51 protein-coding genes, 4 tRNA genes, 3 rRNA genes and 3 pseudogenes (2 of these 61 cut by a window edge) are annotated in these 57,542 nt (G+C 58.4%); 12 read left to right on the forward strand and 49 right to left on the reverse strand.

Going from position 1 to position 57,542, the window contains the following annotated elements:
* The 3 genes in view from OGM81_14310 to deoD are tightly spaced (at most 28 nt apart) and all read right to left on the reverse strand, a layout consistent with a single transcriptional unit that may run on beyond the window.
* Positions 1-463 carry the beginning of a BMP family ABC transporter substrate-binding protein gene (locus OGM81_14310; GenBank protein UYJ43471.1) on the reverse strand. Its footprint begins 713 nt before the window's first position, so the window shows 463 of its 1,176 coding nt (coding positions 1-463); the start codon lies at positions 461-463; the stop codon falls past the left edge of the window.
* A gap of 28 nt (positions 464-491) precedes the next feature.
* The gene (locus OGM81_14315; protein ID UYJ43472.1) at positions 492-911 is read right to left on the reverse strand and encodes a cytidine deaminase; all 420 of its coding nucleotides are present in this window, start codon (positions 909-911) and stop codon (positions 492-494) included.
* A 1-nt stretch (position 912) separates the two neighbouring features.
* On the reverse strand, positions 913-1,644 hold the full coding sequence (deoD, locus tag OGM81_14320; protein ID UYJ43473.1) for a purine-nucleoside phosphorylase: 732 nt from the start codon (positions 1,642-1,644) through the stop codon (positions 913-915).
* 103 nt (positions 1,645-1,747) lie between these two features.
* Here deoD and OGM81_14325 point away from each other — a divergent pair, with 103 nt between their 5' ends.
* Together OGM81_14325 and OGM81_14330 are read left to right on the forward strand one after the other, a co-directional pair.
* The gene (locus OGM81_14325; protein UYJ43474.1) at positions 1,748-2,662 is read left to right on the forward strand and encodes a radical SAM protein; all 915 of its coding nucleotides are present in this window, start codon (positions 1,748-1,750) and stop codon (positions 2,660-2,662) included.
* Positions 2,662-4,545, forward strand: a complete 1,884-nt coding sequence (locus OGM81_14330; GenBank protein UYJ43475.1) for a hypothetical protein — start codon at positions 2,662-2,664, stop codon at positions 4,543-4,545. Before OGM81_14325 ends, OGM81_14330 begins: the two co-directional genes overlap by 1 nt.
* 253 nt (positions 4,546-4,798) lie before the next feature.
* On the opposite strand, the gene OGM81_14335 is transcribed toward OGM81_14330, so the two are convergent.
* From OGM81_14335 to ispF, 21 genes are all read right to left on the reverse strand, one after another.
* Entirely contained in the window at positions 4,799-5,617 is an 819-nt protein-coding gene (locus OGM81_14335; protein ID UYJ43476.1) for an NYN domain-containing protein, read from the reverse strand.
* 4 nt (positions 5,618-5,621) lie between these two features.
* The gene (locus OGM81_14340) at positions 5,622-6,761 is read right to left on the reverse strand and encodes a class I SAM-dependent RNA methyltransferase (GenBank protein ID UYJ43477.1); all 1,140 of its coding nucleotides are present in this window, start codon (positions 6,759-6,761) and stop codon (positions 5,622-5,624) included.
* 111 nt (positions 6,762-6,872) lie between these two features.
* Positions 6,873-7,346, reverse strand: a complete 474-nt coding sequence (locus tag OGM81_14345) for a S1 RNA-binding domain-containing protein (protein UYJ43478.1) — start codon at positions 7,344-7,346, stop codon at positions 6,873-6,875.
* Positions 7,347-7,419: 73 nt separating this feature from the next.
* Positions 7,420-7,704: a septum formation initiator family protein gene (locus OGM81_14350; protein UYJ43479.1), complete on the reverse strand. Its 285-nt coding sequence runs from the start codon at positions 7,702-7,704 to the stop codon at positions 7,420-7,422.
* A gap of 51 nt (positions 7,705-7,755) precedes the next feature.
* Positions 7,756-8,247, reverse strand: a complete 492-nt coding sequence (locus OGM81_14355) for a hypothetical protein (protein ID UYJ43480.1) — start codon at positions 8,245-8,247, stop codon at positions 7,756-7,758.
* The gene (locus OGM81_14360) at positions 8,247-8,594 is read right to left on the reverse strand and encodes a sporulation protein YabP (GenBank protein UYJ43481.1); all 348 of its coding nucleotides are present in this window, start codon (positions 8,592-8,594) and stop codon (positions 8,247-8,249) included. The genes OGM81_14355 and OGM81_14360 overlap by 1 nt, the downstream gene beginning before the upstream one ends.
* 70 nt (positions 8,595-8,664) lie before the next feature.
* Positions 8,665-8,907 carry an RNA-binding S4 domain-containing protein gene (locus OGM81_14365; protein ID UYJ43482.1) on the reverse strand — a complete coding sequence of 81 codons (243 nt, stop codon included), beginning with the start codon at positions 8,905-8,907 and terminating at the stop codon, positions 8,665-8,667.
* Between the two features lie 74 nt (positions 8,908-8,981).
* Entirely contained in the window at positions 8,982-9,254 is a 273-nt protein-coding gene (locus OGM81_14370) for an HU family DNA-binding protein (GenBank protein UYJ43483.1), read from the reverse strand.
* A 78-nt stretch (positions 9,255-9,332) separates the two neighbouring features.
* Positions 9,333-10,004 (reverse strand): MazG family protein, encoded by a 672-nt coding sequence (locus OGM81_14375; protein UYJ43484.1) that lies wholly within the window; start codon positions 10,002-10,004, stop codon positions 9,333-9,335.
* Between the two features lie 146 nt (positions 10,005-10,150).
* Positions 10,151-10,624 carry a zinc ribbon domain-containing protein gene (locus OGM81_14380; GenBank protein ID UYJ43485.1) on the reverse strand — a complete coding sequence of 158 codons (474 nt, stop codon included), beginning with the start codon at positions 10,622-10,624 and terminating at the stop codon, positions 10,151-10,153.
* Between the two features lie 112 nt (positions 10,625-10,736).
* Complete coding sequence (locus OGM81_14385) at positions 10,737-11,666, reverse strand: nucleoside kinase (protein UYJ43486.1); 930 nt, start codon at positions 11,664-11,666, stop codon at positions 10,737-10,739.
* Positions 11,644-13,089 (reverse strand): coproporphyrinogen dehydrogenase HemZ, encoded by a 1,446-nt coding sequence (gene hemZ / locus OGM81_14390; GenBank protein UYJ43487.1) that lies wholly within the window; start codon positions 13,087-13,089, stop codon positions 11,644-11,646. Before hemZ ends, OGM81_14385 begins: the two co-directional genes overlap by 23 nt.
* A gap of 44 nt (positions 13,090-13,133) precedes the next feature.
* Positions 13,134-13,742: an MBL fold metallo-hydrolase gene (locus tag OGM81_14395; GenBank protein UYJ43488.1), complete on the reverse strand. Its 609-nt coding sequence runs from the start codon at positions 13,740-13,742 to the stop codon at positions 13,134-13,136.
* Between the two features lie 10 nt (positions 13,743-13,752).
* The gene (dtd, locus tag OGM81_14400) at positions 13,753-14,208 is read right to left on the reverse strand and encodes a D-aminoacyl-tRNA deacylase (protein ID UYJ43489.1); all 456 of its coding nucleotides are present in this window, start codon (positions 14,206-14,208) and stop codon (positions 13,753-13,755) included.
* 18 nt (positions 14,209-14,226) lie between these two features.
* Positions 14,227-16,410 (reverse strand): bifunctional (p)ppGpp synthetase/guanosine-3',5'-bis(diphosphate) 3'-pyrophosphohydrolase, encoded by a 2,184-nt coding sequence (locus tag OGM81_14405; protein UYJ43490.1) that lies wholly within the window; start codon positions 16,408-16,410, stop codon positions 14,227-14,229.
* A gap of 105 nt (positions 16,411-16,515) precedes the next feature.
* A complete protein-coding gene (gene recJ, locus OGM81_14410; GenBank protein UYJ43491.1) occupies positions 16,516-18,543 on the reverse strand; it encodes a single-stranded-DNA-specific exonuclease RecJ in 2,028 nt (675 codons plus the stop codon).
* A gap of 22 nt (positions 18,544-18,565) precedes the next feature.
* Entirely contained in the window at positions 18,566-19,672 is a 1,107-nt protein-coding gene (locus tag OGM81_14415; protein UYJ43492.1) for a 5-bromo-4-chloroindolyl phosphate hydrolysis family protein, read from the reverse strand.
* A 9-nt stretch (positions 19,673-19,681) separates the two neighbouring features.
* Positions 19,682-21,280: an FAD-dependent oxidoreductase gene (locus tag OGM81_14420; protein ID UYJ43493.1), complete on the reverse strand. Its 1,599-nt coding sequence runs from the start codon at positions 21,278-21,280 to the stop codon at positions 19,682-19,684.
* A gap of 187 nt (positions 21,281-21,467) precedes the next feature.
* On the reverse strand, positions 21,468-22,757 hold the full coding sequence (locus tag OGM81_14425) for a CdaR family protein (GenBank protein ID UYJ43494.1): 1,290 nt from the start codon (positions 22,755-22,757) through the stop codon (positions 21,468-21,470).
* Positions 22,741-23,637: a diadenylate cyclase CdaA gene (gene cdaA, locus OGM81_14430; GenBank protein ID UYJ43495.1), complete on the reverse strand. Its 897-nt coding sequence runs from the start codon at positions 23,635-23,637 to the stop codon at positions 22,741-22,743. The genes OGM81_14425 and cdaA overlap by 17 nt, the downstream gene beginning before the upstream one ends.
* A 41-nt stretch (positions 23,638-23,678) precedes the next feature.
* Positions 23,679-24,815: a 2-C-methyl-D-erythritol 2,4-cyclodiphosphate synthase gene (ispF, locus tag OGM81_14435; GenBank protein UYJ43496.1), complete on the reverse strand. Its 1,137-nt coding sequence runs from the start codon at positions 24,813-24,815 to the stop codon at positions 23,679-23,681.
* A gap of 222 nt (positions 24,816-25,037) precedes the next feature.
* Here ispF and OGM81_14440 point away from each other — a divergent pair, with 222 nt between their 5' ends.
* Positions 25,038-25,877, forward strand: a complete 840-nt coding sequence (locus OGM81_14440) for a DegV family protein (GenBank protein UYJ43497.1) — start codon at positions 25,038-25,040, stop codon at positions 25,875-25,877.
* A gap of 84 nt (positions 25,878-25,961) precedes the next feature.
* Here the strand turns inward: OGM81_14440 and OGM81_14445 are convergent, their stop codons facing one another.
* Together OGM81_14445 and OGM81_14450 are read right to left on the reverse strand one after the other, a co-directional pair.
* Positions 25,962-26,918, reverse strand: coding sequence for an exonuclease domain-containing protein (locus tag OGM81_14445; GenBank protein ID UYJ43498.1), 957 nt, complete (start codon positions 26,916-26,918; stop codon positions 25,962-25,964).
* Positions 26,919-26,921: 3 nt separating this feature from the next.
* Complete coding sequence (locus OGM81_14450; protein ID UYJ43499.1) at positions 26,922-27,740, reverse strand: Cof-type HAD-IIB family hydrolase; 819 nt, start codon at positions 27,738-27,740, stop codon at positions 26,922-26,924.
* Between the two features lie 319 nt (positions 27,741-28,059).
* Between OGM81_14450 and OGM81_14455 the strand changes: the two genes are divergently transcribed.
* Complete coding sequence (locus tag OGM81_14455) at positions 28,060-28,617, forward strand: manganese efflux pump MntP family protein (GenBank protein UYJ43500.1); 558 nt, start codon at positions 28,060-28,062, stop codon at positions 28,615-28,617.
* A gap of 137 nt (positions 28,618-28,754) precedes the next feature.
* Here OGM81_14455 and OGM81_14460 read toward each other — a convergent pair whose 3' ends face one another.
* The 11 genes from OGM81_14460 to OGM81_14510 all read right to left on the reverse strand — a co-directional run bounded on the left by OGM81_14460 (position 28,755) and on the right by OGM81_14510 (position 38,496).
* The gene (locus tag OGM81_14460; protein ID UYJ43501.1) at positions 28,755-29,456 is read right to left on the reverse strand and encodes a gamma-glutamyl-gamma-aminobutyrate hydrolase family protein; all 702 of its coding nucleotides are present in this window, start codon (positions 29,454-29,456) and stop codon (positions 28,755-28,757) included.
* Positions 29,457-29,613: 157 nt separating this feature from the next.
* Entirely contained in the window at positions 29,614-30,543 is a 930-nt protein-coding gene (locus OGM81_14465) for a ketopantoate reductase family protein (GenBank protein ID UYJ43502.1), read from the reverse strand.
* 198 nt (positions 30,544-30,741) lie between these two features.
* A tRNA-Glu gene (locus tag OGM81_14470) sits at positions 30,742-30,816 on the reverse strand.
* A gap of 13 nt (positions 30,817-30,829) precedes the next feature.
* A 5S ribosomal RNA gene (gene rrf, locus OGM81_14475) occupies positions 30,830-30,946 on the reverse strand.
* Between the two features lie 76 nt (positions 30,947-31,022).
* A 23S ribosomal RNA gene (locus tag OGM81_14480) occupies positions 31,023-33,852 on the reverse strand.
* Positions 33,853-34,086: 234 nt separating this feature from the next.
* Positions 34,087-34,163, reverse strand: a tRNA-Ile gene (locus OGM81_14485).
* Between the two features lie 3 nt (positions 34,164-34,166).
* A tRNA-Ala gene (locus tag OGM81_14490) sits at positions 34,167-34,242 on the reverse strand.
* A 142-nt stretch (positions 34,243-34,384) separates the two neighbouring features.
* Positions 34,385-35,898: ribosomal RNA gene (locus OGM81_14495) — 16S ribosomal RNA — on the reverse strand.
* The 16S, 23S and 5S rRNA genes sit together here with 3 tRNA genes alongside, the layout of an rRNA operon.
* A gap of 529 nt (positions 35,899-36,427) precedes the next feature.
* Positions 36,428-36,871 carry a cupin domain-containing protein gene (locus tag OGM81_14500; GenBank protein UYJ43503.1) on the reverse strand — a complete coding sequence of 148 codons (444 nt, stop codon included), beginning with the start codon at positions 36,869-36,871 and terminating at the stop codon, positions 36,428-36,430.
* 665 nt (positions 36,872-37,536) lie between these two features.
* Complete coding sequence (spo0A, locus tag OGM81_14505; GenBank protein ID UYJ43504.1) at positions 37,537-38,295, reverse strand: sporulation transcription factor Spo0A; 759 nt, start codon at positions 38,293-38,295, stop codon at positions 37,537-37,539.
* A gap of 63 nt (positions 38,296-38,358) precedes the next feature.
* Positions 38,359-38,496, reverse strand: coding sequence for a hypothetical protein (locus tag OGM81_14510; GenBank protein UYJ43505.1), 138 nt, complete (start codon positions 38,494-38,496; stop codon positions 38,359-38,361).
* Between the two features lie 1,755 nt (positions 38,497-40,251).
* On the opposite strand from OGM81_14510, the gene OGM81_14515 reads away from it, so the two are divergent.
* A complete protein-coding gene (locus OGM81_14515) occupies positions 40,252-42,156 on the forward strand; it encodes a replication initiation protein (protein UYJ43506.1) in 1,905 nt (634 codons plus the stop codon).
* A gap of 2 nt (positions 42,157-42,158) precedes the next feature.
* Here the strand turns inward: OGM81_14515 and OGM81_14520 are convergent, their stop codons facing one another.
* Positions 42,159-43,223, reverse strand: coding sequence for a PDZ domain-containing protein (locus OGM81_14520; GenBank protein UYJ43507.1), 1,065 nt, complete (start codon positions 43,221-43,223; stop codon positions 42,159-42,161).
* A gap of 66 nt (positions 43,224-43,289) precedes the next feature.
* Here OGM81_14520 and OGM81_14525 point away from each other — a divergent pair.
* A pseudogene (locus OGM81_14525) lies at positions 43,290-43,550 on the forward strand (sodium/glutamate symporter).
* A 74-nt stretch (positions 43,551-43,624) separates the two neighbouring features.
* On the forward strand, positions 43,625-43,762 hold the full coding sequence (locus tag OGM81_14530; GenBank protein ID UYJ45022.1) for a hypothetical protein: 138 nt from the start codon (positions 43,625-43,627) through the stop codon (positions 43,760-43,762).
* Positions 43,763-43,896: 134 nt separating this feature from the next.
* On the opposite strand, the gene OGM81_14535 is transcribed toward OGM81_14530, so the two are convergent.
* From OGM81_14535 to OGM81_14570, 8 genes and pseudogenes are all read right to left on the reverse strand, one after another.
* Positions 43,897-43,980: transfer RNA gene (locus OGM81_14535), tRNA-Leu, on the reverse strand.
* A 49-nt stretch (positions 43,981-44,029) separates the two neighbouring features.
* Entirely contained in the window at positions 44,030-44,830 is an 801-nt protein-coding gene (locus tag OGM81_14540) for a class D sortase (GenBank protein ID UYJ43508.1), read from the reverse strand.
* 20 nt (positions 44,831-44,850) lie between these two features.
* Positions 44,851-45,408 (reverse strand): Fe-S-containing hydro-lyase, encoded by a 558-nt coding sequence (locus OGM81_14545; protein UYJ43509.1) that lies wholly within the window; start codon positions 45,406-45,408, stop codon positions 44,851-44,853.
* Between the two features lie 13 nt (positions 45,409-45,421).
* Positions 45,422-46,261, reverse strand: coding sequence for a fumarate hydratase (locus tag OGM81_14550; GenBank protein ID UYJ45018.1), 840 nt, complete (start codon positions 46,259-46,261; stop codon positions 45,422-45,424).
* Positions 46,262-46,266: 5 nt separating this feature from the next.
* Complete coding sequence (locus OGM81_14555) at positions 46,267-47,442, reverse strand: NAD-dependent malic enzyme (protein ID UYJ43510.1); 1,176 nt, start codon at positions 47,440-47,442, stop codon at positions 46,267-46,269.
* A 26-nt stretch (positions 47,443-47,468) separates the two neighbouring features.
* On the reverse strand, positions 47,469-48,671 hold the full coding sequence (locus OGM81_14560) for a cation diffusion facilitator family transporter (GenBank protein UYJ43511.1): 1,203 nt from the start codon (positions 48,669-48,671) through the stop codon (positions 47,469-47,471).
* Positions 48,672-48,929: 258 nt separating this feature from the next.
* Positions 48,930-50,222 (reverse strand): adenylosuccinate synthase, encoded by a 1,293-nt coding sequence (locus tag OGM81_14565; GenBank protein UYJ43512.1) that lies wholly within the window; start codon positions 50,220-50,222, stop codon positions 48,930-48,932.
* Positions 50,223-50,497: 275 nt separating this feature from the next.
* Positions 50,498-50,671: pseudogene (locus OGM81_14570) on the reverse strand (DUF896 domain-containing protein).
* Positions 50,672-50,990: 319 nt separating this feature from the next.
* Between OGM81_14570 and OGM81_14575 the strand changes: the two are divergent.
* From OGM81_14575 to OGM81_14590, 4 genes are all read left to right on the forward strand, one after another.
* Entirely contained in the window at positions 50,991-51,713 is a 723-nt protein-coding gene (locus OGM81_14575) for a conjugal transfer protein TraX (GenBank protein ID UYJ43513.1), read from the forward strand.
* A gap of 112 nt (positions 51,714-51,825) precedes the next feature.
* Positions 51,826-53,034, forward strand: a complete 1,209-nt coding sequence (locus OGM81_14580) for an FKBP-type peptidyl-prolyl cis-trans isomerase (GenBank protein UYJ43514.1) — start codon at positions 51,826-51,828, stop codon at positions 53,032-53,034.
* A 162-nt stretch (positions 53,035-53,196) separates the two neighbouring features.
* Positions 53,197-53,478, forward strand: a complete 282-nt coding sequence (locus tag OGM81_14585) for an autorepressor SdpR family transcription factor (protein UYJ43515.1) — start codon at positions 53,197-53,199, stop codon at positions 53,476-53,478.
* A complete protein-coding gene (locus tag OGM81_14590; protein UYJ43516.1) occupies positions 53,465-54,142 on the forward strand; it encodes an SdpI family protein in 678 nt (225 codons plus the stop codon). The genes OGM81_14585 and OGM81_14590 overlap by 14 nt, the downstream gene beginning before the upstream one ends.
* A 91-nt stretch (positions 54,143-54,233) precedes the next feature.
* Here the strand turns inward: OGM81_14590 and OGM81_14595 are convergent.
* From OGM81_14595 to pepT, 3 genes and pseudogenes are all read right to left on the reverse strand, one after another.
* Positions 54,234-54,338 (reverse strand): annotated as a pseudogene (locus OGM81_14595) (RNHCP domain-containing protein).
* A gap of 209 nt (positions 54,339-54,547) precedes the next feature.
* Positions 54,548-55,042, reverse strand: a complete 495-nt coding sequence (locus OGM81_14600; GenBank protein ID UYJ43517.1) for a CarD family transcriptional regulator — start codon at positions 55,040-55,042, stop codon at positions 54,548-54,550.
* A 177-nt stretch (positions 55,043-55,219) separates the two neighbouring features.
* On the reverse strand, positions 55,220-56,434 hold the full coding sequence (gene pepT / locus OGM81_14605; GenBank protein ID UYJ43518.1) for a peptidase T: 1,215 nt from the start codon (positions 56,432-56,434) through the stop codon (positions 55,220-55,222).
* 200 nt (positions 56,435-56,634) lie between these two features.
* Between pepT and OGM81_14610 the strand changes: the two genes are divergently transcribed.
* A protein-coding gene (locus OGM81_14610; protein UYJ45019.1) for a polysaccharide biosynthesis protein crosses the window boundary here: on the forward strand, positions 56,635-57,542 show its 5' portion. 133 nt of this gene lie beyond the right edge of the window; 908 of the gene's 1,041 nt are visible here — the first part of the coding sequence; it begins with the start codon at positions 56,635-56,637; the stop codon falls past the right edge of the window.

A 57,542-nucleotide genomic window follows, 5' to 3' on the forward strand; every position in this document is an offset into this window, starting at 1 on the left:
TGCTGTTGTGGGGCTCGCCGTCAAACAGCAGGTAGTGTACGCCGGGGTAGTTGTTCTGGATGTTGAACAGCGCCTGGGCCATGGTCTCGCCGCGGCAGACGACCAGCGCCGCGCCGCTCTCGGCGGCTTCACGCAGGGCGGCTTCGGCCGCCTCCACCGAGGTATCGGCGGCAGTGTGGTTCTCAGCCGTGTAGCCGTAGGTGCCGGCAAAAGTCTGGATGCCCTTCCACAGCAGGGTGTCGGCGCCGTCGTCCAGGCTGGCCTGCTCGGCCGCCAGGGCGATGGTTGCCCCGCCGGGCAAGGTGGCAGACTCGCCGTTTTCGTCAACCGGGGCCGTAAAGGTATAGGTACTGTCGTCCATCGGCACCGTGAAGGTCACCGTCTGGCTGCTGGCCTTGCTGCTGCAGGCGCACAGGCTTACCGCCAGCGCCAGGGTCAGGACCAGCGCAATGAATTTTTTCATGGGATTCGGGAAACTCCTTAACATAGGTTTAATCGAGGTTCGCCGGGCCGAAGCCGTAGGGCAGCAGTTCACCCAAGGTCGTCACGATGTAATCGTCCTCGCTCTTGGCCATGATAACGGTCAGGCTCGGGCCGCCGAACTCGAACAATGCCTGGCGGCAAACCCCGCAGGGGCCGGTGACAAGGGTGTTCTTCTCCCCCACCTTGCTGCCCACGATGGCAATCGCGGTAAACTCCCGCTCACCCTCGCTGACCGCCTTGAACAGGGCGGTGCGCTCGGCACAGTTGGTGGGGGTGTAACCGGCATTCTCGATATTGCAGCCTTTGTAGACCGTGCCGTTTTTGCCCAGCAGCGCCGCGCCCACATGGAAGCGGGAGTAGGGCACGTAGGCAAACTTCTGGGCTTCAAAGGCGTCGCGGATCAGGCTTTGGATCTCTGCTTTTTCCATATTACTTCTCCAAATAAGCATCCACGCCCAGGGCCACCTTCATCATTTCGGTAAAGCTGGTCTGGCGCTGTTCGGCGGTTGTGATCTCGGGAGAAACGAAGCTGTCCGAGATGGTCAACAGGCAGGCGGCGCGCTTGCCCAGCACCTTGGCATTGTGGAAAAGGGCGAAGCTCTCCATCTCGACGGCCAGGCAGCCCTTCTCGTCCCGCAGCTTTTCCCAATAAGTCGGCTTGGCATCGCTGGGCTGGCGGTAGAACACGTCCGAGGAATGGATGTTGCCCTCGATCAGAGGAATGTTCTGGGCGGCGGCGCTGGCACGCAGGGCGTTGTTCAGCTCGCAGCTGGGCTGCTGGATGTCGTCGGTGTCGCCGCTCTGGGTCACAGCGTAGTTGCTCTCCGAGTAAGCACCGGTGGCCAGCACCACGTCAAACAGCTTGGCCTTGTCGGTGTAAGAACCGGCAGAGCCGATGCGGATGATGTTCTCGACGCCATACTGGCTGAACAGCTCGTAGGAATAGATGCCGATGGACGGCATGCCCATGCCGCTGCCCATCACGCTGATGGGGCGGCCCTGGTAAGTGCCGGTAAAGCCGTACATACCGCGCACGTCGGTGACGAGGCGCGGGTTCTCCAAAAAGGTTTCGGCGATGAACTTCGCCCGCAGCGGATCACCGGGCATCAGGACGGTCTTGGCAAAATCGCCTTTTTCGGCGCGGTTATGAGGGGTAGACATAAATGTACTCTCCTTTTCAGGTTATTGTAATATAATAGTATACCACATTTCGGGCGTTTGTGGTAAAATCAAATGGAAAAAAGTTGTGAAAGAGGTTGGAACCATGCAGCTGCCGAATCCTTGTACCCTTTGCCCCCGTGCCTGCCGGGCGGACCGCGCCCACGGGCAGCGGGGTTTCTGTGGGGCCGACGGCACTTTGCGGGTGGCCCGCGCCGCCCTGCACCACTGGGAGGAGCCGTGCCTGAGCGGCGACCCCAACGCCGCCACCGGCAGCGGTACGGTGTTTTTTTCCAACTGCGCGCTGCGGTGCTGCTACTGCCAGAACTATCCCATCAGCCAGGGCGATGTGGGCAAAGAAATTACCGTGGAGCGGCTAACGGAAATCTTTCTTGAGCTGCAAAAGGGCGGCGCGAAAAACTTAAACCTTGTCACCGCCACCCAATACCTGCCCTGGGTGCTGCCCGCGCTGGATGCCGCACGGGCGGCAGGTTTTGCCCTGCCGGTCGTCTACAATACCGGCGGGTATGAGACGTTGGAGACCGTCAAGGCACTGGCTGACTACGTAGATATTTGGCTGGCCGATGTAAAATATGCCAACCCGGACCTGGCGGCCGAGCTTTCCGCCGCACGGGATTATCCCGCCGTGGCCGAAGCCGCCCTGCGGCAGATGCTGCGCCAGACCGGTGCGCCAGTGTACGATGACGACGGCTACCTGCAAAAGGGCGTCATCGTGCGGCACCTGGCCCTGCCCGGCCACACTGACGACAGCTTTGCCGTGCTGGCGCTGCTGGCCCGCATCCGGGACGAGGAGGGCGTGCCTTTCATTCCCAGCCTGATGAGCCAGTTCACGCCGTTTTATAAGGCGGCCGAACATAATTTGGGGCGGCGCATCACGACCTACGAGTACCGCAAGGTCATCGACGAGGCGGTGCGCCTGGGCCTGACCGACGGCTACATGCAGGAGAAAAGCAGTGCTCGGGAAGAATACACCCCGCCCTTTGACCTGGAGGGCGTGTGATGCTTATCGGTATCGCGTATCTGGCGCTGTTTTTGGCCGCCGGGCTGCTGTTGGCACGGTGGGCCGTGCCGGACGGCTCCCCTGCCGTGGCGGTCCCGCTGGGGTGCGGGTTTGGTGTTTCGCTGCTGGCGGCGCTGCCCGCCGGGTTCGCGCTGGTGTGCGGCTTCACGCTGCGGGCCGTCTGGCTTGCGGCTGCCGGGGCCGCCCTGCTTTGCGCGGTATTGATTTTTGCCGGGCGCGGACATATCCGTTTTGCTAGGGACCCCGACCGCGGCGCGATGTGGCTCTGCCTGCTGCCGGTGCTGGCCGTGACGCTGTACCTGCTGCACACCCATGTGCTGCACAAGGTAACCGGCACGCTGCACACCGGTCAGAGCTGCTACGGCGACATGCCGATGCACCTGGGGTTCATCGAGTACATTGCCCAGAGCGGCCAGTTCCCACCCCGGTATCCCCTGCTGGCCGGGGCGCACCGGTTCGGCTACCCGTTTTTGTGCGAGACCGTGTCCAGCGTGTTCCGTCTGCTGGGGGCCGGGCGGCGGGCGGCGTATCTGCTGCCGATGGTGCCTGCCTTTGTCAGCGTATACGGCATGTTCTGGCAGTTGGCGCGGCGGATGCTGGGCAGCGCGGGCAAGGCGTGTCTGGCGTTTTATCTGCTTTTCATGGGCAGCGGGTTCGGTTTTGCCTACTTTTTAAAAGATGCCGCGACGTTTAAAGGTATCTTTACCGGGTTTTACACTACGCCCACCAACTATACGACGAAAAATATCGTGTGGGTCAACCCCATCGTGGACCTGCTGATCCCCCAGCGGGCCACGCTGTTTGGATGGTGCGTGCTGTTTGCGGCGCTGTACCTGCTATGGCGATTCGCGTTTGAGGGTGAGTCACATCTTTGGCTGCCGCTGGCGGTGCTGGTATTGCCTCTGCCTCTTTTGCAGACCCACAGTGCGCTGGCGCTGGTGTTCCTCTGTTTGGCGGGCGGACTGTACACGCTGACCCACCGCCCCCGCACGGCCAAAAATTTGCTGCCCTGGCTGGGACTGGCGGCGGTGTGCGGCGTGTGCTGGCTGGCCGAGATGTCCGGCACGGTGCTGGCCCAAAGTCTGGACGGCACCAACATGCTGCGGCTGCACTTCAACTGGGTCAACGGCAACGGCGACGGCACGCTGAAAGACCCGTGGCTGTGGTTTTACGTAAAAAATATCGGGCTGGTGTTTCTGCTCATCCTGCCGGCTGTGCGCCATGCCGGCACCCGCCAGCGCTGGCTGTTTGGCGGCGGTGCGGCGCTTTGGCTGCTGGCGGAGTTTGTGGTGTTCCAGCCCAACAACTACGATAATAACAAGCTGCTGTTTATTACCCACGCCCTTGGCTGTATGCTGGCAGCGCAATTGCTGGCGGATTGGGCCAAACGGCTGCGCACCCCTGCCCTGCGGGCGGCGGTGATCGCGGTTTGCTGTTTTGTGGGCATGTTCGGCAGCGTGCTGACCGTGGGACGGGAGCTGGTGAGCGACTACCAGCAGTGGGACGCCTCTGACATTGCGTTAGCCGACTATATCAGCGAAAACGCCGAAAGCGACGCACTGTTTTTGACCAGTGACAGCCACCTGACTCCGGTGTTCGCCCTGGCCGGGCGGCGCATTGTCTGTGGTTCGTCCAGCTGGGTGTATTTCCACGGCATGGACTACGGGGCTGAGTATGCGGCCATGCAGGCTTTGTATGAGACCCCGGATGAGGATACTTTGCAGACCTGGGGCGTGGATTACGTGGTATTTGACGGCTCTGCCCTGGCCCGGTTTGACACTGATGAAGATTGGTATGCGGAGCGGTTCCCGGTGTGGTACGAGGATACGGGATGCACAATTTATAAAACAGCCGCGGCCTAAAGCCTCCCTCTTGGAGAGGGGCCAACACAAAGATTAACAGCTGGCACCCATCTGAATAGGTGCCAGCCGTTTTGTTTTTAGGCAACACCGCACAATTCCCGCCTGACGGCTTAAGCACCGCTCCGGCGGCTGCGGCACGGCAACTGCGTTGCCAAAATGCTCGATAATACACAAAGTATTATCTGCGCTTTTGGCTTAGCAGCTGCCGCACCTCGCTCGCCGTATCGGCACTTAGAATTATGCGGTATTGCCTTTATTTACTTTTCCTTGTCGTCCGCCGTTTGGTGGTCGTTTTCCGTGCCGCTTTTTTCGGCGCGGGGGCCGGGCGCATGTGGACGAACTGGATCGGATTGCCATTGGCCAAAATGCGCTCTTCCACTTCCAGTTCCGGCAGGGATGCCAGGAACTTGTTCAGGCTCTTGGAGCCGAAGTTGCGCACATCAAAGTCCGGATAACGCTTGATGAGCTGGTCGCCCACGCGGGAGGTGCGCACCCAACCGGTGCCGTCGTCCATCTCATCGATCATGCCGTCGATGATGCGGCCGATGGATTCGCGATTGATGGCGGTATCGTCCCCTGCGGCGGCGCGGGCACCGGCTTCAGCGGCAGGCACCGCCGGGGCGCTGTCGGCCTCGCCATGGTCCAGAATCAGGTCCAGATACTTGAACTGGTCGCAGGCTTTGACAAAGGGACCGAGAGCCTTGCTCTCGCCCATGCCGATGACCAGCTTGCCGGCCTCCCGCAGACGGGCGGCCAGGCGGGTGAAGTCACTGTCCGAGGACACGATGCAGAACCCATCCAGGTTGCCGCTGTACAAAAGGTCCATAGCATCGATGATCATGGCCGAGTCGGTGGCGTTTTTGCCGGTGGTGTAGCTGTACTGCTGGATGGGGATGATGGAGTTGTTCAGCAAAGCATCTTTCCAGCTTTTCAGCCGCACGTCCGACCAGTCGCCATAGATGCGCTTGCAGGCAGCCACGCCAAAGGACGCTGCTTCGTCCAAAATCACCTTTACATATTTCGGCGAGATGTTGTCCGCGTCAATGAGAATCGCAAGTTTCAGGTCCTGCATAGGCTTACCTCTTCTCGCGCTTGGGCTGCTCAAAGTACATATACAGCTGGCACGGGATCATACCGTTGTATATTTTGCGGCGGCGGGCGGCCTTTTTGCCAAAATGCTGCTCAAAGTCAGCATCGGCGGTGATGGCATACAACCCCTGCGCCGGGTGGCGCTGCCAGACCTGGCCCAGCGTTTTGGCCAGGGCGGCGGCTTCGCCCGCGTCGCCCAGGCGCTCGCCATAGGGCGGGTTGGTCAGCACGGTGGCGGCGTCGGCGGCGGTAAAGTCCTTGACGTCGGCCACCTCAAAGCGGCAGCGCTCCCCCACGCCGGCCAGCTTGGCGTTAGCGTTAGCCAGGGCCACAGCGGCGGGGTCGATGTCGTAGCCGATGCCCTCAAAGGCGGCATCGGTGCGCACCTCGGACAGAGCTTTCTGGCGCTGCTCGGCCCAAATAGACGCGGGCACAAAGTCGAAATGCTCGGCGGCAAAGCGGCGGCGCAGGCCGGGGGCCAGGTTCAGCGCTTTCTGGGCAGACTCGATGACCAGCGTGCCGGAGCCGCAGAACGGGTCCTGCACCAGACTGTCGCGGCGCACGCGGCCCAGGTCGGCAATGGCAGCGGCCAGCGTCTCCTTGATGGGGGCCAGCGTGGCGTTTTTGCGGTAGCCGCGCTTGTGCAGGCCGTCGCCGGAGGTATCGAGGTAGATCTCCACGGTATCCTTGCGCAGGGCAAAGCGTACCTTGTACAGTGCGCCGATTTCCGGCAGGGTGCTGGTCTTGTGGCCGGCCATCAGGCGCTTGACAATGGCCTTTTTTACGATGCTCTGGCAGGCGGGCACGCTGGAAAGCTGGCTGGACAGGCTGGAGCCCTTGACCGGGAAGGCCGCGTCGGCAGGCAGCAGTTCTTCCCAGGCGATGTTGTAGCAGCCGTCGAACAGTTCATCAAAGGTGGTGGCCTTGTAGGTAGCCAGCAGCAGCAGCACACGCTCGGCGGTGCGCAGGTTCAGGTTAGCGGCGGCGATGATGTCGGCCCCGCCTTGGAACGCCACGCGGCCGTCGGTGACCTGGATGTTCTGGGCACCCAGGCGCTTGACCTCAAAGTTCAGCGTGGATTCGGTGCCGAAAAAGCACGGCGCCACCATGGTATACAGTGTAGGCATAAAGATCCTTTCGTTATTATGAGACAGGTAAAATTCACAAAAAGGCCCTGACCCCGGCGCTGTTGCTGCCGGAGCAGAGCCCATTTTATTCAAACTAATTGTGGGCCAAAATCAGCCGCGGCGGCGGGAATAGCCCCCGCGATGGTTTTCGGTCACGCGCTTGAGGTCGGCGATCTTTTCCTCGCTGCGGGATTTATAGCGGGCCATCATATCCTCAAAGCTCATCTCGCCCTGGGGTGCCTGGGGCTTGGGCTGCCAGACGCGGGGCTTCTCCTCGCGCTTCTGGCGCGGCTGGTTCGGGCGCGGGCCGCCATTGCCGCCGCCCTGGGGGCGATGGCCGCGCTCCGGTGCGGGCTGCGTGCGCTTGATGGAAAGCGCGATCTTGCCGTCCGGTGCAATGGAAAGCACCTTGACCTGCACAGTCTGCCCATCGCTCAGCACGGCAGAAAGATCCTGCACGAACTCATACGAAACCTCAGAAATATGAACAAGACCCGTCTTGCCCTCGGGCAGAGAAACAAATGCGCCGAAAGGCTTGATGCCGGTGACCTTCCCCTCGACAATATCCCCAACTTGTAATGCCAAACTATGATACCCCTTTTTTCTTTAGACTGAATATTCAGAGGGGTTGCCGCAAAGCGCCCCCGCTAAAACAAAATTATTTGCCGCTGATGTCCACAAACACGCGCTCGTTCGGGCGCACATAGCCCTGCTCGCGGGCGTAGCGCTCAATAATGGCGCTGTCGCCCTGGTCCAGCGTGCTGGACAACTCGGCATTGGTGGTTTCCTGGGCTGTAAGCTGGTCCTGCAGGCTTTGCAGCTCCTGCTGTTTGGAGGCAATAGACACCTGGTACTGGATCAGCAGGAAAAACAGGTAGCCGCAAAGCGCCACAAAAGCAAGGGGCACCAGCCAGCCGGGAAGCAGTCCTTTTCGCTTTTTCATCTTAAAGACCGCCTCCTTTCCGTACAAATCCACATTACAGCTTACGCATAGCTAATTATATAATATCTTCGACTTCTTTTGCAACTGGTTTTTTCCAGATTTTTTTGATTTTCCCGCTTTTTTCCGCGGTCGGCGGGGACAGCAGCGCTTTTTCAGTGCTGCCAGGCGGGCGCAGGCGGCTTTGCGCAGCGGTACGGCAATGTACCGCCGCCCCCAGCGAGCCGGGGCCAGCAGCAATCGGACGATCCATTCGGTCAAGACATGCAGCGGCGGCACGATGGCTTTCTGCCAGGCCAGTGCCCCGGCAGCCAGCCCCGCCGCCATGTACCAGCGGGCCAGCCCGGCCGCGCTGACGCCCGCCGAGAAGCCCACCAGCAGCACTGCAGCCGCTGTAAAGGCCAGCAAGTCCAGCACAAAGCAGCGCACCGGGCCGCGGCCCACCAGCAGCTCCGCACCATCCCGCACAGCCCAGAGCAGACAGCCCAGCCCTAAGCACCACAGCACATCCGCCCAGACAGCCGCAGCGGCGGGCGCGGCGGCCATCAGCGGAAAAGCCTAGCCAGTAGGCTGCCGCCGGATTGGCGGTTCTCGGCATACTGCAGATACTCGATCTTGCCGGAAAGCTGTACCTGGCCGCTGGCCACCGAAAGTTCGCTGACCTGCAGGCCTTGCCCGCCCACCGTCAGGTTGCCCAGCGGCGTTTCCAGCACGGCAGCGTTTTCATCACAGCTGATGATGCGGGTAACGCCGGTAAGCGCTAAACGGCTGCGGTCTTTCAGCGCCAGGCTATGGCTGCGGGGTGTATTTGCAGTTTGCGCCGGGCCTGCCGGGGCGGCGGGCTGGTGCAGCGGTACGGTCTTGCTTTCCTGCCTGGTCTCCTGCATGGGCATGTTTCCCTCCCGCGTGGCAATTTCCTAAAGTGCGAATTCCCTATAAGATATGCGGGACGGGGCGGAAATATTACTCGATGACCTCAAACAATTCGCGGGCGACATCCTTGCCTTTCGGCTCCTCGACGGCCAGCACCCGCACTTTGACAGGGCGGTTGCCGAAGGTGATCTCGATGACATCACCGACTTTGACGGCATAGCTGGCCTTGGCAGGCTTATCGTTGACCATCACGCGGCCGGCATCGGCGACCTCGTTGGCCAGGGTACGCCGCTTGATCAGGCGGCTGACCTTTAAGTATTTGTCCAAACGCATGGGGTTCTTCTCCTTCTTATTGACTAAAAATGCACCCCGTGCCGAAGCGACGGGGTGCAGAACTTTGGGATAACTTACTGAACAGCGTCCTTCAGGGCCTTGCCAGCCTTGAATGCGGGCAGCTTGGAAGCCTCGATGGTGATCTCGGCACCAGTCTGGGGGTTGCGGCCCTTGCGCTCGGGGCGCTCGCGGACCTCGAAAGTGCCAAAGCCAACCAGGGTGACCTTGTCGCCGCCCTTCAGGGACTCGGTGATGACATCGAGAGCGCCGTTGACAGCAGCCTCGGCATCCTTCTTGGTCAGATTTGCTTTTTCCGCAACAGCGGCGATCAGTTCAACTTTCGTCATGGTTTGTACCTCCAAAAATTTATCAGCAAAAAGCAGCTGCGAACGCGGGGCGTGCCCGGTCCTGCTATGCTTCTTGTCTTACAGTTGGTGCGTGGCTGCGGTAAAGGCGGCGTTGGCCTTTTGCAGCGCCTGCTCGGGGTCCAGGCCAGCCAGACGGGCCAGGGCGGCGGTTTTAAACAGCAGCTCACCCAGTGCGGCTTCGGCGTTGTCCCCTGCTTCTACCCGGCGGGCCAGGGTCTCCAGTTCTGCCGGGTCGGTGGTGACGGTCACCCCGCCGCGGGCAGCCCTCTTTTGCAGCTTGGCGGCGCGCATCAGGGCGGGCAGGGCTTTAGGCACGCTGTCCAGGTCGTCCTGCAGGGTCACACGGCCCTTTTCCTTATTCTTGAGCGCATCCCAGTCTTTTATACTGGTGTCACCGCCAAAAATATGCGGGTGGCGGTCAATCAGCTTACGGCAGACGCCGTCACAGACCTGCTGCCAGGTAAAGCGGCCTGCCTCCTGCTCGATCTGGGTATGGAAACCCACCTGCATCAGCACATCGCCCAGTTCCTCGCACAACAGTTCGGGGTCGTCCAGGTCGATGGCGTCCACGGCCTCGTAGGCTTCCTCCAGGAAATTCATGCGGATGGATGTGTGGGTCTGCACCTTATCCCAGGGGCAGCCGTTTTCCGGGTCGCGCAGGATCGCCAGGATGGCCAGCAGGTCGTCGGCGGTATAATGCTCTTTTTGCGGGTAGGCGTTCATAGGCATGGTTTGTTATGCTGCCGCGCAGCTCGTAACATTTTACTCCCAAATCAGGATTTGTCAAGCCTTGCGGGCGGAGCCGTGTTGACAGCGCCGCCCGCAGGCATCAAAATCGTTGCGTTATTCCGTTATTTTTTCGGAAGCTGTAAACTTTACAGCTGGGCGCCGCAATGGTTGCAGAAGAGGGCGTCGCCGTCCACCTCGGCCTTGCAGACGGGGCAGATCTTGGTCTCGCCGCGCAGCTTAATGGGCTCTTCCTCGATTTCTTCCTCGGCAGCTTCTTCCCCGGTGGCAGGCTCATCCTCGATGATCTGCTCTTCTTCCTCAGCCTCGCAGGCGGCGCACTCCTCGGGAGTCATGTTGGCTTTCAGCTCCTCGATGGACTTTTCCACCTCAGCCACGGCGTCGATGTATTTATCAACCAGGGGCTGGTTTTCTTCGCCAGCCTTATGCAGGCTGTAGACCAGGGCACCCAACTGGCGCTGTGCCTTGGACAGGCGTGCCTGCTGGTTCAGCAGCTCGAGCTGGTTTTTGCCCTTATCAGCAATGTCCTGGGCGGTCTTTTTGGCAGTGTCGAAGAGCTGGATGCCCTGCTCTTTCAGCATATCAATATCGAGTTCAAACATAGAAAACACCTCTTTCTATAACCCTGCGCGTTTCTGCTCCATCGCGCTTTGTAGCCTTATTATAGCCGATTCCTACGCGGTTTGCAACGCGCAAATGTATATTTTCCGTGAATTATGCGCCAATAAACTCCCGCAGCATGCTGTCCGCCGGGACCAGGGCGGTATCCAGCGGCGGGAAAGCCGCAAACCGTGCCCGCAGCGTATCAAGCTGGCGGCGCTGGGTGACGGTCAGGTCCTCGTCCGGGGGCATGGTGTCCAGCAGGGCGTGCCACAGGCAGACCTCATAGGTGTGGGTGGTATCCAGCAGCAGGTCAGCGCGGGGCTTGAAGGGCTTGATGTACTGGTCCTCGCCCGCGCAGACTTTGCCCCACAAGCCCAGCGTAAAGGCGGCGCCGTGGCCGCGGAACAGGCAGTCCCGCACCAAACGGCGGGCCAGGCGGATGTCCCGGGTGGCCAGGCAGCGGGTGCTGTCGGGGGCGGCATACTCCTCCCGCAGACCCGCGTACAGGCACAGGGCGGCGTCGGCGGGTAGGCGCTCAGTCAGGGCAGGATTCAGGGCATGCAGTCCCTCGATGATGACCACGCCGTCCCGGCAATCGATGGTCCGGGTGCCGTTGGGCTGCTGAATTTTAAAGTCAAAGATGGGCGCTTTGCAGACGCCCTCGGTGTGCAGCTTGGCAAGGCACTCCTGCAGCACCGGCAGGTCCAGCGAGCCCAGGCTCTCGTAGTCGTCGGTACCGTCTGGGTGCTTGGGGTAGCGGCCAGCGCCGGCATAGAAATCGTCCAGGCTGACCACCGCGCTGCGGCAGCCGCGGGCAGCGATGGCATCGGCAATCTTGTGGGCTGAGGTTGTCTTACCGGCGGCAGACGGACCGGTCAGCATCACGATATGCCGCCCGCTGGACAGCACCTCGTCGGCGATGGACTCGATCTGGGCACGGTACTGACCCTCGCTGTAATCGGCAAAGGCCTGGGGCTGGTTGGCGGCCAGGGCGACCAGCTCCCGGCTGACGAAACGTTTACGTTGTTGTGTAGCGCGCATAAAAGTCCTCCACGCCCTGCTTACGGGCGAGAATCTCCTCAAAGCGGTCAATATATTCGGTAGGATACTTGAAGTTGAAGATGCGCTCGATCTTGCCGCGGCGCTGGCCGGGGATGACCAGCTTGGTGGAGCCGCCCGCACCGGCGGACAGGATCGTGTGGATTTCTTCCATGATATAAATGTTGTACAGGCACTCGCAGCCGGGCTTGGCCCAGCCGATATTCTCCAGGTTTTGCAGCGTACCTTTCTGGCGGTACATGTAGTATGGGCGGTAGCCGACGTCGGCCAGTTCGCGGCAGCTTTCCAACATGGCGGATACATCATCGTATGCGGCGGCGCGGTGTTCCACCACCAGGTTGCTGGCGCGCTTGAGCGTCAGGGTATGCACGGTGATGTTCTCCGGGTCCAGGGCGATGGCCTGGCGCAGGCTGGCGGTGAAACCCTCCACCGTATCGCCGGGCAGGCCCGCGATGAGGTCCATGTTGATGTTGGTGTGGCCAGCGGCGCGGGCGGCAGCGAAACAGTCGATGATGTCCTGCGCGGTGTGGCGGCGGCCGATATTGCGCAGAACTTCATCGGAGAAAGTCTGCGGGTTGATGGAGATGCGGGTTGCGCCATACTGCTTGATGATACGCAGTTTTTCGGCATCGGTGCAATCGGGACGGCCTGCCTCCACCGTGTATTCATCAAGAGCAGCCAAATCAAAGGTGCGGGCAATATGGCTCATCAGCTGTTCCAGCTGAGCCGCTGAAAGCGCCGTAGGCGTGCCGCCGCCGATATAGAAAGTACGGATGCGCAGGCCGCAGCGGTCGGTGGTCTCGCGGATAGCGGTCAACTCCCTGCACAGCTTGTCCACGTAGGGCTGCACCAGCGCGCGGGTAGCTTTGTCCCCCACCGTGCGGGAAACAAAGCTGCAATAGCTGCACCGGGTGGGGCAGAACGGGATGCCCGCATAGATGCTGCAATCCATGGGGTCGGCGGCGTCCAGCACAGGGCGCTGCAAGTCCGCAATGCCCAGCGCCAGCTTGAATTTTTCCGGCGTGCAGGCGAAGTGGTCGAGGAACTTTTCAGCGATAGCCTTCTCGCTCTCCCCCGCCGCTCGCAGGTCGTGGATGATGCGCACCGGGCGCACGCCGGTCATCATGCCCCAGGGCGGGTCGATACCGGTAAGGTCTTTCAGCAGGCCGAATTCCAGCTTGCACAGGGCATATTCGGGGTCAGCTTCGGGGCTGCGCAGATCGGTGCGCCAATAGAGGCGGCCGTCCTTGCATACAAGGATCAGGTCGGTCATTTCGTGGCTTTCCGCCAGGACGAAATCCTCGGTTTCCGGCAAGTTTTCCGCCTTTTCGGCGCCCGGGAAAAAGATACGGGCCGTATGCTCGGCTTCGTAACCGGCGGCGGGGCCGCGTAAAATGATCTGCATAGATCCACCTCCTGTTCAGTCAGTTCTCTTTTGCTTGGGATGGCTTAGTAGGCCCAGCCGCCGTCCATGTAGGGGTTGGTGCGGCGCTCCTGCCCGAGGGTGGAGAAGCTCTCGTGCCCCGGCAGGACCTGGGTGTCGTCGCCCAAAGGCAGGTTGGCCAGCAAGGACAGGCTTTCCTGCATCTGGCGCATGCTGCCGCCGGGCATATCGGTACGCCCGCAGGAGCCGGCAAACAGCGTATCACCACTGAAAAGCAGGTTGCCACAGTTCAGCACCACACTGCCCTGGGTATGGCCGGGGGTGTGATAGATTTTAAATGTTAAACCGTCAATGTTCAACTCGTTATTGGCGGGCCAGTTCTTGTCCACCTGCCCGGATTTCAACGGCAGCAGCTGGGTGCCGGCGGCGTCCACCGGGTCCATATAGACGGTGCAGCCGGTGGCCTGTTTCAACGCTGCCACGGCCCCCACATGGTCGTAGTGGCCATGGGTCAGCAGGATATGGGTCAGGGTGGCGTTCTCGGCTTTCAAGGCATCCAGGTAGGCCTCCGGCGCAGCGGCAGCATCGATGAGGATGCCATGCCCTGCGTCGGTGGTGATGAGAAAGGTATTGGTATACAGCGGCGGCAAGCCGTGGATGTGCTGAATTTTCATAAACAGCTCCTTATTTCTTCCACTCGTCGGTATCAATGACGATGGTCACGGGGCCATCGTTGACAAGATCGATCTTCATGTCCGCGCCAAACTCCCCGTGCTGCACGTCTTTGAGGCCCTGATGGGACATTTCGTCGAGGAATTTCTCGTAGCACGGCACAGCCAGATCGCCCTTGGCGGCATGGCTAAAACTGGGGCGTTTGCCGCGGGAGGTATCGCCGTAAAGCGTAAAGTTGGACACGACCAAAGCCGAGTAGCCCAGCTCCACTGCGCTGCGGTTCAGCTTGCCATCCTCGTCCTCAAAAATGCGCAGATGCGCGCATTTCTCGGCCAGTTTGGGCACGATGGCGATGTCGTCGGTATCGCGCACGCCCAGCAGGATGACAAGCCCGGGGCCGATGGGCCGGGGCTCTCCGCCGTTGACGGCCACGCTGGCACGGGTCACGCGCTGAATGACTGCTCGCATAAATAATAACTCCTTATATCAGTTGCGGTTCACGCTGACAACATCCTTGACCTTTTTCAGGCGGGCGACCACGCTGTTCAGGTGTTCGGTGTTGGTGATGCCCACGGTCACGCTCATGCGGGCGCGGCCCTGCTCGGCCGAGCGGGCGGTCAGCGAGTAGATGGGCACCCGCATATCACCCAGCGCCAGCGCCACGTCAGACAACAGGTTCGCACGGTCCATGCACAGCAGATCCAGCGTAGCTTTGTAGTTTTCCTTGGCATCGTCGGCCCAGTAGGCGTTCACCCAGCGGTCGGCGTTCTCGCCCTGGCGCATGCTCTCCCGCACGTTGGCGCAATCCTTTTTGTGGATGGACACGCCGAAGCCGCGGGTGACGAAACCGATGATCTCATCGCCGGGCAGCGGAGAGCAGCACTTGGCAAACTTGATGGGGCAGTTGTCGATGCCCTCGACGACGACGCCGTCGGTGGAGTGCATCCGCTTGATATCCACGGTCACAGGCTTGACCTCGGTGGCCTTGAGCTTGGTGTACTCCTCTTTCAGTTTGGGCAGCATACGGCTGATCTGCAAACCGCCGTAGCCGATGGCCGCATACATCTCATCCACCGAGTTGCAGTGGTTGCGGCGGGCCAGCGCCTCCATAAAGGTCTCGTGCTGCTCATCGGTCATCGACATGAGGTTGCGGCGCAGCTCGCGTTCCAGTGCCTCGCGTCCCTCCTGGATATTCTCTTCCCTGCGTTCTTTCTTGAACCAGTTGCGGATCTTGTTCTTGGCTTCGCTGGTCTTTACAATGTTCAGCCAGTCGCGGCTGGGGCCGCGGTTTTCAGGGCCGGTGATGATTTCGATGATCTCGCCGGTCTGCACCTTATGATCGATGGGCACGATGCGGTTGTTGACCTTGGCGCCGACCATGCGGTTGCCAACGGCGGAATGAATGGCGTAGGCAAAGTCGATCGCAGTGGCACCGGCGGGCAGGTTGATGACGTCGCCCCGCGGGGTAAAAGCAAACACTTCCTCCGGCAGCAGGTCGCTCTTAATGTCGCTGAGCAGGTCGGTGGCATCGGCGCTGGAGCGCTGGCTTTCTAACAGCTGGCGCACCCATGCCAGGCGCTCGTCCAGCTTATCACTGCTGCCGTTGGTGATTCCTGCCTTGTACTTCCAGTGGGCGGCGATGCCGTACTCGGCCATGCGGTCCATATCCCAGGTGCGGATCTGCACCTCAAAGGGGATGGCCTCGCGGCCGATGACGGTGGTATGCAGGCTCTGGTAGCCGTTTGGTTTTGGCGTAGAGATGTAATCTTTAAAGCGGTTAGGCAGCGGGTGGTACATGTCGTGGATGAGGCCCAGCGCGTTATAACACTCGGACACATTCTCGAGGATGATGCGCACGGCGTAAATATCGTAGATCTCCTCGAAATCCTTATTCTGCATGTACATCTTGCGGTAGATGCCGTAGATGCTCTTGACGCGGTGGCGGATGGTGGCTTTCTGGATACCGTTTTCCGCCAGATGCTTGGCAATGGTGTGGCAGACCGTGTGCAGAAACTCATCGCCGTGCTTGTTCAGCAGGTCGCGGATGGTTTCGTAGCCCACGGGGTCCAGGTAGTGCAGGCTGCGGTCCTCCAGCTCCTCCTTGATATTGCTGATGCCCAGGCGGTGGGCAATGGGGGCGTAGACCTCCATCGTTTCCAGCGCCTTATCGCGGCGCTTCTGCTCCGGCCAGGCGTCGCCGGTGCGCATATTGTGCAGCCGGTCGCACAGTTTAATGATCATCACGCGGACATCCTGACTCATGGCCAGCAGCATCTTGCGCAGGTTCTCGGCCTGGCGGTCCTCGACATTGGAGAATTTGATCTGGGTCAGTTTGGTGACGCCGTCCACCAGCAGAGCCACATCGGGGCCGAATTTTTGCTTGATTTCGGCCACCGTGACGGGGGTATCCTCGGCCACATCGTGCATCAGGGCGGCGGCGATGCTCTCGCTGTCCATACCCAGTTCCACCAGAATGGACGCCACCGACAACGGATGGCAGATATACGGCTCGCCGCTGCGGCGGCGCTGACCGCCGTGGGCTTTCTCGGCCAATGCGTAGGCACGGTCGATCATATCGAAATCATAGGGGCGGCCGCTGTCTACCAGCGACTGCTTTAAGTCCTCATAGGTGATGGGCATTTTTACATCACCGGTTTGGGTGTTTTCCATATGAGATTCCCCTTTTGCAATTTATTCCTCTTTCACGCGAGAGTGTAGGAGTCGATGCTTGCATCGACCCGCGGGCGGGTGACAAGCACCCGCCCCTACAGGATGTCACTTAACAACTGCTGCCAGCTTTTGCAGGATCGGCGCGCTGGCCAGGTCCTGCTTGGTGGTTACCGGCACGGGCAGCCAATGGCCGTTCTGCTCCTGGATCAGCCCCAGTTCGTGCAGGGCGGCCAGGCTGGTCAGGGTCTTGCCGGTGTTCTCCGGCCCTTGGGCGGCAAACACAGGCTGCAGATCGCCCGAGGCGACCTGCCCGCCCCGGATGCGCTTGTACAGCATCACGGTGTCGGCACGGTCGGGCAGCAGCGCGGCGGCGCGGGCGGGTTCCAGTGTGCCGCCGGTGCGAAACGCCTCGAACCAGGCAGCCTGCTCGCTGGGCAGATTGCCCAGCCCCGCGGGGCGGATGGCCCGCAGATGGGCCGAGACCATCGGCCCGCTGCGCCCGGTAAAGATCGAAACTTCCAGCGCGGCTTCCACCGCTGTGCCCACCGGGTAGGCAAAAGTCGACGGTGCTACGCCGAAGATTGAGGCAAACAGGGTATCGTTGCCCTGGCGCAGCCGCACCCGGGTGTGGCGTCCCTCGGCACCCATAGGCCAGATACCATCGATCATAGCGTCGCAGACCAGCAGCACCGGCATGGGGTTTTCCCGGCCAAAGGGCGCCAGACGGGAGAGTTCCTGCACGTTGGGTAGCGTCAGCTCCGAGAGCTGCACCGCGGCGTCCAGTTTCAGTTCCGGCGCACCGGGGCGCGGCGCATGCTCGGCCGCCCAGGCGTTGATGGCCTGGCGGAAAGCAGGCAGCTTTTCTTCCTCAATTTCCACACCGGCGGCCGCCGCATGCCCGCCAAAGCGGGTCAGGTATTGGGCGCAGCCAGCCAGCGCACCGTGCAGGTCGAACGGGTCGGGCGCACGGCCGCTGCCGCGTCCCTCTCCATTTTGCAGCGAGATGACGATGGCGGGGCGGTTGTACTTTTCCATCAGCCGCGCGGCCACAATGCCGATAACGCCGGGGTGCCAGTCCTCGCCGGAGACCACCAATACGCGGTCCCGCTGGCGGGCAGGGTCGGCTTCCAGCGTCTTTTGGGCGGCAGCGAACACTTCCTGTTCCGTCTGCTGGCGCTCGGTGTTGATCTCCGCCAGGCGGGCGGCAATGCCGGCGGCCTGGGCTTCATCGGTGCAAAGCAGCAACTTTAACGCGACCGCCGCATTATCCATGCGGCCCGCTGCGTTCAGCCGCGGGGCCAGGCTGTAGCTGACGGTGTCCGCGGTGACGGGCTTGCCCGCGACCCCGGCGTTTTCCATCAACGCCTGCAGGCCGGGGCGCATCGTGTCCTGCAAAAGGGCAAGGCCCTCCCGCACGAGGGTGCGGTTCTCCCCCACCAGCGGCATCACGTCGGCCACGGTACCCAGGGCCACCAGCTCACCGTACATTTCCAGCAAGTCCGCAGGCTCGCAGCCTTCCAGCGCGGCACAAAGCTTAAAGGCCACACCCGCGCCGCACAGATCCTTAAAGGGGCTTTCGTCATCCGCCCGCTTGGGGTCAACGACGGCGACGGCATCGGGCAGGGTCTCGCCGGGCAAGTGGTGGTCGGTCACGATAAGGTCCAGTCCCAGCTCCTTGGCACAGGCGGCTTCCTCGATGGCCGAAATGCCGTTATCCACGGTCACCACCAGCTTAAAGCCCTTTTCGGCCAGGCTTTCCAGCGCCGGGCGGGTCAGACCGTAGCCGGTGCCGCGGGTGGGCAGCTTGCAGCGCACGTGGGCGCCCATACTGCTTAAACATTCATACAAAATGGCGGTGGCAGAGATACCGTCCACGTCATAGTCGCCATAAATAACGATGGTCTCCTCGTTTTCCACGGCCTGCTCGATGCGGGCCACGGCTTTGTCCATATCCCGCAGCAGGAACGGGTCCGAAAGCTCGGCCCCGGCTCCCAGCAGGGCCTGCACTTCGGCCGGATCGGTACAGCCGCGGGCGGCCAGTACCCGGCGCAGCAGCGCACCGCACCCGGCCCCGGCCAATGCCTGCTCGGCGGCGGGGTCTGCGGTTTTGATCTGCCAGGCAGGATAGTTCATAAACGGGTTCTCCTTTTATCTTTTACTTTACCTTAAAGTCCGCGTCAAAATCATGGGTCAGGCCATCCTGGCGCAGCATGGCTTCCAGGGTGTCGATCTCGGTGGAAACGTCCATGCTCACATCTTGCAAAAGGGTGTCGTACAGTTTGGTGTAGGCCCCATTCAGCGTATGCAGGATGGCGGTGATGTCCCGCCGGATCTCGGCGGCGTTGGCGGTGTCGCTCTCCCCTAACCCTTGCGCCGTGTCCAGCAGCTTGCGGGTGGTGGGCAGGTAATACTCGCGGAAGCGGCGTACCCGGGGCAGCTGCTCGGGGTGATTATGCACGAAGCCCAAAATCGACGCGCAGGTCTTCTGCATCCGGGTCAGTTCTTCGTCCGTCTGGATACCCAGCTTGCCACGGCAGATTTTTAGATAGTTCAAAAAATCCACGCCGTCGCGGTTGAATTGTTCGGCATCCGTCAGGGTTTGCACGGGCGCGGCCTGCGGGGCCGGGGTACCGGCCGGGCAGAGGGAATCGTCCAGATACAGCGTGCTGTAGTCGTCGCTGATGGCGGCGTTGGGCAGGTCGCCGTTGGCCACAGCTTTGGCCACCGTGTCGTAGGCTTTTTCCTGCTTAATTTGGGCCTTGCGGGCCAGGGATGGCAGGTCGCAGGTCCAATCGTTGGCGGCTCGCAGCAGTTTGCGCAGGCGGCCAAAGTAGCTGAGCTTTTTCATACCCACAATGGCCATGAACAGAAAACCCAGCGTGACCGGGTAAAATACAGCGGTCAGAATCGGCAGCGCCACAAATTCGTCGGGTGTCAGTCCCAGCGTACCCGCGCCGACAGCGGTCAGGATGCCCAGCACCAGCGCTGCGATGCCGAAGCAGCCGGTGAAGGTCCAGCCCACAGCCGTAAGCACCACGCCCACCGATTGGCCGCCGTTTTTCCATTTGCGCTCCAGGCGGCGTTTCCAGGCGGAGAAGCTGTCCGGCTGGGCGTTGGCACGGTTCATGGCGTCTCCAGCCTGCTCCAGTGCATCGGCAATGCTGCCCAGCACCGAAGAACCGACCTGCGTGCCAAACTGCACGGCTGAGTCGATCATATCGCCGAGGTCGTAATCGTAGTTGTTTTTGTTGTTATCAGGCATTTTATGTCCTTACTCACACGGTTTGTATCGTTTCATCAACTCAGCGGCACAACGCACACCGTCTACGGCGGCGGTCATGATGCCGCCGGCGTAACCGGCGCCCTCGCCGCAGGGGTAAAGCCCGGGCAGGGCTTCGCACACCAGCGTTTCCTTATTGCGTACCAGACGCACCGGACTGCTGGTGCGGGTCTCCAGGCCCGTCAATACGGCGTCCGGGGCACGGTAGGCGGCCAGCTTGCGGCCAAAGGAGGTCAGGCCCGCCCGCAGGGCACTGCTCAGTTCATCGGGCAGTAGTGCGCCCAGGTCAGCAGGCGTTACGCCGCGGGGGTAGGTAGGCTGCACAGCGCCCAGTTCCAGCTGGCCGCGCCCGGCCAAAAAGCTGCCCACGGTCTCGGCCGGGGCCAGGTATCCCCCGCCGCCCGCACGGTAGGCGGCCTGTTCCAGCTGGCGCTGAAAGGCTACCGCCTTGGTTGGGTCATTATCAAAGTCGCGGCCGTCCACGCTGACCACCACCGCCGCGTTGGCGTTTTTTCCGTTGCGGGCATGCAGGCTCATGCCGTTGGTGACCACAGCGTTTTCCTCGCTGGCGGCGGCACAAACCGAACCGCCGGGGCACATGCAGAAGGTGTACACGCACCGCCCGCCGCTGACATGCTGGCTGAGTTGGTACTCACCCACCGGCAACGCCGGGTGCCCGGCGGCGGCGTGGTAGAGGCTCTTGTCAATTTCGGTTTGCAGGTGTTCGGCCCGGAAGCCCACCGAGAAAGGCTTGCACTCCAGCGGCATGCCCTGCCTGTGCAGCATGGCAAAGGTGTCCCGGGCGCTGTGGCCGACCGCCAGGATCAGCTGCTCGCAGGCAAAATCGCCCGCCGTGGTCTCAACGCCCGCCAGGGCACCGTTTTCGATCTTCAGACCGGTCAGGGCAGTGTTGAACCGCACCTCACCGCCCAGCGCGATAATTTCCTGCCGGATGCTGCGGATGATGCCGCGCAAAAGATCAGTACCCACATGGGGCTTTTGCCGCCAGGCAATGTCCGCCGGGGCGCCGTGCTGCAAAAAGGCATCCGTCACAAAGGCGCAAAGCGGGTCGCCCACGCGGGTGGTCAGCTTGCCGTCGGAGAAAGTACCTGCGCCGCCCTCGCCAAACTGGATGTTGGCGTTCAAGTTCAGTTCACCGGTCTTTTCAAAATGCTCGACGGCTTTCACGCGCTCGTCCAGTTCTGGGCCGCGTTCCAGCACCAGCGGACGGAAGCCGCTGCGGGCCAGCAGCAGCGCGGCAAAGAGGCCCGCCGGGCCAAGGCCCACGACCACCGGGCGCGTTTTTAACGCTGTATCGCCTACCGAGAAAGAAAACCTGGCGGGCTGTGTGAAACAGACGCAGGGCGAGGCCCCGGCGTATGCCGATTCCTCACCCTCGTCTTTGAGCGTGATCGCCATGGTATAGACCAGCACGGGCTTGCCGTGCCGGGCATCTACCGATAATTTTGCCACCCCGCAGCGGGCCGCTTTGTGGGCGGGCACGCGCAGGATGTGCAAAGCCTGGGCCGCCGCCTCTGCGTCCGGGTCAGGACAGCTGAGCGGCAGACGGATATTGCGGACTAATAGCATAGATAACCTCTTTGGCTCCCTCTGTGAGACAGACTCCCCCGACGCGGGGGAGGTGGCACGAAGTGCCAGAGAAGGAGTGCTGTCAGTGAAGCTGACTGAGGGAGAGACATTCAAACCAAGGCTCTCTCCCCCACCCGCTTCGCGGGAGCCCCCTCCCAGAGGGGGCCATTTGCGGGATGCGCACTTTTTATTTCGCCGTGACCTCGCACTGTACCGTGTAGCTGCCGGTGGCGAAGATGCGGGTGGAGGACGGGATCTGGATGGTGACCGGGATGGTCTGCTGGCCTACCGTCAGGCTGATGCTCTGGCAGTCGATCTGCGCGACTACGCTGTCGGCGGACAGCTCCTCGATCTCATCCTTCGGGCCGTACAATTCCACGCCGCTGACCAGGCTGGACAGGATCTCCATATCATAGTTGCTGGGCACGTTGACCAGCCGGATGTTGGAGATGTTCAGCGTAGTGGAGGCCATGTCCGTAGTGTCAAAGCTCAGCGTTACATTTGTCACGCCATCCAGCGAGACTACGCCGGCGGGCAGCTCGATCAAACGCTGGTAGTCGCGGTCCATCTCGAACTCGCGGGCCAGGTCAAAGTCGGTCACGGTCAGGCTTTCCAGCGCACTGACGGTGCGAGCCGGGCCTGCTACGCGCAGCTTCTGCTGGCTCAAGGTGTAGTGCAGGCTGCTGGTGTCAAAGCCGTTGGGCACGCCGATGAAATCCACTTCCAGCGGCAGCTCCCGCACCTGGTAGATCGTCAGCGTGACGTTGGCGGAATCGCTGTCCATCGTGGTGTACTGCGGGGCGATGGTGTTGCCGTTCTCGTCCCGCAGCTCCAGCGTGGAGGGCGTGGTGGTGGTGTCGGCCAGCGCGTCGTCGCTCAGCACCGGGGCCACCACCTGGCTGATCTGATCCAACTCACTGGTGGGGCCGCGCAGCGTGATCTCAGCGGGAACAGCGGAGGTCTTATTCAGCATATAGCCGTCGGCGATAGAGACAGCCGAGGCATCCACCGTGACGGGCACGGTTTTTTCGCTGACTTCATCGAACACGACGTCGATCGTATCGTAGGGTTTTTCCACTGTACACTTGATGTTGCCGGAGTAATCGGTGGTATTGGTCACGCGGGCCTGCAGGCGCAGGGTGACCTTGCCCGCACCGCTGACGCCGGAATAGCTGGGATAGACCATGATGTCGGAGCTGGTCATCTTACCAATGCTGGTGATGTTGCCCTCGACCCGCACGGTTACGCCGCTGATGTCGGGCCGCTCCACAATGTCCAAGCCCTGGTTGGTGTAGGTAGTGGCGGAGTTGGCGTAGTTGATGGGCACATCCCGGATGGTGGTGCTGCCCTGGGGATCGATGTAGATGGTAACGACCAACCAGGTAGCCAGGCCGCAGGCCAGCGCCATCAGGATGGAAACTACGCGGTTATCCATCAGGGATTTGCGCCCCTGGGGTGCGTTATTCGGCTTTGGCATGGGGTGCGTTCCCTCCTTTTCGCAGCAGTTTTTTCAGCACGGATTCGTTGTCTTCCTCGGTCTCCTCAGGCGGGACGACCTCCTCCTGCAAGAGGTTAAAGAGGTTCTGGCGGTCCAGGCGGCGGATCAGCACGCCGTTTTTTGCCAGCGAGATAATGCCGGTCTCCTCGGACACGACCACGACGATGGCGTCGGAATTCTCGCTCATGCCCAGGCCGGCGCGATGGCGGGTGCCCATATCCTTGCCCATATCCAGATTGTTGGAAAGGGGCAGCACGCAGCCTGCAGCCACAATGACGCCGTCCCGGATGACAACTGCGCCGTCGTGCAGGGGTGTGCCCTCGTAAAAGATGGTGCCCAGCATTTCGGGGATGACGTCAGCATGCATCGGCGTGCCGGTGCGGATGATCTCGTCCAGGTTATTGCGGCGTTCCAGCACCATCAGGGCACCGGTGCGGGTGTCGGAAAGCTGTTCAGCCGCATCGCAGATGGCAACCACAGCGCTCTGCCACACACCGCGCAGCGAAGGATCGGTGCGGCGGTTGCCGAACAGCCGGTTCGCCCATACGGTGGTCTGGCCCATGCGCTCCAGTGCACGGCGCAGCTCCGGCTGGAAGATGACCACCGCCGCCGTAAAGGCCACAGTGACCACGTTGTTCAGTACCCAGGTGACGGTGCGCAGGTCCAGCAGCACCGCGAAGCCGTAGAATAAGATCAGCAGCGCGATGCCTTTGACCAACTGGCCGGCCCGTGATTTGCGGGCGAACTGGATGAGCTGGTAAAACACAAAGGAAATGATCAGGATGTCGAGCGTGTCTGAAAACAGATCGAACGCCCGCAGACTGCTGATGATAGCGGATAACGTTTGGTTTTGCAGCATGGGTAAAGTCCTGTCCTTTCCCTCTTAAAGGTTGGTTACGTTCACTCGATCAGAGCGACGGCGTGGGCCGCAATGCCCAGCCCTTCGCCGGTAAAGCCGAGATGTTCCTCGGTGGTGGCCTTTACGCTCACAGCGTCCAGCGGCAGGCCGAAGGCATCGGCGATATTCTTACGCATAGCCGGGATGTGGGGGGCCAGCTTCGGCCGCTGGCATAGGATCGTCGCATCGATGTTGCCCACCTTGTAGCCGTGAGCGGCGATAATTTTCGCTACTTTGCGGGTCAGCGCCAGGGAGTCCGCGCCCTTGTAGGCGGGGTCGGTATCGGGGAAATGCTGGCCGATGTCACCCAGGGCCGCTGCGCCCAGCACGGCGTCCATCACCGCGTGCAGCAACACATCGGCGTCGGAATGGCCCAGCAGGCCTTTCTCGTAGGGGACCTCTACCCCGCCTAAGATAAGCTTGCGGTCCTCGACCAAACGGTGTACATCATATCCGTGACCAATACGCATGGTGTTCTCCTTTTGTAAGTCCTCTTTGGTGGTGATTTTTAAATTGGCGTAGTCACCCGCCGTCAGTGTGACGGGCAGGCCGGCCAGTTCAAACAGGCTGCAATCATCGGTGACCAGGCTGGCTTTCTCGCCGCTGACAGCTTCCAGCGCCTGTAAGTACAGTGCCCGGTCAAAGCACTGGGGCGTCTGCACGGCGTAAAGGGTGGCGCGGTCCGGCGTGGTGACGACTTTGCCATCCTTGTCCGCCACCTTGATAGTATCCTTCACGGGCACCGCCGGGGCGGCAGCGCCGGTCTTGGCGGCAGCCTGCAAGACTTGGGTGATGACTTCCTCGCTGGCAAAGGGGCGGGCAGCATCGTGGATGGCTACCAGCTGGCCCTTGGCGGCAGCCAAGCCATTGTGCACGCTGTCGGCACGGGTCGCGCCCCCCTGCACCACGGTGCAGGGCTTGGGGCAGGCCGCGGCGATAGCCTCGCACTGGGGGCGGTTACCGCCCGCCACCAGCACCAGCTCGTCCACCGCCGGGTGGGCGACAAACAGGGCACAGCTTGTCTCCAATACCGTGCGCCCATCGGGCAGACAGTAGCTGAGTTTATCAAATCCCATGCGGCGGGAGGCCCCCGCGGCCACGATAATGGCAGTTACAGTTGGCAGCCCCTTTTGCGGCATACAGCTGCGCCCCCTTACACTTAGATATATACTTATCATTATACAGGGTCAGCTTGAAAAAATCCACTAAAATCAAGAGGTTTTTTCGGTGAAAGTTCCGAAGGTGCTCTCTCACCTTACACGACCTTATACGAGCGGCACAGAACCACCTTGACGGAACTGCCTGTACCTTCTATAATAGTATATAGAAATAACAAGCCACAGAAACGGAGGCTTTTGCCTATGGCGTGGATGATCGTATGTGACAGCTCCTGCGAGATCCGGGAGCTGGAGCACCCCAGTGCCGGGGTGCAGTTTGCCCTTGTACCGTTCAAGATCCGTGTGGGTGAGCGCGAATATGTGGACCTGGCCACCCTGAATGTGCCACAGATGCTACAGGCCATGACCGACTACAACGGCGCCAGCACCACTGCCTGCCCCAGCCCGGAAGAATGGGCCGAGTATTTTTTGCAGGCCGATAACTGCATTGCGCTGACCATCAGCAGCAATCTTTCCGGCAGCTATAACGCCGCTGTGGCCGCCCGGACCATGGTGCTGGAAGAACACCCCGAAAAGAAGATCTTCATTCTGGACACCCTCAGCTGCTCCGGTGCGCTGGCCGGTGCGGCCGAGCTGGCCAATAAGCTTATCGGCGAGGGCCAGACATTTGAGGACATCTGCTTTGCGCTGGAAAAGTTCGCCGAAAGCACCCACATCCTGTTTTCCCTGGCCAGCTTTGACAACCTGGCCAAGAACGGCCGCGTCAGCAAGGTGGTGGGCTTTATCGCAGGCCGCCTGAACATGCGTGTACTGGGCCGCCGCACCTCCGATGGTAAGATCGACTTCTACTTCAAGACCCGCGGCGAGACCCGCGTGCTGGCCAAGATTCTGGAGCAGATGGACGAGGACAACTACGACGGTGTGCACCCAGTGCTCATCAGCGAGTGCGGTAACCAGACCGCCGCCCACCTGCTGGAACACGGCATCCTGACCAAATGGCCCGAAGCCCCTGTGCGCATCGTGCCCTGCAGCGGCCTGTGCAGCTTCTATGCCCAGGACCAGGGTATTATCATTACCTACTGATTTTTGCAATTTTACCAACAACACCCCCGCACAGCCGTTTTGGCTGTGCGGGGGTGTTGTTTATTTTTGATAAATAAAAAAGGATTATTCTTTGTTCGCCTTGCGCTTCATACGCTCCAGCAGGGCAGCTTTCTGCTTGTCCCACTTGGCGTCGGCCTCGGGGGTGGCAGGCTCAGTGCACCGGGCAAAGCTCCAATGCAGGCCGTCGCGGCGGCTGAGCTTGAACCGCAGGTACCACGCCCCGCAGTAGGGGCAGGTGCAACGGGTGTAGTAGCCGGTGTTCCCCCGCTTGAGCCACACTTCGTCAGGCGTCAGCGGTGCACTGCACTCGGGGCAGGCTGCCTCGGTCAGTTCGGACACGTTGCGGTAGTCGTCATGCTCCATCCGGTTCATGAACAGGCGGATGTCCCGCGCGGCGGGGTTCGGCTCGGCGCCCAGCAAGGCTTCTTTCAGCAGTTCTTCCTCGGTGGGGTAGGTCGCCAGCCCCTCGGCCAGCGGCAGCTTACGGCAGACCTTGGTGGTGTACAGTGCGTCATCCAAAGCGTTGTGGAAGGGTTCCTCCTTGGGGATGCCCAGCCGGTCGACCACGCTTTCCAGCGTCAGGCCCTCCCCTTCTTTGCGGGGATAGGCCTGCAAAAAGATACGCTGCAGGTCGTACCAGCGGTCGGGCCAGTTCTCATCCAGGCCTGCCAAAAAAAGGTTCTGCTTCAGAACAGGTACGTCATCCAGGCCCCATTCGGCCAGCTCGGCGTCCGGGCCGGCCCAATCCAGGAACTTCTGCAGACCCTCTTTCATCGGCAGCCCGGCGTCCAGGTCGCCCTGGCTCAGGCCGGTCACTTTGGCGATGTGGTGCTGCAATTTGCGGAAGATGCGCGGGCGCAGGTTCACTTCAAAAGTATCCAGCACGTCGCCGCGGGCATTGATGCGCACCGCACCAATCTGAATGATCTCACCCCGCAGCGTCAATTCTGTACCGTGGTACAAAAACGTTTTGGGCTGATACCCAATATTCCATTCGAGGTCAAAAACGATCAGGTTCACAGGTCAGTTCTCCTCGCTCAAGATAAATTTTTCTACAGCCAGCCCAACACCGTCGTGGTCGTTGTCGGCCGTCTGGTAGTCGGCCGCCGCTTTTACGGGGGCCTGGGCATTGCCCATCGCCACGCCCATACCGGCGCAGCGGATCATCGGCAGGTCATTCCAGCCGTCGCCGCAGGCCATCAGGTTGGCAGCGGTCAGGCCTTTGGCGCGCAGCAGCATCTCCAGCGAGGTATCCTTGCCCACGCCCAGCGGCATCGTCTCGATAAAGAAGGGCTGGCTGCGGCAGATGGACAGCTTGCCCGCGAACTCCTGCTGCATCAGCTCCTCCACATGGGGCATGTCCACGGGGTCGCCGGTCAGCAGCAGCTTGTTGATGGGATAATTCACGGTGGCAGGCAGATTTTCTACCTGGCGCACCGGGATCTTGTTGATGCGGGCTTCCTCCTGCACGTAGGGGCTGGAGGCGTTCTCGGTAATGATGCCGTGGGTGTCATAGGTCAGGGGCACCACGTTCCAGTAGCGGGAGAAAGTGCACACCGGCTCGATGAGGTCCGGCGGGAAGGCGTGCTGCACCAGCGTGTGGCCGGTCTTGCAATCGATGATCTTGCCACCGTTGTAGCTTAAAATGCAGCCGCCGTATTTTTGCAGTTCCAGTTCCCGCGCCAGCGGCTCAATGCCGACGGTGGGGCGGCCGCTGGCCAGCACAATGCAGACGCCGCGGGCCGCGGCTTCCATCAAAGCTGCCTTGGTGCGTGGCGTGATGATTTTCTCGCTGTTGGTCAGTGTACCGTCCAGATCCAGTGCCAGAACTTTGTATTGCATAGGTATCCCCCGATTACTTATATTAAATCCATCCTATTTTACCCCAAACCGACAGATTGTGCAAGGGGCGCAGTGCGTCGGGCAAAAATTAGACATTTCTAACGTATTGACAAACTTTCTTTTCCGTGGTACACTACAAAAATAACATAAGGGAGTAGTCAGCACCCTATGCGGTGGAGCAGCCGCGCGGTGCAGTTTTGCCAACATAATGGGGCGTGCCCCTGGCTTAACTTTAAACGACGAGACTTATCTGTTCAGCGCCTTTTGCGCAGGACAGATAGGTCTTTTTTTGTGCCCTTACAAAAACGGAGGAATACCCATGACATTATTTGACCTGATCCTGATCGCCATCAGCCTTTCCATGGACGCTTTTGCCGTTTCGATCTGCAAGGGCCTTTCGGTCCACAAGGTCAGCTTTGCCCACGCCATGACCTGCGGGCTGTGGTTCGGCGGCTTCCAGTTCTTGATGCCCACACTGGGCTTCTTCCTGGGTGACCGCTTCGCCGTGGTCTTGACCAACTTCGGTCCCTGGGTCGCCTTTGTGCTGCTGGCCATCATCGGCGTCAACATGGTGCGGGAAAGCTTCGGCGGCGACGAAAAGCTGGACGATGACTACTCCGCCAAAGCAATGCTGCCGCTGGCCGTTGCCACCAGCATCGATGCCTTCGCCGTCGGCGTCAGCTTTGCAGCCATGCAGGTCAATATCCTGCCCGCCGCCGGCCTGATTGGCTGCATCACCTGCCTGCTGTCTGCCATCGGTGTGCGCGTAGGTGCCCTCTTCGGCGATAAGTACCGCGCTCCTTCCGAGCGCATCGGCGGCATCGTGCTGATCCTGATCGGCCTCAAGACCCTGCTGACGGGACTGGGAATTTTGTAATTTTTGCTATATACTTTCCGTTCCTATTGTAAGGGTCGATGCTCGCATCTACCCGCTCCCGCAGCCATTCGATCTTCCAACAAGCAAAAAGTGCATGCGCCTTCACCCGGCACATGCACTTTTCTTTTCCTATTTTATTATCCCCGGCAGGCGTCCACAAAACTGCGCAGCAAACTTTGGCTTTCCGCCGCCTGCCAACGATGTTCCGGGTGCCACTGCACGGCCTGTACGAAACGGTATTCCGGCAAGTAAACAGCTTCGACCAACCCATCCGAAGCCACCGCCTGGGCATGCAGCGCCGGAGCCAGCCCCTTGATGCCCTGATGATGGCGGCTGTTCACCGCCAGCGGACCGGGGCCGTATAACGCAGCCAGCGGCGTGTCGGGCAGGATGTTCACTTCATGCACGGTGCGGTCATACGGCTTGTCCATACTGTGGGTGATCTCGGTGCCGGTCTGGGTTTTCAAATCCTGATATAGCGTACCTCCCAGTACCACATTTAAAATTTGCAGCCCGCGGCAGATGCCAAACACCGGCTTGTCCGCCTGCAAAGCCAACTCGATGAGCCTGGCCTCCATGCGGTCACGCCGCGGGTCATTTTCGCCGCAGAACGTCTCTTTTGTCTCACCGTACAGCACCGGTGCCACATCGTTGCCACCGGTCAGCAAAAGGCCGTCCACCCGGTCCACAATGTCTTTCAGCATAGCGGCATCATCCGTCAGCGGCAGCATCATCCCGATGCCCCCAACTGCCTCTAGCCCTTGCATGTACCCGGGCAGCATCCACAGGCTGTCCCGTCCCGCGTCCACGATAGGCGTCAATCCAATCAACGGTTTCATTGGCTGATCCCTTCCCTCTCTATAATTTTGCATTATAGCGCAGCCTGGAGGCGGTGTAAAGCACCCGCCCCGATTCACGTAGATTTTTAAGAAAACACCCGAAAAAAATGTTGGATTTTAAGACCAACCGTTGTTATTCAGCGCACAATTTGATTTTTTATTTTTGCAGGTACTTTTCCGCGTCCTTTTCCATCTCTTTCCAAACCGGATAGGAAGCGCCATTTTCCTCAAACAGCTTTTTCAGGTCGCGGTTAAGCGTGCTCATCTCCTCAATGGCATTCATTGCGTGGTCCGAGGCGCAGACTTTGCCCAGGCCCGTTGCGCACATCAGGGTAAAGAATTTCACGCAGGTCTTGCGGTACTTTTCGCCCTCAAACTCCTCATCATCCTTGGGCAAAATCGCATGGCCGCTGTTTTTCAGCGCGCGATAGCCCTCTACATTGGCATCGGCCATCTTATTAAAGTAGGCGGTGTCCCCTTTCAGCCGCTTGAGGTCACCGTCAGTTTTGTAGCAGGCAAAGGCCACTGGCAGCACAAAGGCGGCGTGACAAAGCAGATAGTCCCCCATGTTTGGCTCATATGTGACTTTATAACCTGTCTCAGCAAAGATTTTCTGAATCAGCTGCTCGTCAGATTGCGCACCGCACAGCTGGCCGATCGTAATTTTTTTCAGATCAACTGAAACAACACGGTCCTGCTCACGGTGCCCTGCCGAAGAGGCAAAGGCGAACATCACATTTTTTTCTGGCAGAGCCGTCACCAGTTTCTCTGGCTGCACATTATTGCCCAGGAAAACAACGTTTTTGCTCTTATTGGCGCGCAACGCATCCAGGATCGTAGCCACCTGCGTGTAGCGCGCAGCAACGAAGATCACATCATACTCATCCTCCGATGCCAATTCCGATACCACCGGCACACGGACGGTCGATTTCACTGGGAGCACATAGTTTTTAATGCACAGCCCGTTTGTTTTGATGGTCTCGGCCCATTTCCCTCGCGCAAGCAGAGTAACGTCCTTCCCTGCCTTGAAAAAGTCTCGTGCCAGATTGCACCCCAGCACACCCGCACCATATACAAGAATTCGCATCGTGCCCATCCTCCTCTATTTTGCAGTTAATTAATGCTAACCCATTGTTACAAGCATACGCCGGACTTGGGGTGCTGTCAAGCGCTGTGCCCTCAAATCATCGTTTGCTTCATCAACTTCAGCCGTCTATTTCCCTCAGTTCTGTAGGAAAGGCTGCACATAACAAAAAGCTCTGCCTCCGAAGAAGCAGAGCTTTTATGGTGACCCGTGCGGGAATCGAACCCACGTTAACGGCGTGAGAGGCCGCTGTCTTAACCGCTTGACCAACGGGCCATATTAAAAGAGAAGTCGGCATCTACCTATTTTCACAGGCCGTCTCCAGCCAACTATCTTCGGCACGAGTGAGCTTAACTTCTGTGTTCGGAATGGGAACAGGTGGAACCTCACCGTCATCGACACCGACCGTCTCTTTTTTCTGAGGATGTACCCTCAAAACTGAATATCGAACTGCTTTAGCAAATAGAGTATCTCATAAAGATGGGGTCAAGCCCTCGACCTATTAGTACACACTAGCTGAACGGATCACTCCGCTTACACTCTGTGCCTATCAACCTTGTAGTCTTCAAGGGGTCTTACCTGATTGACTCAGTGGGATATCTTATCTTAAGGCCGGCTTCACGCTTAGATGCTTTCAGCGTTTATCCGATCCGAACATAGCTGCCCAGCTGTGCCACTGGCGTGACAACTGGTGCACCAGAGGTTCGTCCATCCCGGTCCTCTCGTACTAGGGACAGCGCCTCTCAAATATCCTGCGCCCACGACAGATAGGGACCGAACTGTCTCACGACGTTCTGAACCCAGCTCGCGTACCGCTTTAATTGGCGAACAGCCAAACCCTTGGGACCGAATTCAGCCCCAGGATGCGATGAGCCGACATCGAGGTGCCAAACCTCCCCGTCGATGTGGACTCTTGGGGGAGATCAGCCTGTTATCCCCAGGGTAACTTTTATCCGTTGAGCGATGGCATTTCCACTCACATACCACCGGATCACTAACTCCGACTTTCGTCTCTGCTCGACCCGTCAGTCTCGCAGTCAGGCTCGCTTTTGCGTTTGCACTCTCTAGCTTGGTTTCCGTCCAAGCTGAGCGAACCTTTGAACGCCTCCGCTACTTTTTAGGAGGCGACCGCCCCAGTCAAACTGCCCACCTGACAATGTCCCCCGCCTCGATTCAGAGGCGCAGGTTAGAATTCCAATGTCGCAAGGATGGTATCCCAACGTCCGCTCCAGAATCGCCAAAGCGACTCTTTCCCAGCGTCCCATCTATCCTGTGCATGCAACACCGAAACCCAATATCAGGCTACAGTAAAGCTCCATGGGGTCTTTCCGTCTTGTCGCGGGTAACCGGCATCTTCACCGGTACTACAATTTCGCCGGGCGGGCTGTTGAGACAGTGCCCAGATCATTACGCCTTTCATGCGGGTCAGAACTTACCTGACAAGGAATTTCGCTACCTTAGGACCGTTATAGTTACGGCCGCCGTTCACTGGGGCTTCAATTCAATGCTTGCACATCTCCTTTTAACCTTCCAGCACCGGGCAGGCGTCAGCTCGTATACGTCATCTTTCGATTTAGCACAAACCTGTGTTTTTGGTAAACAGTTGCCTGGGCCTATTCTCTGCGGCTCACTCTCGTGAGCACCCCTTATTCCGAAGTTACGGGGTCAACTTGCCGAGTTCCTTAACAACCCTTCTCCCGTTGGCCTTAGAATCTTCTTCCTACCTACCTGTGTCGGTTTGCGGTACGGGCACCTTAAACATACACACAGCTTTTCTCGCCTCTCTTCCAGCCGGACTTCGGTACTATATTTCCCTCGATCACTACCAGAACCAACACCTGGCTCCGACCTTCTGAAAGTGTCCCTGTGCTTAAGTCTTTCGGTGGGGACGGAATCTCTACCGTCTGTGCATCGGCTACGCCTTTCGGCCTTACCTTAGCTCCCGCCTAACTTGGAGCGGACGAACCTTCCTCCAAAAACCTGAGGTTTCCGGCCATGTGGATTCTCACCACATTCGCGCTACTCATTCCGGCATTCTCACTTCTGTAAACTCCACAGCCGCTTACGCTACTGTTTCTCCGCTTACACAACGCTCCCCTACCCCGCACTTACGTGCAGCCTAAGCTTCGGTTTGTATCTTAGCCCCGTTAAATTTTCCGCGCAGAGACGCTCGACCAGTGAGCTATTACGCACTCTTTAAATGAGTGGCTGCTTCTGAGCCAACATCCTGGTTGTCTGCGTATTTCCACATCGTTTTCCACTTAGATACAATTTGGGACCTTAGCTGTAGATCTGGGCTGTTTCCCTTTTGACAATGAGATTTATCTCACACTGTCTGACTCCCATACATCAATACTCCGGCATTCTTAGTTTGATAGGCTTCGCTACCCTCTCGGGCGCTAGGCCATTCAGTGCTTTACCTCCGGGTATCTAATATGAGGCTAGCCCTAAAGCTATTTCGGGGAGAACCAGCTATCTCCGAGTTCGATTGGAATTTCTCCGCTACCCACAATTCATCCGCCGCCTTTTCAACGGAGGTCGGTTCGGCCCTCCATGAAATTTTACTTTCACTTCAGCCTGATCATGGGTAGGTCACCCGGTTTCGGGCCCATTGCATGCTACTGAACGCCCTTTTCAGACTCGCTCTCGCTACGCCTCCACGCCTTAAGCGCTTAAGCTCGCAACATACAATCGCTCGCCGGACCGTTCTACAAAAAGTACCATATCACACGTTGATGTGCTCTATGTGCTTGTAGGCACAAGGTTTCAGGTTCTCTTTCACTCCCCTCCCGGGGTCCTTTTCACCTTTCCTTCACAGTACTATACGCTATCGGTCACTGGGTAGTATTTAGGGTTGGAGGGTGGTCCCCCCATCTTCCGACCAGGTTTCACGTGTCTGGCCGTACTCTGGAACTCGCGCAGCTCTCGTTACTTTCGCTTACGTGTCTCTCACACTCTTTGGATGGCCTTCCCATGCCATTCAGCTAGCAACTTAAGTCCTAAAAGCGGTCCATACCCCGGAAGGATTTCTCCTTCCGGTTTGCCCTCTTCCGCGTTCGCTCGCCACTACTAACGGAATCTCGTTTGATGTCTCTTCCTCGCCCTACTTAGATGTTTCAGTTCAGGCGGTTCCCCCCACACACCTATGGATTCAGTGTGCAGTACCGAAGTATGAGCTTCGGTGAGTTTCCTCATTCAGAAATCCCTGGATCAATGGATATTTGCTCCTCCCCAAGGCTTATCGCAGCTTATCACGTCTTTCATCGGCTCCCAGTGCCAAGGCATTCTCCTTGCGCCCTTTGTAGCTTGACCGTTGTTTCGCTTTCGCAAAACATATCTTTATTTCAGATTCTCCATTTGCCAACGAGATTTTACCATTTTACTGTCGCTTATTACTAAGCTTCAGTTCCGCTTGGTGAAATTATAGATTTTAATTTAAAATCAGGAATTTTACATAGCTAATAAAATCTCATTTCGCAGTTCTATATTCAGTTTTCAAGGTACATCGCATAAGGCTTTGGGTAACCCAGCGCACTGGATTACCAGTGGTGGGCTGAAATGGACTCGAACCATCGACCTCTCGGTTATCAGCCGAGTGCTCTAACCAGCTGAGCTATCAGCCCAAATGGTGGAGATAAAGGGATTCGAACCCTTGACCCCCTGCTTGCAAAGCAGGTGCTCTCCCAACTGAGCTATACCCCCGCGTTTTCACGTTTCGGGTTTCGCTGTGTCCCTTATGCTTTGAGGTTCCGTTTGCACGGCCCTCAAAATTGAACAATACTGAAACTTGCTTTCCTGTCCGTTCAGCCAAAGACCTGCTTTAGCTGAACGTCTGACTCCCTAGAAAGGAGGTGATCCAGCCGCACCTTCCGATACGGCTACCTTGTTACGACTTCACCCCAATCACCAGTTTTACCTTCGGCGGCGTCCTCCTTGCGGTTAGACTACCGACTTCGGGTCCCCCCGGCTCTCATGGTGTGACGGGCGGTGTGTACAAGGCCCGGGAACGTATTCACCGCGGCATGCTGATCCGCGATTACTAGCAATTCCGACTTCATGCAGGCGAGTTGCAGCCTGCAATCTGAACTGAGACGTTGTTTCTGAGTTTTGCTCCACCTCGCGGTCTTGCTTCTCTTTGTTAAACGCCATTGTAGTACGTGTGTAGCCCAGGTCATAAAGGGCATGATGATTTGACGTCATCCCCACCTTCCTCCGTTTTGTCAACGGCAGTCTCGCCAGAGTCCTCTTTCGTAGTAACTGGCAATAAGGGTTGCGCTCGTTGCGGGACTTAACCCAACATCTCACGACACGAGCTGACGACAACCATGCACCACCTGTCTCGATGTCCCGAAGGACTTCATGCATCTCTGCACTATGCATCGGATGTCAAGACCTGGTAAGGTTCTTCGCGTTGCTTCGAATTAAACCACATACTCCACTGCTTGTGCGGGCCCCCGTCAATTCCTTTGAGTTTCAACCTTGCGGTCGTACTCCCCAGGTGGATTACTTATTGTGTTAACTGCGGCACTGAAGGGGTCAATCCTCCAACACCTAGTAATCATCGTTTACGGCATGGACTACCAGGGTATCTAATCCTGTTTGCTACCCATGCTTTCGAGCCTCAGCGTCAGTTGGTGCCCAGTAGGTCGCCTTCGCCACTGGTGTTCCTCCCGATATCTACGCATTCCACCGCTACACCGGGAATTCCACCTACCTCTGCACTACTCAAGGCCAGCAGTTTTGAAAGCAATTCACGGGTTGAGCCCATGGATTTCACTTCCAACTTGCCGGTCCGCCTGCGCTCCCTTTACACCCAGTAATTCCGGACAACGCTTGCACCCTACGTTTTACCGCGGCTGCTGGCACGTAGTTAGCCGGTGCTTTCTTGTTAGGTACCGTCATTATCGTCCCTAACGACAGGAGTTTACAATCCGAAAACCTTCTTCCTCCACGCGGCGTCGCTGCATCAGGGTTTCCCCCATTGTGCAATATCCCCCACTGCTGCCTCCCGTAGGAGTCTGGGCCGTGTCTCAGTCCCAATGTGGCCGTTCAACCTCTCAGTCCGGCTACCAATCGTCGCCTTGGTGGGCCGTTACCTCACCAACTAGCTAATTGGACGCGAGTCCATCCTAGAGCGAATAAATCCTTTTCCCTCAGTACCATGCGATACCGTGGGCTTATGCGGTATTAGCAGTCGTTTCCAACTGTTGTCCCCCACTCCAGGGCAGGTTACTCACGCGTTACTCACCCGTTCGCCACTAAATCAAGAAAAGCAAGCTCCTCTTGATTCCGTTCGACTTGCATGTGTTAGGCGCGCCGCCAGCGTTCGTCCTGAGCCAGGATCAAACTCTTTATAAATGGTATTTAATCGCCATTTAAAAGCGTTAAATCTCTGTAATCACTCAGACACAATCGCTTGCGTCCTGTATGAATTACTTGTAAATTTGGAATTGATTATCGTGGGTTTCCAAACCCACGTTCAAGGTTCCACAAGTTTCAGTTTTGTTCAATTTTCAAGGTCCTGCTGCGCTGTCACTTGTTTCGTAACAGCTTGTATATTATATCTCATAAAAGTTCTTTTGTCAAGAACTTTTTTCGATATTTTTTGAAGCCTTTCGGCTTCAAAATCCCCATACAAGCCGTAGTTACAAGCTTTAGCGGCTGTCCCCTCGCGAGACAGCTTGATTATTATAGCAAGGAGTATGACCTTTGTCAAGCACTTTTTTCGGTTTTTTTGACAAAGTTTTTATTGTACTTTTGGGTAAGGTGTATATTGTGGTGTTGTGCAAATGCGGCACCAAGTGTAGGGGTAAGAGGTGGAAACACACGGCCTCTCCCTTCTCGCAGAGGGGGCTGCTGGGCAATTGTGTGCTGGATAACAACTTCCTTATTTAATATAGAACTCCCCTGCAGCAGGGCAAAGGTTTACGACTTCTTCTCGTTCGCAGATGCGATAGTGGTCGTAGGTGAACTCTGGCACCGTGACACAAGATACAAGGGTCGCCTCATCCGCTGGGGAAAGGTGTTTCGCTCCGAAGATCGTACCAGCTTTCATCAGCACGCATGGCTCAGCGCCGTCTTCCAGCCCCAGCTTGTATTTTGTCAGCTTGGCGTTGTCGATTTCCCACAGTTCCAGGGTGGAGCCGGCGTGGAAGAACCAATACTCGTCTGCATCCAGCGTGTGAAACTGCGAGGCTTCGCCCTGACCCAGTTCATAGTAGATCACACCATGCGCGGGTCGCTCCTTGGCGCGTTCGCCATCGCGGTACAGTTCGCGGAACGCGCCGCCCTCCACATGAGGCGTCAAATTAAAGCGCTTTACAAAATCCATGTTTCTTCCTCTTTTCTTATTAGAACATACTTCGAGTATAGCATTTTGTCGCCGGAAAGACAAGCCGCGCTAAAGCTGCATACATACAAAAATTTTTCCTCACGCATCCACTGGTTTTAACTCCAAGTGCATACAAGAGGGGGATATTCTCTTTAAGTTCTACTCCGCTATTTACAGCGTCCCCCACAGCAATGTCTGCCGGAAAAATTGTGCAGTTTGTGCTTCTATTCGATTTCTGACCGCTTCATCATCTGCGCCTTCAACTCCAGTGTAATTATACGTTGCATCATAAAACTACCCATACAAATTCACGAAATTCATTTTTCGTGCATGCGCTTCTTCCAATGTACCGTCTATTGTAGGAGCTGCCCAAACAGCCGCAGCGTCTGCTCATAGCTGCCCATCGTTTTTGCGGCCAGGCCTTTGCGCTCACAAGCGGCCATAAAAGCCTCAACATCGTATTGAACCATAAAAAATAAAACCTCCTGTATCATCGCGGTCCAGGACCCAATGAATACAGGAAGTTTATCGGTGTAAACACAAATTATTTATAGGCCTATTTCATAATTTCACATTTTTTATAGCGATGAATCCGCGAGTTTATCGGTTTGCAGCGTCCGCCACAAAATGCCGGTTTTGCGGATAGTGGCGGGGTTTATGCGGCCTTATGCTCTCCGCTTTTTGTCCAGGCGGATCTTGTCGGCGATCATCGCGATGAACTCACTATTCGTGGGTTTGCCGCGGAGGTTGTGGATGGTGTAGCCGAAGTAGCTGTTCAGAGTGTCCACATCGCCGCGGTCCCAGGCGACCTCGATGGCATGGCGGATAGCACGTTCGACGCGGCTGGCCGTGGTACCGTTGCGCTTGGCGATTTCAGGGTAGAGACGCTTGGTCACGGCGTTGATGTACTCGTGGTCGGCGGTGGTAAGCAGGATGGCATCCCGCAGGAACTGGTAGCCCTTGATGTGGGCCGGCACGCCGATCTGGTGCAGGATCTCGGTGACGGTAAGCTCATCGGAATCCAGCGAGACCGGCTGCGGGCGGCTGGCACCGCCGGCGGCACGCAGTACCCGGCTGACCAGCACGTTTTCATCGAACGGCTTCACGAAAAAGAACGAGAAGCCGTTATCTAAGAGGTCCTGCTCGACTTCTTCGCTCTGGAACGCGCCGGTGACAAAGAAGGTGGTATGTACGCCGCTGCTGTTCTTTTCCTCGTAGCGCTGCTTGACGGTGATGGCGTCCAGATCCGGCATGAAGGCGTCCAGCAGGCAGGCCTGGGGGTGGACGGCCAGCAGGGTCTCCAGGGCGGCGGTGCCGTTTTTGTCGCACACCATCACGGTCACGCCTTTGGCTTCCAGCGCTTCGCGGCAGACTTCCGTCACGATGTCGCTAGTATTGGTCATAACAAACTTGATCTTATCCATCGTCAACTTTCCTCCATACAATGAACAGGTGCCGCACGCTGTGGTGTTTGCCCGTCGTTCTCTTTACTGTGGAAATTTTACCATATTTTTCCATTCATCGCAAGAGGTTTTTCCATTTTTTTCAGCGATTCCCGCTATTTTCGTTCGACACAATTCGTCATTTTCCTTAGATTTGCCGTCATTTTCTAAAAATACAGACATTTTTCGTCCCTGTTATTTGCTCCCAGCAATTTTCCAGTTTTTCCAATTTGCCATGTTAGGCGGTTTTCTTGCTGGAAATTTTATGGTCCCGGCATTTTCCCGCTTTCCGCTGCGCCGATGCGTATTTCTACCTTTATATGATAGGGGCGTGTTGTTATCGGCAGCACATTTTGCAGGAATGGTTGTTATCCACGGCATAATTTGCGGTGGGCGCGGCCCAGACTGCGGTGCAGAAAAGTACCCGCGAAAAAATTATAGGGCAGTTTTGTGGGGGTAGTTGGCGGGTTACTATCTTATAAAAAATTTTTCTGCCTGTAATTTACCTGTGGTTCCCGCAAAAAAAATATAAATTGTGCGGCCGATAACAACTGGCCTGGCTTTTGCTTACTATTGTTATTCACGGCACAGTTTACCGGTGAGGGCATGGCCGATTGAGAGATTTTGAGGTTGTTATCGGCGGCACAATTTATGGTTTCTTATGATTTCGCTTGCGGGTCACTTTCAAATTCAAACGACTGGTGGGCGGCCCAGGCGGGTATTGTTATTCGCGGCACAATTCGGCGGGGCGGGGTTTAGGCATATACCCCGGCTGGGTTGTTATTCAGCGCACATTTTCCTTTTTGAGGGGTGGGTCTGGCCCGGGCTTTGGGGCTGTGTGCCCGTTGGAATCGTCCGCACATTTTCCTGCAGTCAGCAGCTCCCAAGGCGAAAGGCAACTGTTGTTATTGGCGGCACAATTCCCAGGGCAGCCTTTTCCACACAGGGTTGTTATTGACAACACAATTGGGTGTGCAACAGGCTGCGGCGGTCCCGTTGGCTGGGGTTGTTATTCGCTGCACATTTTAAAGCGGGGCATGCCCGCAGGCTGTTTTCCGGGATTTGCACGCAGGATTGTTATTCAGCGCACATTTTCTCATTGCCGATGTGCCCGTATTTATCGCAATACCGCTGATTTTTTGTTTTCTATCAGCAGTTGTTATTGTTTGCACATTTTTTCGGTTTACCGCCGCTTTCCCCGCGTATCCACCACAGCAGACAAAGAAAATGCTGGGTTGTTATCCACAGCACAATTCTATGTACAGCGTTTTTCATTCGGTTTCCAAATTGCGTATCCGCCAACAGCCCAGGCAAATACAACTTGGCCGGCAAAATCCTCTCCGCGTCCCCCTCAAAAAAATTCTCATCCTCCCCGTTGTTATCCAGCGCACATTTCCAAAATCTTAAAAATCCTTTCCAATTTTCTCCGCCCACTATCGCACAGCAAAAATATTTTTTGCGGCAATTTATGCTGTGGATAACAACCGTGGTCCCCTGTTGTTATCCGCGGCACAATTCCAAATTGCCTGTCTGCCCTCCGCAAAATCTTTCGCCGCCCCGAGTGATTGTTATTCCGCGCACATTTTGCCGCATAGCCCCCATTTTGTGTCCTAGTAGGGTTGTTATTCCCCGCATATTGTTGTTCCGGGCACAGATCTGTAGTTACTCTCAGCACAATGCACTTGTTATTCCGCGCACATTTCGGTTGTTATCGGCAGCACAGCTTTACCTTATATCTAAATAAAAAAACTAAAAGCATAAAGAGATAAGACCGACGGATACAGGATTTTTGCGGAAAAATCAAAATGTGCTGACTATTACAATAATTGACGAATGAAGCACAATCTGCTATTATTAGCATTACCGTTGTAGACTGTGCGCCAAAACACCCATTTTGGCACAGCCAAACATAGCTGCGGGAAAAATAGAGGTAACACTATGGCATCCAAAAAACAGCCAAACGCCCCACGGACCAATGACGAGGTTCTGACCCCGGTCGCTACCTACAGCGCCCGGGGCAACCAGACCATTGTGCGCAAATCCAACGACCTGATCCAGAATGCCATGTACAGCCTGACGCTGAGCCAACAAAAGCTGATGCTGCACATTTTCGCTATGATCAAGCCGTCGGATACCGAGCTGCCGCGGTACGAGATGTCGATTTACGAATTCCTGAAACTTTGCGGTGTGGACCCGCACAATGGCTCGATGTACAAACAGGTCAAGAAAAACATCGAGGATATCGCCAACGCCAAGGTGCAGTGGATCCGGTTGGCCGGTACGCAAAAAATCACGATGTTCCGCTGGTTGAGCAGCGCCACCATCGATGAGGGCACCGGCAAGATCGTGCTGACGCTGGACCAATCCTTAAAACCCCACCTGATCCAGCTCAAAGAGTTCTACACGACAATGAACATCACCTACACATTGCCGATGAAGAGCCAGTACAGCATCAAGATCTACGAGCTGTGCAAGAGCTACCAGAACCTCTACCTCGAAAAGAAGAAAAAAGGCGAGCCGCTGGTGTGGAGCATTGAGACGCTGAAAAAGCAGGTGGACTGCAACGCGTCCAACTGGGCCCACGTGCGCCGCACCGTGCTGGACAAAGCCAAAAGTGAGATCAACGGCAAGACCGACATCCTCTTCGACTATGCCGTATACGAAAAAGACCGTCAGCGCGTCATCGCCATCTCGGTCACCATCGAGCCAGTGGATAAGCAGGTGGCCGATCAGAAACTAAACGAGATCACCAAACTGCGCAGCAAGCGTCTGCGCAAAAAGACGACCGCCCTGGAAGTGGCAGAGACAGGCACTTTGGACAATGATCCGAACATTCTGACACTGGACTATGTCTCGGTGCCCGAGACGACCATCCCCTACTCCTACGGAGCTACACCTGACCTGATGGCCCAGGAGCTGGGCGTGAAGGCCGAGCTGGATAAGCTGGCCCTGGTGCTGGCCCCCGAGGAGCTGGACGCCGTACATGTCATTATCGACGCGATGGTGCGGATGGCCGGCGCCCCCAGCGACAAGATGATCGACGGCGGCAACGCGGTGTTTTTCCAGACCGTGAACAATGTCATCGACAACTGCAAGGGCCTGCGCCGCTGGTTTGAGGGCGTGGCCAGCCGTTACGCGGCCAAGGTCATTCCCACGGCCCGCACCAAGCGTGCCCCCATGCCCTACCTGTACAAGTCCATCATGAACGACCTAGAAGATTACCGCCTATACGTGGCGGGCATCGGGGTCGAAGAACTGCGGGATGAGGACGCCGAGCCGACCGAGAACCAGGCTCCGCCGGTGCCCGACCTGCTGGAGGCGGATTTCGTTGAGGCCGAGCCCGATGCTGCTCCCGCCCAGCTGACGTCTGAGGACGCCGCCACCAAAAAGGCGATGATCGCCGCGCTGGAAAAATTCAGCGATTACGAGAACCTGAAAGGCCGCCTTTCCGGCGGCCAGCAGGAAGCGCTGGAGGACATCGTGCAGATGACCGCCTATTTCTGCCGCCGCAACGTCAAAGGCAAGGACGACGGCATGATCGAGGGCAAGGCCAACATGCAGTTTGTCGGCTCGCTGAACCGGGTTATCGCCCGTTACGGCGACCTTTCACCGCTGTTTGAGGCGCTGGCCGTGACAATGGACTACGACACCTACTGGAAAGAGCTGATGAAAAATCCCCGGATCAAGAACCCCAAACTGGTGTTCCAGACCGAGATCGAGAAAGCTTTGCTGATGCCCGCCGCCGTGCTGGGCGAGTTCCGCGCCCGCCGCGGCCAGGATCCCCTGGGCGCACCGGTGCGGGATAAAGAGGTGGATTGGCTGAAGGCGTTTGAGGAAGTGTAAGATCACTGATTATACGTTTCTGCCATTTTTAACATCGTATCAGCAAAAATTCCGTATCCTTTTGCGGGTGTGCCCACCAGCACATGGGTAACAGCGCCCACCAGTTTTCCGTCTTGCACCAGCGGCGAACCGCTCATCCCCTGCACGATACCGCCGGTGGCGGAAAGCAGGGCCGGGTCGGTGATGCGCAGGGTCAGGTCGCGATTGGCATCCTGCCCGCCGCTGCCCACCCGCTCAATGCGTACGGTGTAATGTTGGGCGGTGCGGCCCGAGAGGGTCGTCCACAGCTCGGCATCGCCGGTGTGTACCTCGCCCGGCGCGGCGATGGGCAGCATCGTCCCGATATTTTGTGCCTGGGCGGTCCAGCGGCCATACAGGCCGGTGGCATCGTTGCCCGTCACGATGCCGAGAATGTCCGATAAAAATTCCCCGCGCAGTTCCCCGGCTGTGCCGGGTGAGGCGCTGCGCACACCGGTGACAGTGACCGGCACGATCTCGCCGGAGAGCAGCGTAAAATCCGCCCCGGTGTCCACATCGGAGATCGGGTGTCCCAGCCCCGCAAAGGTGCCCGCCACCGGATCCACAAAAGTCAGTGTACCGATCCCGGCGCTGGAATCCCGCACCCACAGCCCGGCTTTGTACACCCCCGAGGCATCCGCCCAGGGGGTGAGCTGGGCCGTGTACTCATGCCCGCCGCGGCGGTAGAGGATCGTGACCGCGCTCCCCTGCCCTGTCTGCAGAGCGGCGGATAAGTCGTCGTTGCTGTGCACGGGGTGGCCCGCTGCCGAGATGATGAGGTCTCCCAGCCGCAGGCCGGCTTCTTTGGCGGGATTTTCCCGGCCAGACGCGGAATACCGATCCGCAAAAGCCACCACCAGCGCACCGTCGGAGAACATTTTTACCCCAAAAGGCGTGCCGCAGACCGCCACGCTGCGGGGGCCTGCGGCGGCGGCTGGCTCGATCTGGAAAGCCGGATGCGCCTGGCAAAGCAGCAGCACAATTGCCAACAGCAGCGCCGCCAGCCCCGCCGCGCCAAAGCGCTGCCGACAAAATTTCCGAGAATTCACGGTCAGTGCCCCCCTTCCCGCTTAGTCTGTGCGGCGCGGAGGCGGATTATTTATACATTCGTCACCCATATGGGCGAGATCAACGACATCGGCGGCATCAGCCTGTCACTGTTTCAAGGCATTGTGATGATCACCCTGAAGCTGTGGCCGCTGGCCGAGCTGGCTCCGTCGCTGCTGCTGGCTGGCCAGACAGTGCTGATGTTTGTATTTGCACGCTATGCCGTGTTTAATATTATAGGCCGGGACTACGACGCTGCGGTGCTATCCAGCGGTATATGTGGTTTTGGCAGGGGTGCCACCCCCAACGCCATGGTCAACATGCAGGCCCTGTCATGTTCTGGAAAAAATGAACCGACAAGGTCCGGCAGCGCCGCTACTGTGTGGAGCAGGAGAAACTTGTTGTGCCGGAGATCCACACCGGCCGCACCCACAAGAACACCCCCGCCCCGACGGAAGAAACGAAGCCCGCCGAGGAACCCATCACCTACGATGGTGTAGCCATCCCGGAGATACACTTAAAGCGGAAGCGTAAACCATGATACAATGTCAAACGCGCCCGTACGATGCTGAAAAACATCGTACGGGCGCGTTTTTTATAAAAAAGAATGCAGTAGGCTGTATGGTCAAACAATAAAAAAAGACGTCAAAACATACGTTCTGACGTCAAATTATATGGTGCGGCTAACAGGACTTGAACCTGCACGTCTTGGACACTGGACCCTAAAACCAGCGCGTCTGCCAATTCCGCCATAGCCGCGTAACGACTATTAGTGTAGCAAGTTTGGCAGGGTTTGTCAATGGGGCGTTTAGCCTGCGGTAGAAACAGAATTGCTTGCTGCCGCACTGCTGGCGTTGGTCGCGCCAGTATCCACATCCGCTACCACGCCGTATTCATCCGTTTCTACAGGGTCGGCGTAGACGGCGTAGCGCTGGGTGGTGTGGGTCAGGATGCCGAAAGGATAGCAGGTGTACAGGATGCAGCTGGGCTCCTCGGCGCCCCAGCGCACCTTGTCGATGTCTGTCTCCAAAATCACCTGCATATCGGTGATCTTATAGGCAAAATCGCCCCAGGTGGTCTCCAGGTGAATGATCGCGCCGATCTCGCAGGAGCCGAGGTCGGCGAAGTAGGTGCCGGTGTGGGCACCGATAAAGACGGTGCCGTTCTCGCCGGGCAGCACACAACCGTCCTCGGCATGGCAGCCGGCACCGCGGCTGAACTGTGTCTCGCTGTCGCCCAGGTAGAGGTCACAATCCACATTGGTGTCCTCCACCCAAATGCGGCCAAGTTTGTCGCCATAACGTGTATTTTCGTGAGCTTCACTGGCGGCGGCGACCTGGTTGGCGCGCTTCTGTTTGGCCTCTTCCTCGGCACGGGCAGCGGCTTCGGCAGCCTCCCGCGCAGCGGCCTCGCTGGCAGCTTTGGCGGCGGCTTCACTCTCGGCAGCCGCCTGGGCAGCGCTGGCAGCAGCTTCGCTTTCGGCCTGCAGCCGGGCGCGCTTGGCGTTGGCAGAGACCACCAGCAGGATGGCTGCGGCCACCGAGACGACCATTGCCAGCCCGCAGAGCAGCAGACGGCGTTTCAGGCGGGTTTGTTGTGCTTTGCTCATGGGCGCTCCCCCTCCCCCGTTCAGGTCAGGCTGGCCAGGTAGGCGGCGGGACCGCTTTGGTACAGGTCGCCCCCGTAGGTATCCAGCAGCACGGTCAGCGGGAAGTCCTTGACTACCAGTTTACGCACGGCCTCGCAGCCCAGGTCCGGCCAGGCGATGATTTCGCAGCTCTGCACGCTGTTTGCCATCAGGGCACCGGCCCCGCCGATAGCCGCCAGGTAGACGGCCCCATTTTTAACGACCGACTGTTTGACGGCCTCGCTGCGCTTGCCTTTGCCAATCATACAGGCCAGCCCCAGGTCCAGCAGGCGCGGGGTGTAGGCGTCCATGCGGCCGCTGGTGGTGGGGCCAGCGGCGCCAATAGCACAGCCTGGACGCTCCGGCGTAGGGCCGACGTAGTAAACGGCAGCACCCTCAATCGGGAACGGCAGCTCCTCGCCCTTGTCCAGCAACTCCATCATGCGGGCGTGGGCGGCATCGCGGGCGGTATACACCACGCCGGAAAGCAGCACGGTGTCTCCTGCTTTCAGCGGTGCAAGGTCTGATTTTTGCAGTGGTGTCTGTAAAACATATTGCATGCGGTTCGCCCCCTTACAGTGTGCAGCTGGCGCGGCGGGTGACGTGGCAGCTGATGTTGACGGCCACCGGCAGGCAGGCTACGTGGGTGGGCTTTTGCTCAATGGAAACGCCCAGGCAGGTGGTGGCACCGCCAAAGCCCTGGGGGCCAAAACCGGTAGCGTTGATGGCATCCAGCAGTTCTTTTTCCAGTGCGGCGTAGTACGGGTCCGGGTTGGGCACATCCAGCGGGCGCAGCAGCGCATGTTTGGCCAGTGCGGCGCAGTGGTCGAAGCTGCCGCCGATGCCGATGCCCAGCACGATGGGTGGGCAGGGGTTGGCCCCGGCCTGTTTGACGGTGTCCAGCACAAAATCCTTCACGCCCTGCACGCCGTCGGCGGGCTTGAGCATGGTAAGGCGGCTCATGTTCTCGCTGCCCGCGCCCTTGGGGGCCACGGTGATCTGGCAGCCGTCGCCGGGCACCAGATGCACGGTGAGGAACGCCGGGGTGTTGTCCCCCGTATTCACCCGCTGCAGCGGGTCAGCGGTGATGGACTTGCGCAGGTAGGCTTTCTCGTAGCCGCGGCGCACGCCCTCGTTGACAGCGGTGGTCAGGTCGCCGTCGATATGCACGTCATGCCCCAGCTCCACAAACACGCAGGCCATGCCGGTGTCCTGGCAGATGGGCAGGTCTTTTTCTTTCGCTGTGCAGAGGTTTTTCTGCAAAAGGCCCAGCGTTTCTTTCGCCAGCGGCCACGGTTCGGCGGCCTCGGCCTTGTCCAGCGCGGCCTTCACATCGGCGGGCAGCTGGGTGTTGGCTTCAATGCACAGCCTCTCCACCGCATCGGTGATGGCGGCGGCGGACAGTTCACGGATGATGCTCATACGCGGGCCACGCCGCTTTCTCTTGCGGCCTGGGCCACGGCGGCAGCCACAGCGTCGGCCACGCGGGGGTCAAACGCCTTGGGCAGGATGTTCTCCTCGTTCAGCTCGTCGTCGGGGATGAGGCCCGCGATAGCCTGGGCAGCGGCCATCTTCATGGCGGGGTTGATGTCCCGGGCGCGGACGGACAGTGCGCCCTTGAAGATGCCGGGGAACGCCAGCACGTTATTGACCTGGTTCGGGAAGTCCGAACGGCCGGTGCCGATGACGCGGATGCCGGCGGCCTTGGCCAGGTCGGGCATGATCTCCGGCGTGGGGTTGGCCATGGCAAAGACGATGGCGTCCGGGGCCATGGTGGCGGCCAGCTCAGGGGTCAGCGCACCTGCAATGGACGTACCAATGAACAGATCGGCGCCCTTAATGGCCTCGGCCAGGCTGCCGCTGATCTTCTCGGGGTTGGTCTCCTCGGCCAGTTTAGCCTTGTGGCCCTCCAGCCCAGCGGGGCGGCCCGGGACCAGGATGCCGTGCTCGTCGACGGCGATGATGTGCTTGGCACCGGCCACCTGCAGCATGTGGATGATGGCCGTACCGGCCGCGCCGGGGCCGTTCTGCACAATTTTAATATCCTCGATGCGTTTGCCCACCACTTTCAGGGCGTTGAGCACACCGGCCAGCACGATGATGGCGGTACCGTGCTGGTCATCGTGGAAGACGGGGATGTCCAGGTCACGCTCCAGCTCAGCTTCGATCTCGAAGCACTCGGGGCTGCGGATGTCCTCCAGGTTGATGCCGCCGAAGGTCGGGGCAATGGCCTTGACAGCCGCAATGACTTCCTCTTTGGTTTTGGCGTTCAGGCAGATGGGGAACGCGTCCACGCCGCCGAACTCCTTGAACAGCACGCACTTGCCTTCCATGACCGGCAGGCCAGCCTCGGGCCCGATGTTGCCAAGGCCCAGCACAGCGGTGCCGTTGGTCACGACGGCCACGGTGCGGCCTTTCATCGTGTAGGTGTATACGTCATCGGGGTTGGCCTTGATCTTGCGGCAGGGCTCGGCCACACCGGGGGTGTAGGCGGTGGACAGGGCGTCGCGATTTTTGCAGGGGGCAAGGCTCTGCACGGCAATCTTGCCGGGATATTTGCTGTGGAGTGCTAGGGCAGCTTTGTTGTAATCCATGATGATACCTCGTTCCTGTGTTGTTTTTATTTGGTTTCGTGTATCCCGGCGGAATAGTCGGGTTCCAGTTTGATGATGCAGAAATGGTCGGGCCATTTCCGTTCGACGGCAGCGCGCAGGGCGGCGGCCAGTTTGGCACCGCGGCGCTGCTTTTCAGTGATGTATTCGGCGGGGACGGCGCAGTCGAAGATGACGTTGGTATGCGTCGGCCCGGGCACGATGCGCAGATCGTGGATGTTGGCGCGAGTGTCCAGGCTGGCGACCTCCTGCTGCAGGAAGCTGCGCAGTTCGGCCACGTGGCTGTCGCTGGCGATGACAGGGTCAAAGTGGATGGTGGCTACAAGGTCGTCTTGGTTCAGCAGGTCACGCTCAATGCGGTCGATGACGTCGTGGCTGTACATGACGTCGGCATTGGCGTCCATCTCCACGTGGAAGCTGACCAGCCTGTTGCCGGGGCCGTAGTCGTGGATCATCAGATCATGCACGCCCAGCACGCCGGGGTAGCTGAGGGCCTTGTCCTCAATGTGGCGTACAAGTTCCGGGTCGGGGGCCGAACCCAGCAGCGGGTCGATGGTATCTTTGACGAGCATCGCGCCGCTGTACAAAATAAACAGCGATACAGCAATGCCCATCAGCCCGTCCAGCCGGGCAAAGCCGGTCACTTGGGTCAGCACGGCGGCGATTAAAACCACACTGGTGGTGATAACGTCATTGCGGGCATCGGCGGCGGTGGCCAGCAGTGTGTCGGAATCAATGCGTCGGCCGATGGTGCGGTTGAGGTGGCTCATCCACAGCTTGACGAGGATGGACGTGACCAGCACGACTACCGTCAGCCAGCCGAAACTGACCGGCGTGGGGTCCAGCGTTTTGGCGAAGCTTTCCTTGAACAGCTCCACGCCGATGACTAGAATCATCACCGAGACCGCCAGCCCGGCCAGATACTCGTACCGGGCATGGCCGTAAGGATGCTCAGAATCCGCGGGGCGGGAACCCAGCTTGAAGCCAATTAAACTGACGATGTTGGAGCTGGCGTCCGACAGGTTGTTCAAACCGTCTGCTGTGATGGATACGCTGCCAAACAGCGTACCAACGGCTATTTTACCCGCAAACAGCAGCAGGTTGCACACCACGCTGACCAGGCACGCCAGGTTGCCGTAGGCTGTGCGCACGGTGCGGCTGGTGGTATTGTCTGCATCCCGGATAAAGGTGCGAATCAGCAGTTGGATCATAGGAACTCACTTTCCGTATTTCACAAAAAGGCAGACCGTTGGGTCTGCCTTTGGTGGCTTGTTTGGTTTAGAATGTGGTGGGAATTGTAGGGGCCGATGCTCGCATTGCGGGGTCGCGCAGCGATTGATGCCCCAGCGGGGCATTAAACCACACGAGCGGGCCAGCTGGGCTGGCTAGCGGGCATCGTTTTGCCCGCCAAGCGGTCCCGCGGGCGGATGCAAGCATCCGCCCTTACAGAAGCGAGGCTACTCCCTTGCTTACTCCCGCACAATGCAGGCGTCGCGCTCGGGGCCAACGGAAATGTACTTGATCTTGCAGCCGACCAGTTCTTCCAGGCGCTTGACATAGTTCTGGGCATCCACCGGCAGGTCCTCAAACTTGCGGACGCCGGTGATGTCGCAGTGCCAGCCGGGGACTTTCTCCACGACGGGCTGGGCATCGTCCAGGGTCTTGCCCATGGGGAACCGGGTGGTGGTGCTGCCATCGGTCAGACGGTAAGCGGTGACGATGGGCACTTCCTCCATGTAGTCCAGCACATCCAGCAGGGTCAGGGCCAGCTCATCGCAGCCCTGGCACTGTACGCCGTAGCGGCTGGCAACGGCGTCAAACGGGCCAACGCGGCGGGGACGGCCGGTGGCGGCGCCGTACTCGTGGCCGTGCTCACGCAGGACGTCCTTCTCTTCCTCGGTCATGGCCAGCTCGGTGGTGAAGGGACCCTCGCCGACACAGGAAGAATAGGCCTTCATGATGCCGATGGAGAGGTTCAGCTTGTGGCCCGGGATGCCGGCGCCGATGGGGGCGTAGGCAGACACGGTGTTGGAGGAGGAGGTGTAGGGATAAATGCCGAAGTCGATGTCGCGCAGGGCGCCCAGCTGGGCTTCGAACATGATTTTCTTGCCGGCTTCGTCAGCCTCGGCCAGGTACTGGCCGACATCGCAGACATAGGGGGCAAACAGCTTGGAGTACTTCTCGCACCAGGCCCACATTTCCTCAACGCTGACGGGCTGCTGGCCGTAGATGGAAACCATGGTCAGGTTCTTGGAATCGACGATGGTCTCGAGGCGCTTCTTGACGCCTGCGTCCATGTGGACCAGGTCGCCCATGCGCAGGGTCTTCTTCATGTATTTATCGCCGTAGCTGTAGGCGATGCCGCGCTTGGTGGAGCCAAACTGGGCGCCGGTCTTGGACAGGCGCTCCTCCTCCAGGCCATCCTGTGCCACATGGAAGGGCATAGTGATGGTGGCGCGGTCGGAGATCTTCAGGTTCTTCGGGCTGATCTCAACGCCCTTTTCGGTCAGTGCGGCGATCTCTTTCTCGAGATGCTCCGGGTCGATGACCATGCCGCCGCCCATGACGCAGACAACGTCCGGGCGCAGGATGCCGGAGGGGATCAGGTTCAGGACGAACTTGCCGCGCTCGTTCTTAACGGTGTGGCCGGCGTTGTCGCCGCCCTGATAGCGGGCAACAATGTCATAATCCTGGCTGAGCAGGTCGACCATGCGGCCTTTGCCCTCGTCGCCCCAGTTGATACCGGTGATGGAAGTAAGCATACGTTTTTACCTCTTTCGTAAAAATTCGTAATCTAGGCAATACCGAGGTATCGCCATTAGGCATTTCAGCCTTCTCCGGGAACATCCGGGATCCGCTGCCGTTCTTTTATTATAGCATACTGCCTTGCAGATTTCCATAGTGATTTTTGGTGCAATTGTGCAAGGCTGCCTTAACTTTTCGGGGTGTTTGCGCTCCCCTGCCCGGCATGCTCAGCCTGGATGTCATTGGCGGCCTCTTTGGCGGTGCGGGCGTACTCGGCATAAGGGATCTTCGCGCCGTCAGCGGTCTGCACGTAGGTGGAATCCAGCTGCGCCTTGAACGAGGCACGCATCTCGGCCAGGTATTCCTTGCGCAGGGCATCGCGCTCGGCGGTTTCGCGCTCATTCAGGCCAACGGTCTTGGCCTTTTTTGCCAGCGCATTGATGCGGGCAATTTTGGTTTTATCCATGGTGGTCTCCTTTTTTATATAGATGCTGTATTTACCGTAGGGGCGGATTCACGATCCGCCCGCGGAAAAACCTCCCTCTGGGAGGGAGGTGGCCCGAATGGCCGGAGGGAGAGAGCCTCGCCAGGACCCGAAGCTTCAGACGAAACCAATGCTCTCTCCCCCACCCGCTTCGCGGGAGCCCACTCCTGGAGGGGGCCAATGTGGGTTGCAGCCTTGTAAATATTATACCACGCTTTTGCAATATTCGCACGCCGTCATTCGTATTTCAAATGTCACCCACTGCGGCGGGCGCTGCAAATTTACAGGAGCGTGAAATACAATGAATCGTGATACCATCAAAATGCTTGCCATGGCGACGATGCTGGTAAACCACATCGCCAATGTATTTATGCCCGCCGGGGCACCGCTGACGAATCTTTGCCTGTACATCGGCTATTTTACTGCCGTGACCATGTGCTATTTCCTCGTGGAAGGCTACGGCTACACCCATTCCAAAACCCAATACGCCGGGCGGCTTTTTGGATTTGCGGTGCTGGCGCAGCTGCCCTACCAGCTGGTCTTCTCCGAGCACGGCATGGCGGGCATGCTCCAGTTTAACATGCTGTTTACGCTGCTGCTCTGCTTTCTGGTGCTGGCCGCGCAGGAAAAGATTCACAGCGGCTTTTTGCGTGTGTTTTGCATTGTACTGTTGATTTTTGCGTCCATCTTCTGTGATTGGGCACTGCTGGCCCCGGTGTTTACGCTGCTGTTTGCCTGGGCCGAAAACTCCCGCCTGCGCAAACACGTTGCCTTTGGCGTGGCGGCGGTGCTGTACGGCGGCATGGCATGGCTGAGCAGCATGCGCACCTTGGGTGCGGTGGGCGCCCTGCCGGATACCTTGGGCTGCGCGATGCCAATTCTGGTCTCCGGCTTTTTCATCCTGTATCTGTATAACGGCCAGCGGGCGGCGCAGCATCGCGGTTTTTACAAGTGGTTCTTTTACGCTTTTTACCCGGGCCATTTACTGGTGCTGGGCCTGCTGCGGGTGGCGCTTTTGGGCTGAATTTGGCCGGGTCTTGGCCATATTTCACACCTTTTTCATCGTTTATACTGTACTTTTGCCAAAATGCGTGTATAATAAAAAGGTATGCAATTTTAAGAAACAGGAGAATCCCATGAAACTTTCTACCATGAACCGTGTCCTGGCCGCTGTGCTGGCCCTGGGCATGACTGCTGCCCTGGCAGGCTGCGGAAGCACTGCTTCCAGCGAGGCTACTGCCGAATCCGCTGCTACCGAGGAAACCGCTGCGTCCTCCGCCACCGAGGAGACCGCAGAGGTGGACGAGTCCGCTTACGACTACCTGGCTGATTTCAGCTTCTCCCAGGCTTACGACGACAAAGGCTACCTGAAGGACGTCACCGCTCTGGATTACGTCACTCTGCCCGATGACTACGCTGACATCACCATCGACGCCGACCTGGGCCAGGTCACCGACGAGGACATCAGCAACTACATCGACCAGAACGTCCTGTCCAACTACGCCACCGACGAGAAAGTCACTGACCGCGCCGCTGTTGACGGAGATACTGTCAACATCGACTACGTTGGTTCCGTCGACGGCGTGGAGTTTGACGGCGGCAATACCCAGGGCAACGGCGCTGACCTGACCCTGGGCAGCCACAGCTACATTGACGACTTCGAGGATCAGATCGTCGGCCACATGCCCGGCGAGAGCTTTGACGTCACCGTCACCTTCCCCGAGGATTACGGTAACGAGGATCTGAACGGCAAGGAAGCTGTCTTCAAGACCACCCTGAACTATATCAAGGAGTCCAAGAACCCCGACCTGACCGACGACTGGGTCGCCAGCAACCTGGGTGAAACGATGAACCTGAACACCATCGATGAGCTGAACGACTTCGTCAAGAACACGATGCTCTACGACCAGCAGGCCAGCACCGTCTACAGCGCCCTGCACGATAAGGTCAGCTTTGCCAAGGAGCTGCCCCAGAGCGTGCTGGACTACTACCGCGATGTTGTGCTGTACCGCGTGTACAGCTATGCCAAGAACTACGGCACAACGATGACCACTCTGCTGAAGAGCGGCGTGCTCGGCACCAGCTATGACAGCATCGACGCTTACCTCGAGGACATCCAGGGCAGCCTGAACACCATCACCGAGCAGGCCCTGCTGATGCAGGCCATCGCTGAGAAGCAGGGTTTGGTCTGCGATACCGCCCTGATGAACCAGGACTTCGGTAAGTTCTACGGCACCACCGACCCCAGCGCCTACATCTCCTCCTACGGCGAGAACTACATCAAGATGAACGTGCTGCAGAGCGAAGTTATGCAGGGCCTCATCGATAACATTAAGTACAAATAAACCTGCCTGTTAAAGCAGTTTTGCCCCTGGCACCCGTTTGGGATGCCGGGGGCATTTTTTTGCCTCTCCCCTATTGACAAGGAGGAATGGGCGTGGTATTATGCAGATAGATAGTTAGACAAATATCTAAATATCTAATAACTGAAAGGAGATCCCTTAAATATGGGTGACGCATTCAAGGCGCTGGCAGACCCCACCCGGCGGCGCATTTTAGAGCTGCTGGCCCAGGGCGAGCTGACAGCCGGGGAGATCGCGGCGCAGTTTGATATGACCAAACCTTCCGTCAGCCACCATTTGAACATTTTAAAGGCGGCGGACTTGGTCAGTGATGAGCGCAGCGGCCAAAATATTGTCTACAGCCTGAACCTGACGGTGTTTCAGGAATTGCTGAAGTGGTTTTATGATTGTGGTTTCGTTAAAGGAGGAACCGATGATGAAAAATAATAAATTGGGCTCTCTGTTCTGGATATTGCTGGTTGTTTGTATTCTGAATATCGTCGGCCATCTGGCGGTCTACCCTGCCCTGCCGGATACCGTGCCCATCCACTGGGGCGCCAGCGGCGAGGTAAACGGCTGGAGCAGCAAGCAGAACAACCTGATCTTCTGCGTGTTGCCGCTGGCGATGCTGGTTTTTATGGAGGTCGTGCGCCGCATCGATCCCAAGCACCAGAATTTTGAGCGGTTCGGCAAGGTGTGGAACATTTTTATCACGCTGTTTGTGCTGTTTATGTGCGGCATGACCTGGCTGACCGAGCTGACCGTGTTTAACATGCTGCCGCAAAGCAGCAATATCGTCAGCCTGCTGGTATGCGGCGGCATTGGCCTGATGTTCATCATCCTGGGCAACTTTATGCCCAACATCAAGCAGAACTACACCTTCGGCTGCCGCACGCCCTGGGCGCTGAACGATGAGCATAACTGGCAGCGCACCCAGCGCATGGGCGGCATCACCTTTGTTGTGATGGGCATTACGCTGATCGCGGTGGCCTTTTTGGCCGGCCTGCTGGGCGATACCGTCACGCTGATCCTGCTGCTGTGCGCCGTGTGTGGCGGCTCGGCGTGGATCTATCTGTATTCCTATCTTGTGTATGTTGGCAAGATGAAGTAAAAACAGCACCTTGCATACCAGCCGCAAGGCCGAGAAAAAAAGCCCCATGTCTGCACCGTGAAGGTGCTGGACATGGGGCTTTTGCTGCGTGTTACTTCATGATGCCGTCTCCGCCCATCTGCGCCGTCATCTCACGGATGCGGTCAAGGGGGAACGGCGGCTCGCAAAGAGGTTTCATGGCAATGGACATACTCCTTTTGTTTCAAAGCATTGCAGAGCCGGACGCCCTGCTCTGGCATTGACTATAGCATGGCAAAAAAATGTTTGTCAAGAAAGATCTGCCAAAAGCCAATCGGTCTGCATCCTGTGCCGTACAGGATGCAGACCGGTTAAGCTGTGCATTTTAAAATTTTATCTGATTTCTAGGTGCATCTTTTGTAAAAAAAGCCAATCTCTTTATTCGTCTTATTCGTCGCCCAGTTCTGCCGCAATGAACTGTGGCACGGCGTTAGGCTCGATGCCCAGAATGTACGCGAACTCGCTGTGCAGCAGGTTCTGCGCCTCGCGCAAAGCGCGGTCGTCAAAGGCTGAAAGCCCCTTGCCCTGGGCCTTGCGGGCCTGGTGCTGGGCGTGGATGTCCCGCACCATCCGCAGCAGCCGATGGCGGTCGCCGCTTTGCAGGGCCTGACGGTACTGCTCCTTGCGGGCATCGGCGTCCGCCTCGTGGGCGGGGGCAGGCTCGTGGAGCATTGCCAGCAGTTCCTCTTTGGTGGGCAGCGGGCGCATGCGGTCCAACAGCACTTGGCTGGTGCAGGGGACGCAGATGGTCATGCTTTGGTCGTAGACCGGCTTTAAGATCAGGCAGTCGCAGGGCTGCCCCGCCAGCCGAACACGCTTCTGCTCGGTGATCTCGCACACGCCATTTGTGCCGTAACTGACAATATCTCCCGGATGAAACATAATTGACCTCCTTGTAAAGTTTCGATACTATGTAATTTCATATATAGTATAACACAATTTCCCGGGAAATGTTATAGACTTTTTACACAAAAAATCCCCCGCCCACCCCCTGTGCGGTTTGCACAAAGGGGGATGACAGCAAAAAGGCTCCCCTCAAGGGAAGCCTTTTAATGTTCCTTACTTATACAGATCCACCAGATTCAGCAGGATCTCGGTGCACTGGTCCATCTTCTCGGCGGTGATGCACTCACACGGGCCGTGGAAGTTGAAGCCGCCGGTACCCAGGTTCGGGCAGGGCAGGCCCATATAGCTCAGAGTCGCGCCGTCGGTGCCACCGCGTACCGGCGTCTCGATAGGCTCCAGCCCGGCAGCACGGATGGCCTTGCGGGCATTCTCCACCAGGTGGAAGTGGGGCTGGATCTTCTCCAGCATATTGCGGTAGCTGTCGTGGATGTCCAGCTCGACAGTGCCCTCGCCGTAGCGCTCGTTCAGGCAGGCGGCGATATGTTCCATCTGGGCCTTGCGGGCGGCGAACTTGGCGGCATCGTGGTCACGCACGATGTAGCCCAGCTTGGCGGTGGTCACATCACCTACCATGCTGGTCAGGTGGAAGAAGCCCTCGCGGCCCTCGGTGTGCTCGGGACGGGAGAAAGCGGGCAGAGCGGCATGGAACTCCATGGCCACATTCTGGGCGTTGATCATGGTATTCTTGGCGCTGCCGGGGTGGACGCTGAAACCGTGAACGGTCACAACAGCCGCGGCGGCGTTGAAGTTCTCATAGCTGATCTCGCCGGCGTCCTCGCCGTCGACGGTGTAGGCGTAGGCGGCGCCGAAGCCCTCGACATCAAACAGGCTGGCACCCTCGCCGATCTCCTCGTCGGGGGTAAAGCCGATGCACAGCTTGCCGTGGGGGCGCTTCTCGGCGATGACGCGCTCCAGCATCGTCATGATCTCGGACACACCGGCCTTGTCGTCGGCGCCCAGCAGGGTCGAGCCGTCGGTGGTGATGAGAGTCTGGCCCTTCATCTCGGTCAGGAACGGGAACTGGGCGGGGTCCAGCACAGTGCCGGTGGCAGGCAGTACAACCTTGCCGCCGTCGTAGTTGGGGTGGATCTGCGGGTTGACGTTTTCACCGCTGGCGTCATCGGTGGTGTCCATATGGGCGATGAAGCCCAGGGGCTTGGCGCTCTCCTGTCCCGGAGTGGCGGGCAGTGTGGCGTAGACGTAGCAGTGCTCGTCCACATGGGCATCGGTCAGGCCCAGGTCCTTCAACTCCTGCACCAGCTGGTGGGCCAGGTCAAACTGACGCATCGTGCTGGGATGGGTGCCGCTCTCGGGGTCCGAGGTCGTCCAGACCTTGACATACTTCAAAAGACGTTCATATGCGCGCATGATAGGTGTCCTTTCTTACCTTATAATAATAGTAAAAGGTGTAAATGTTCTGTAGTTAGTATAACACAAATACCAAATCCTGCAAGAGGGGCGGTTCCCTCTTTTCAAATGGGGCATTTTATGGTAGAATAATAAAGATTATAAAGGATACCTGCGCCCAGCGGCGCTTAACGTATAAGGAGGCCATCATGGCAGACACAATTTTTAAAGACAAGACTCTCTTGATCACCGGCGGCACGGGAAGCTTCGGCAATACCGTGCTGAAGCACTTCCTCACCACCGACATCGGTGAGATCCGCATCTTCTCCCGCGATGAGAAGAAGCAGGACGATATGCGCCACGAGCTGCAGGCCAAGTATCCCGCCTACGCCGAGAAGGTCAAGTTCTACATCGGCGATGTGCGCAACCCGCGGTCTCTCCGCGATGTCATGCCCGGCGTCAACTTCATTTTCCACGCTGCTGCGCTGAAACAAGTCCCCTCCTGCGAGTTCTTCCCCATGGAGGCCGTGCGCACCAACATTGAAGGTACCGACAACATGCTGCACGCCGCCATCGAGGCCGGCGTCGAGCGCGTCGTCTGCCTGTCCACCGATAAGGCTGCCTACCCCATCAACGCCATGGGCATCTCCAAGGCCATGATGGAGCATGTCATCACCGCCAACGCCCGTGTGTCCGCCCAGCGCGGCGGCCCGGTCATCTGCTGCACCCGCTACGGCAACGTTATGTGCAGCCGCGGCAGCGTCATCCCGCTGTTTGTCGAGCAGATCAAGTCCGGCAACCCTATCACCATTACCGACCCCAACATGACCCGCTTCTTGATGAACCTGGACGAAGCCGTGGATCTGGTTATGTTCGCCTTTGAGCATGCCAACCCCGGCGACCTGTTCATCCAGAAGTCGGACGCTTCCACCATTGGCGACCTGGCCAAGGCTGTGCAGACTCTGTTTGGCGACACCGGCACGAATATCATTGGCACCCGCCACGGCGAGAAGCTGTACGAGACCCTGATGACCAAGGAAGAGCGGATGCGCAGCGAGGATATGGGCAATTATTATCGTGTTGCTGCCGATAACCGCGACCTGAACTACGATAAGTTCTTCGTCAAGGG

The organism is Oscillospiraceae bacterium, from assembly GCA_025758045.1.
Taxonomy (GTDB): domain Bacteria; phylum Bacillota; class Clostridia; order Oscillospirales; family Ruminococcaceae; genus Gemmiger.

Coding starts and splice junctions, on each gene's coding strand:
- OGM81_14590 (UYJ43516.1), top strand. CDS start 53,465: ATGATGAAAAATAATAAATTGGGCTCTCTGTTCTGGATATTGCTGGTT.
- OGM81_14555 (UYJ43510.1), bottom strand. CDS start 47,442: ATGGATTACAACAAAGCTGCCCTAGCACTCCACAGCAAATATCCCGGC.
- OGM81_14450 (UYJ43499.1), bottom strand. CDS start 27,740: ATGCAATACAAAGTTCTGGCACTGGATCTGGACGGTACACTGACCAAC.
- OGM81_14395 (UYJ43488.1), bottom strand. CDS start 13,742: ATGAAAATTCAGCACATCCACGGCTTGCCGCCGCTGTATACCAATACC.
- OGM81_14565 (UYJ43512.1), bottom strand. CDS start 50,222: ATGCTTACTTCCATCACCGGTATCAACTGGGGCGACGAGGGCAAAGGC.
- OGM81_14365 (UYJ43482.1), bottom strand. CDS start 8,907: ATGCGTTTGGACAAATACTTAAAGGTCAGCCGCCTGATCAAGCGGCGT.
- deoD (UYJ43473.1), bottom strand. CDS start 1,644: ATGTCTACCCCTCATAACCGCGCCGAAAAAGGCGATTTTGCCAAGACC.
- OGM81_14375 (UYJ43484.1), bottom strand. CDS start 10,004: ATGCCTATGAACGCCTACCCGCAAAAAGAGCATTATACCGCCGACGAC.
- OGM81_14380 (UYJ43485.1), bottom strand. CDS start 10,624: ATGTTTGAACTCGATATTGATATGCTGAAAGAGCAGGGCATCCAGCTC.
- OGM81_14325 (UYJ43474.1), top strand. CDS start 1,748: ATGCAGCTGCCGAATCCTTGTACCCTTTGCCCCCGTGCCTGCCGGGCG.
- OGM81_14370 (UYJ43483.1), bottom strand. CDS start 9,254: ATGACGAAAGTTGAACTGATCGCCGCTGTTGCGGAAAAAGCAAATCTG.
- OGM81_14405 (UYJ43490.1), bottom strand. CDS start 16,410: ATGGAAAACACCCAAACCGGTGATGTAAAAATGCCCATCACCTATGAG.
- OGM81_14600 (UYJ43517.1), bottom strand. CDS start 55,042: ATGTTTCATCCGGGAGATATTGTCAGTTACGGCACAAATGGCGTGTGC.
- recJ (UYJ43491.1), bottom strand. CDS start 18,543: ATGAACTATCCTGCCTGGCAGATCAAAACCGCAGACCCCGCCGCCGAG.
- OGM81_14415 (UYJ43492.1), bottom strand. CDS start 19,672: ATGCCTGATAACAACAAAAACAACTACGATTACGACCTCGGCGATATG.
- OGM81_14560 (UYJ43511.1), bottom strand. CDS start 48,671: ATGATCCAACTGCTGATTCGCACCTTTATCCGGGATGCAGACAATACC.
- OGM81_14340 (UYJ43477.1), bottom strand. CDS start 6,761: ATGCCTACACTGTATACCATGGTGGCGCCGTGCTTTTTCGGCACCGAA.
- OGM81_14500 (UYJ43503.1), bottom strand. CDS start 36,871: ATGGATTTTGTAAAGCGCTTTAATTTGACGCCTCATGTGGAGGGCGGC.
- OGM81_14440 (UYJ43497.1), top strand. CDS start 25,038: ATGGCGTGGATGATCGTATGTGACAGCTCCTGCGAGATCCGGGAGCTG.
- OGM81_14580 (UYJ43514.1), top strand. CDS start 51,826: ATGAAACTTTCTACCATGAACCGTGTCCTGGCCGCTGTGCTGGCCCTG.
- cdaA (UYJ43495.1), bottom strand. CDS start 23,637: ATGCTGCAAAACCAAACGTTATCCGCTATCATCAGCAGTCTGCGGGCG.
- OGM81_14360 (UYJ43481.1), bottom strand. CDS start 8,594: ATGCCCATGCAGGAGACCAGGCAGGAAAGCAAGACCGTACCGCTGCAC.
- OGM81_14350 (UYJ43479.1), bottom strand. CDS start 7,704: ATGAAAAAGCGAAAAGGACTGCTTCCCGGCTGGCTGGTGCCCCTTGCT.
- OGM81_14510 (UYJ43505.1), bottom strand. CDS start 38,496: ATGTCTGTATTTTTAGAAAATGACGGCAAATCTAAGGAAAATGACGAA.
- OGM81_14315 (UYJ43472.1), bottom strand. CDS start 911: ATGGAAAAAGCAGAGATCCAAAGCCTGATCCGCGACGCCTTTGAAGCC.
- OGM81_14420 (UYJ43493.1), bottom strand. CDS start 21,280: ATGCTATTAGTCCGCAATATCCGTCTGCCGCTCAGCTGTCCTGACCCG.
- pepT (UYJ43518.1), bottom strand. CDS start 56,434: ATGCGCGCATATGAACGTCTTTTGAAGTATGTCAAGGTCTGGACGACC.
- OGM81_14585 (UYJ43515.1), top strand. CDS start 53,197: ATGGGTGACGCATTCAAGGCGCTGGCAGACCCCACCCGGCGGCGCATT.
- OGM81_14515 (UYJ43506.1), top strand. CDS start 40,252: ATGGCATCCAAAAAACAGCCAAACGCCCCACGGACCAATGACGAGGTT.
- OGM81_14385 (UYJ43486.1), bottom strand. CDS start 11,666: ATGCGCGCTACACAACAACGTAAACGTTTCGTCAGCCGGGAGCTGGTC.
- ispF (UYJ43496.1), bottom strand. CDS start 24,815: ATGCCGCAAAAGGGGCTGCCAACTGTAACTGCCATTATCGTGGCCGCG.
- OGM81_14465 (UYJ43502.1), bottom strand. CDS start 30,543: ATGCGAATTCTTGTATATGGTGCGGGTGTGCTGGGGTGCAATCTGGCA.
- OGM81_14460 (UYJ43501.1), bottom strand. CDS start 29,456: ATGAAACCGTTGATTGGATTGACGCCTATCGTGGACGCGGGACGGGAC.
- OGM81_14355 (UYJ43480.1), bottom strand. CDS start 8,247: ATGGCCGCCGCGCCCGCCGCTGCGGCTGTCTGGGCGGATGTGCTGTGG.
- OGM81_14330 (UYJ43475.1), top strand. CDS start 2,662: ATGCTTATCGGTATCGCGTATCTGGCGCTGTTTTTGGCCGCCGGGCTG.
- OGM81_14455 (UYJ43500.1), top strand. CDS start 28,060: ATGACATTATTTGACCTGATCCTGATCGCCATCAGCCTTTCCATGGAC.
- OGM81_14425 (UYJ43494.1), bottom strand. CDS start 22,757: ATGCCAAAGCCGAATAACGCACCCCAGGGGCGCAAATCCCTGATGGAT.
- hemZ (UYJ43487.1), bottom strand. CDS start 13,089: ATGCAGATCATTTTACGCGGCCCCGCCGCCGGTTACGAAGCCGAGCAT.
- dtd (UYJ43489.1), bottom strand. CDS start 14,208: ATGCGAGCAGTCATTCAGCGCGTGACCCGTGCCAGCGTGGCCGTCAAC.
- spo0A (UYJ43504.1), bottom strand. CDS start 38,295: ATGGATAAGATCAAGTTTGTTATGACCAATACTAGCGACATCGTGACG.
- OGM81_14575 (UYJ43513.1), top strand. CDS start 50,991: ATGAATCGTGATACCATCAAAATGCTTGCCATGGCGACGATGCTGGTA.
- OGM81_14545 (UYJ43509.1), bottom strand. CDS start 45,408: ATGCAATATGTTTTACAGACACCACTGCAAAAATCAGACCTTGCACCG.
- OGM81_14335 (UYJ43476.1), bottom strand. CDS start 5,617: ATGCAGGACCTGAAACTTGCGATTCTCATTGACGCGGACAACATCTCG.
- OGM81_14540 (UYJ43508.1), bottom strand. CDS start 44,830: ATGAGCAAAGCACAACAAACCCGCCTGAAACGCCGTCTGCTGCTCTGC.